Genomic DNA, 55823 nt, shown 5'->3' with positions numbered 1-55823 from the left:
AGGCGCTCAGCAACGAGGCGCCGGCAGCGGCGGAAAGCAGGACAAGGCTGGTGCGTCTTTTCATCCGGACAATTATGCGGAGGCACGCTGCGCGGCAAAAGCCACATACCAATCGAGGCTTGCGGGGTTGGCCATCGCCTCTCGGTTGACCACCTTCTCGATCGGCTGGCCCAGCAGCAGCTTCTTGATCGGCAGCTCCTGCTTCTTGCCCGAGAGCGTGCGCGGAATCTCGGCGACCTGGAAGATCTCGTTGGGCACGAAGCGCGGCGAGAGCGAAGTCTTGATCGCGTTGTTGAGCCGGTTTCGCATCGCTTCGTCGAGCGCGATGCCCGGGCGCAGCACCACGAAGAGCGGCATGTAGCTGTCGCGGCCCAGGTATTCGAGATCGACCACCATCGAGTCGAGCACCTCGGGCAGCCCTTCGACCGCGCTGTAGATCTCGCTGGTGCCCATGCGCAGGCCCTGGCGGTTGATGGTGGCGTCGCTGCGGCCGTAGATGATGCAGCCGCCGTCTTCGCCGATTTTTATCCAGTCGCCATGGCGCCATACACCGGGGTAGGTGTCGAAGTAGCTCGACACGTAGCGCGCATTGCCCTCGTCGCCCCAGAAGTAGAGCGGCATCGACGGAATGGCCTTGGTGCAGACCAGCTCGCCCACTTCGCCGATGACCGGCTGGCCCTGCTCGTTCCATGCCTCCACCGCATGGCCGAGTTCGCGGCACTGCATCTGGCCCGGCACCTCGGGCAGCTCGCGGTTGCCGCCGACGAAGGCGCCGCAGAAGTCGGTGCCGCCTGAAATGTTGCACCACCACACGTCCCTGGAGCCCGCATCGAGGATCTGCTGCGAGCCCCAGCGCTGCACCTCGTCGGGCAGCGGCGAGCCGGTGCTGCCGAGCGCCCGGACGCGAGAAAGATCGCCGTATTCCTTCGCGACGATGCCGGCCTTCATGCAATTGGTGAAGTAGGCCGCACCAGCGCCGAAGAAGGTGACCTTGTGCCGCGCGACGAAGCGCCACAGCACGCCCCAGTCGGGCTTCTCCTTGCTGCCGGCCGGGTTGCCGTCGTAGATGCAGATGGTCGCGCCGAAGGCCATGCCCGAGAGCTGCGAATTCCACATCACCCAGCCGGTGGAGCTGTACCAGTGGTAGCGCTCGCCGAAGTTGTTGGCGCCGTAGCTTGCGCCCACGTCGTTGTGCAGGCCACAGGCGTGCATCGTCAGGAGGATGCCGCCCTGCCCGTGCACGATGGGTTTGGGCAGACCGGTGGTGCCGCTCGAATAGACGATCCAGATCGGGTGGTCGAAGGGCAGCCATTCGGGTTCGAAGGCGGCGACCTCCGCGTCGTTGCGCGCGATGGCCCCGGTCCAGTCGACGTCGTGTTCGACCGCGCCTGCTGCGAACGGCGTCTTCACGAGCAGCAGCTTTTTCACGCTCGGCAACTGCGCACGCAGCTCCTTCAGCACGGCGCTGCGGTCGAGCGGCTTGCCGCCGTAATGCACGCCGTCCACGGCGATCAGCACCTTGGGCTCGATCTGGCGGAAGCGGTCGGCCACGGCGGCGGTGCCCATGTCGGGCGCGCACACGCTCCAGATCGCACCGATGCTGGAGCACGCGAGAAACGCGACCATCGTCTCGGGCACGTTGGGCATGTAGGCGGCCACGCGGTCGCCACGCTGCACGCCGAGCGACTTGAGCGTGAGCGCCACTGCGGCGACCTGGCGGCGCATCTCGGGCCACGACAGCTCGCGTACTTCGCCGAGTTCGTTGTCGCTCACGATGGCGGGCATGCCTGCCGCGTGCGCCGCATCGGCATGGCGCAGCACCTCGCGCGTGTAGTTGACCTGCGCGCCAGGGAACCAGCGCGCGCCGGGCATGCGCGCCTGGGCGAGCACCGCGGTGTGCGGCGTCGGCGACTCGAGGCCGGCGTAGTCCCAGATGCTTTGCCAGAAGGCATCGAGGTCGGTGACGGACCAGCGCCACAGCGCGTCGTAGGTGTCGAACGAGAGGCCGCGCGCTTCACGCAGCCAGTTTTGATAGAGGCGGATCTGGGGGATGTTGGGAGCGGGCATGCAAGCAAGCGTAGCGCTGCCAACAGGCGTGCTCAATCGGGGTTGACCTCAGGGTTTGTACGCGTGTTCAACATTTTTGTACAAGCGTTCAATACGCACCCATGAGCACCCGCACCCCGACCGCACGGCGCAGCCCTTCGCGGGCAGCGACCATCACCGCCGAAGCCGGCCGCCCCGACCGCCGCCAGGCCATCCTGCTGGCCGCCGAGAAGCTGTTCGCGCAGCACGGCTACCACGCGGTGACGATCCGGCAGATCGCCGAGGAGGCGAGCGTGCCGCTGGCGCTGGTGGGCTATTACTTCGGGCCGAAGCAAGACCTCTTCCACGCCATCTTCGAGCACTGGAGCCACTCGATCGACGAGCGGCTCGCGCGCCTGAACAAGGTGGACAACGACCCCGACGACGCGCACACGCTGCCGCGCATCATCGAAGCCTTCACCGCGCCCGTGCTTGCCTTGCGCGCGAGCGCCGAGGGCGAGTACTACGCGCTGCTGGTGGCGCGCGAGCTCTATCACGCGACCGAGGAAGCCGACCGCGTGCTGCGCGGCTACTTCGATCCGCTGGCCACCGCGTACATCGATGCGCTGCACGTCGCACTGCCGCACGCCACGCGCAGCCAGGTCGCGTGGGGCTACCAGTTCGCGCTCGGCGCGCTGCTGCATCACCTGAACGACACCCGCATCGAACGGCTTTCGCGCGGCGAGAACAAGCGCGCCGATCCCGCGATGGCGCCGATGCTGGTGAACTTCATCGTCGGCGGCCTGCGCGCCGCGCTGCCGAAGCCCAAGACCCCGCGCACACAGAAGACCCCCACCCGGAGACACAAGACATGATGAAACGACGCACCCTGCTGTCGGCGCTCGCGGCCGCATCGGCCGCCGCCGCGCTGCCTTTGCGCGCGCAGCAGTCCCATCCGAAGATCGTGTTCGGCTACACGGCCGTGACCGACTTCGCCTCTATCTTCGTGGCAGCCGAAGAGGGCTACTTCAAGAAACGCGGGCTCGACGTCGAGCTCAAGTTCATTCCGCTCAACTCCACGATCCCGGCGGCGCTGCAGTCCGATTCGCTGCAGATCGGCGGCCCCACGCCCTCGGTGTTCCTGCAGGCGGTGGACGGCGGCCTCGATCTCGTGCTGGTGGCCGGCGGCGGCCTCACCTCCAAGACCATCACCAGCTTCGGCCTCTTGGCGCGCGCAGGTTCGGGCATCAAGAGCCCGCAGGACTGCGTGGGCAAGAAGATCGGCGTACCGGGCCTGGGCGCCTTCCTGCACGTGACCTTCCGCGCATGGCTTAAGGACAGCGGCGTGGACTACCGCAAGGTCAACTTCGTCGAGGCCTCGTTCCCGCAGCATGCGGACCTGCTGCGCGGCGGCTCGGTGGATGCGGTGGTGTCGGCCGATCCGTTCATGAGCCGCATCACAGAGAGCGGCGCGGGCTATGTCGCTTCCTATTACTCGACATTCCTGCCCGACAACAACCAGACCATCGTGCATGCGGCCAAGCGCGAGTGGGTGGCGAAGAACCCCGCGACGGCGCGCGCGTTCCGCGAAGCGCTGGTCGAGTCCGGCGGCTTCATGCAGCAGGCGAAAAACGATTCGAAGGTGCGTGCGGCGATCGGCAGGTACATCAAGCTGCCGCCCGACGTGCTGGCCAAGGTGCAGGTCTCGCCGCCCGGCCCGGTCGTCACCGACAGGCAGCTGGGCTACTGGACCGGGCTCATGAAGGAGCAGGACATGCTCAAGACCCACATCGACGTTGCGAAGTTGATCGCCAAGTGATTTCCACGCCCGCCCCGATCACCGCGCGCGCCGCGCTTTCCGCCAGTGCCGCGCGCTCCCCATCGAGTTCCGCGACGCATGCCACGCCGTTCCTGCGCTTCGACGGCGTCACCATCCGCCTCGGGGGCCGCGAGATTCTTTCGCCCACCTCGTTCGAAGTGGCGCGCGGCGAGTTCGTCTGCATCGTCGGCCCGAGCGGCTGCGGCAAGACCACGCTGCTGCGCGCAGCCAGCGGCCTCGTCGCGGCGAGCGCCGGCGAGGTGCGCCGCAAAGGCGTGAAGATGACCGAGCCCTCGCGCGAAGTTGCGTTTGTGTTCCAGGACTACGGCCGCGCGCTGCTGCCGTGGCGCACGGTGGAAGGCAACGTGAGCCTCGCGCTCGAAGCGGCCGGCGTGCCGGCCGCCGAGCGCGCGCCGCGCATCGCCGACGTGCTCGGCAAGGTCGGCCTCGCCAAGCATGCGCACAAGTTTCCCGTGCAGCTGTCGGGCGGCATGCAGCAGCGCGCACAGATCGCGCGCTGCCTCGCGCAGAAGCCCGAGCTGATGATGATGGACGAGCCCTTCGGCGCGCTCGATGCGCTTACGCGGCAAAGCCTGCAGGACGAGCTGGCGCGGCTGGTGTGCGACGACGGGCTCACGGTGCTGTTCGTCACGCACGATCTCGAAGAGGCCATCTACCTGGGCGACCGGGTGATCGCGCTGCAGGCCAATCCAGGACCCGGACGGCCGAGCCTCGCGCGGATGATCGACGTGAAGATCCCGCGCCCGCGCGACCAACTCACCACCAAGGAGCATCCGGAGTACCTGCAGTTGCGGCGTGAGCTGTTCGCTTTCATCGAGCAGGGCCATGACTGAAGGCCGCTTCTTCCGGTGGCTCCGGCCGTGGGTGTTTCCCGCGGTGCTTGTCGGCGCCTTCGAGTGGTACGCACGGCGCGCCGCGGCGTTGGGCAGCGATGCGCTCGCGCCGCCGAGCGCGGCTGCCAGGGCCTTCGTCGGCGCCGCGCTCGACGGCTCGCTCTGGCAGGCCACCGGGTTCACGCTCGGCACCGCGGCGCTCGGCTTGCTGGTCGGCGCCATGCTCGGCATCGCGCTGGGCCTGGTGCTCGGCCTCTCGCGGCGTGCGGCGCAGTTGGGCTCGGTCTCCATCGAGGTGCTGCGGCCGGTGCCCTCGGTCGCGCTGATTCCGCTCGCGATGCTGGCCTTCGGCTTCGGCGTGCGCATGGAACTGGCCATCGTCGCCTTCGCCACCTTCTGGCCGCTCCTGGTGCTGGTGCAGTCGGCGGTGCAGCAGATCGAGCCGCGCCTGCTCGAAGTGAGTCGCGTGCTGGGCCTGTCGGCGCGCGAACGTGCCTTCAAGATCGTGCTGCCGGCCATCGTGCCCCGCCTGTTCGTCGCGCTGCGGCTGGGTGTGGCGGTCGCGCTGGTGGTGGCCGTGACGGTGGAGATCGCGGCCAATCCCAACGGCATGGGCTACGCGATGATGATCGCGCAGCAGAGCTTCGACCCCGCGCTCATGCTCGCATGGCTCGGCTGGATCGGCGTGGTGGGCTTCGCGGTCAACGCGGGCATGGTGCTGCTGCAGCGAGCGGTCGCTCGGCGCATGGGGGTCGCGCCATGAACGGCAATGAACGCGCATTTTCGGGCCTGAACTGGCTCGGCTCGTTTGCCGTGCTCTGCGCGCTCGTCGCGCTCTGGTGGGTCGCGAGCAACGCGGGTTGGGTGAGCCGGGTGTTCCTGCCGACGCCGCAGGCCACTTTCGCGAGCCTGCTCGAAGGACTCAATCTCTCCGGTGGTTCAGGCAACGGCGAACTGCTGGCCTTCACCCAGGCCACGATCGGCCGCATGGTCGAGGGCTGGCTGCTGGCCTCGCTGTTCGGCGTGGCGCTGGGCGCGGCCATCGGCGTGTCGCCCGCGGTGCGCGCGTGGGTTCAACCGACGCTCGAATTCATCCGCCCGCTGCCCGCATCGGCCTTGCTGCCGCTCGCCATTTCGATCTTCGGGCTGAACCCCGGCATGGTGCTGTTCGTGGTCGCGTTCGGCGCGATGTGGCCGGTGCTGCTGGCCACGGTGCACGGCTTCGCGGCGGTGGAGCCGCGTCTGGCGGAAGTGGCTCGCTGCCTGCAGATGTCGCGTGCGGCGTACATCTGGAAGATGGGCCTGCCCAATGCGATGCCCGACATCCTGGCCGGCATGCGCCTGGCGCTGACCATTGCGCTGATCGTCGCGGTGGTGGGCGAGATGATCGCCTCGCAGAGCGGCCTGGGCCAGGCCATCCTGCTGGCCGCACGCGCCTTCCGCGCCAGCGATCTTTTCGCCGGCATCGTCCTGCTCGGTCTCATCGGCTTCGCGAGCAATGCGCTGCTGGCCTTTGCCGAGAAGCGCCTGCTGCGCTGGCAGCAACCCTGACCGATCGATTCCTCCACGCCAACACCAATACCCACAAGGAGCCCCGCATGCCACGCAAATTCGTCGACCTCTCGATCTTTCTGGAGAACGACGTCCTCTCCGACCCGCCCGCCTTCGCGCCCAAGATCCAGTACTTCACGCACGAGCAGACCTACGAGCAGATCGAACCCTTCTTTCCCGGCCTGAAGAAAGAGGACCTCCCGGACGGCGAGGGCTGGGCCGTGGAGCTGGTGCAGCTATCCACGCACAACGGCACGCACCTGGATGCGCCCTATCACTTCCACTCGACCATGGACAAGGCGCTCGGCGAGAAGAAGCCCGCCATCGCCATCCACGACGTGCCGCTCGAGTGGTGCTTCCAGCCGGGCGTGAAGCTGGACTTTCGCCACTTCGCCGACGGCTACGTGGTCACGGCCGCCGACGTCGAGGCCGAGCTCAAGCGCATCGGCCACACGCTGAGCCCGCTGGAGATCGTGGTGGTCAACACGCGCGCCGGCAAACGCTACGGCAACCCCGACTACGTGTCGGCCGGCGCAGGCATGGGCTACGAAGCGACGATGTATCTGCTGGAGCGCGGCGTGCGCCTCACGGGCACCGACGCATGGAGCTGGGACGCGCCGTTCGTGCACACCGCCAAAAAGTACGGCGAGACGCAAGACGCCTCGCTGATCTGGGAAGGCCACAAGGCCGGCCGCGACATCGGCTACTGCCACATCGAGAAGCTGCACAACCTGGAGGTGCTGCCGCCGACGGGCTTTTTCATCAGCTGCTTCCCGCACAAGATCCGCGGCGCCTCGGCGGGCTGGACGCGTGCGGTCGCGATCTTCGACGACGCACTGATGGCGTCTGTCTGAGCGAAGGAAAACCTTATCCATGATCGAACTCAACCAAACGCACGACGTCGACGCCCGCAGCTGGGTGGATACCGCCAATCTCGCCGGTGGCGACTTTCCGATCCAGAACCTGCCGTATGCGGAGTTCCGCCGCATCGGCAGCCCCGAGCCGTTTCGGGGCGGCGTGGCCATCGGCGACCAGGTGCTCGACCTCGCTGCGCTGGCCGCGGGCTCGCATGTCGAAGGACTCGCGCTCGATGCGGCGCGCGTGGCCGCCCTGCCCGCGCTGAACGATTTCTTCGCGCTCGGCCCCGCCGCGTGGCGGGCGCTGCGCCACGCGGTCTTCGCGCTGCTGCGAAGCGATGCGCCCGCGGCGACGGTGGACGACGTGCGCAAATGCCTCGTGCCGCAGTCCGAGGTCGCATACACCCTGCCTGCGCGCATCGGCGACTACACCGACTTCTACACATCGATCGACCACGCGCTGAACATCACGCGCCTGTTCAACCCCGAGGGCGACGTCACGCCGAACTTCCGCTGGATTCCGACGGCCTACCACGGGCGCGTCTCGACCATCGGCGTGAGCGGGCAGCGCTTCCACAGGCCGATGGGGCAGACCATGGCGCCGGGCGCGATGACGCCCACCTACCACGCGTGCGCCCGGCTGGACTACGAGCTCGAACTCGGCGTGTGGATCGGCGAAGGCAACGCGGCCGGCGAACCCATTCCGCTGGAGCGCGCCGAGGAACACATCTTCGGCATCTGCCTGCTCAACGACTGGTCGGCACGCGACATCCAGTTCTGGGAGATGGCGCCGCTCGGGCCCTTCCTCGCGAAGAACTTCGCGACCACCATCTCTCCGTGGATCGTGACGATGGAAGCACTTGCGCCCTATCGCCAGGCCTGGACGCGGCCCGCCGAGGAGCCCCAGCCGCTCGACTACCTGGAGAGCAAGGCGAACCGCGACAGCGGCGCGATCGATATCCGCCTGGAGGTATGGCTCGAAAGCGAAAAGGCGCGCGGGGACAAGAGCGGCCCGTCACGCCTGTCGCGCACGAGCTTCAAACATCAGTACTGGAGCGTAGCGCAGATGGTGGCGCACCACACCGTGGGCGGCTGCCAGCTGAACGCGGGCGACCTGTTCGGCAGCGGCACCATCTCGGGCCCCGGGCCGGGCGAGGCCGGCGCAATCATCGAACTGACGCGCGCGGGGCAGAGCCCCGTTGCATTGGCCAACGGCGAGCAGCGTGGGTTCGTGGAAGACGGCGACGCAGTGCTGCTGCGCGGCTGGTGCGAGAAGCCGGGGCATGCGCGCATCGGATTCGGCGAGAGCCGCGGAACGGTGTTGCCAGCAAAGGGCTGAAGGCGCGTTCCAAAAGAAAAGGCCACCGGTGAGGTGGCCTTTTGCATGAAATGTGGAGCGGGAAAAGAGTCTCGAACTCTCGACCTCAACCTTGGCAAGGTTGCGCTCTACCAACTGAGCTATTCCCGCATTTCGAGCGTCGAATTATAGAGGGCTCCGAGCCCGATTTTCCCGAGCCCGAGAAAAAAGTGGGGTCAAGCGCCAAACACCATGGCGCGATGCATCGATGTGCCGGCCATCACGCCATCGGCCGAGGCCAGCGTGGCGTTGTGCATCGGCATGGCCGCGTCGCCTGCGGCGTACACACCGGGCACGGTGGTCATCTTCATCGCGTCGGTGCGGATCACCGGACCGGCCGGGCCGTCGTCGAATGCGCAGCCCAACTGTTCGGCGATGGGGCTCGAAGGACGCGTGCGCGGGACCATGAACAGCGCTTCGACCGGCACGATGCGACCGTCTTCGAGGCGCACGCCGGAAAGGTCGTGCCCCGCTCCCTCCAGCGCCACGATGCGGCCGGCCTCGATCGTCACGCCGCGCGCCTGCAGCTTGTCCCGCATCTCGTCGCCCACCGTGTTGTTTCCGTTCAGGAAGAGCGTGGTCGGGCCCCATTCGGCGATCAGCAACGCGTGCTCCGGCGGGTGCGGGGCTTCGACCATGACACCGAGCCTGCGGCCGCTGAATTCATAGCCGTGGCAGTACGGGCAGTGAAGCACGCTGGCGCCCCAGCGTTCGCGCACGCCAGCGATGCCGTCCGGAAAGCCGTCCTGCACGCCGAAGGCCAGCATGAGCTTGCCGGCCGTGAGCTGCCGATCGCCATCGAGCGAAGCGACGAACCCACCCGCACCATCGGCCTGCGCGCTCGCCACGCAGCCTTCGACGAAGGTGACGTTCGGATAGGCCAGCAGCTTGGCGCGAGCGTCGGCAATCATCTTCAACGGCGGCACGCCGTCCTGGCCGAAGAAGCCGTGCGCCGCGGCAGCGAAGCGGTTGCGCGGCGCGCCCGCATCGACCACGCACACGTTCTTGCGTGCGCGCGCGAGCTGCATGGCAGCGGAAAGGCCGGCAAAGCTGCCGCCCACGACGAGAGCGTCATAGCGCATGTTCAATGTCCTTCTGGGTGAAGCCGCCGCCTGTCATGCGGCGATGAAAGTCCTTGGAGAGATCGGCCAGCGTGATGCTGTTGAAACGCTTGAGCAGCAAGGCCTCGGCTTCATCGAAGGCGTTGTCGAGCGCCGCATTGACGGCCTGCTCGACGATGCAGCCGGGGCTCTCGGTGCGGTTGCCCATGGCCAGGAGCGCGGGCGCGCCGACGGCGTTGTGGATGTCGCCCAGCGTCACGCGCGACAGCGAGCACGACAACACCCAGCCGCCCCCATGGCCCTTGGCAGAACTCACGAAGCCCGCCTGCCGCAGCCCCGCCATGAGCCGGCGCACGACGACCGGGTTGGTGTGCATCGCCGCCGCGAGCGACTCGGAGGTGATGGGGCCGTCCATCTCGGCCATGTGCAGCAGCACGTGAAGGACGCCGGAAAGCTTGCTGTCTCGTTTCATGCAACATTATTAGTTGCGTGAAATCAGCGGCGTCGGCGAAGGGCCTTTTTGACCCTGCCACCCGAAAGGTTGCGTCATGCGAGACCCTCGGCGATGCGGCAGGCCCGAACGCGCCAGCCCTCGCTCCGGACGACGGACACGTCCCACAAGCGAGAGCGAACGCCCCGCACACGGCGACATGGTCCGAGGTGGTCACGGTAGCGACCGAACTGGCCCAAAGCCGGTTCTTGTCAGTCAGTGACCATTCAAACGAAAGGAACAGTCACCATGAAGCAACAACAAAACAAATCCATCTTCGTCGGCGCCTTGCTCGCAGGTCTTCTTGCCATGAGCGGTTTCGCCCAGGCACAGGGCGTTGGGGTCGGCGTGGGCGTGAATGCCGATGTGAATACATCGGGCACGGTCAAGGCCGCACCGGCGCAAGGCAGCGCGGGCGCCAATACCGGCGCCGCAGCGGGCGCGGGCGCATCCGCCAATGGCGGTGCCGGAAACGCGGCAGGCGGCCTGGGCAACACGGTCGGTGGCGTCGTCGGCGGCGCTACGGGTGCCGTGGGCAGTGCGACCAGCACGGTCGGCGGTGCCACGGGCGCCGTGGGCGGTGCAACCGGCGCGGCAGGCGGTCTCACCAACACCGTGGGCGGCACGCTGAACGGCGCGACCGGTGCCGTGGGCTCTGCAGGCGGCGCGGTGAAGCCCTCGGGCGCCGGCGTTGGCGCGAAAGCCAGCGGCAAGGCCAAGGGCTCGGGCGCGGTCGACCTGACCAAGTAACCGAACGCCGCTTGCAAAAAGCCCGCAGCGCTCGCGCGTTGCGGGCTTTTTTTGTGGGTGTCAGACGGCTTCGAGCCGGAAGAGGCTGGTGACCTCCACGTCGAGCACCATCGATTCGCGCTGGTTGAAGAGCCGCCAGCGCCAGCGCAGGATGCCCAGCGTCGGTCGCTTCTCGGAGCGCCGCACCTCGATCACGTCGGCCACGAGCCGCAGGGCATCGCCGGGCCGCACGGGGTTGGGCCAGCGCACATGCTCCAGTCCCGGCGACGCAAAGGACTCCGAGCCCTGCAGCGCCGCTTCGACCACCAGGCGCATCGCGATCGCGCAGGTGTGCCAGCCGCTGGCGATCAGTCCACCGAAAGCGCTTTCGGCTGCAGCCTCCGCGTCGGTGTGAAACCACTGGGGGTCGTACGCCTCGGCGAACTTCACCAGCTCGGCTTCGGTGAGCACATAGGGTCCGGCCTCGATGACCTGGCCTGCATGGAAGTCGGCGAACTTCATTCGCCTCGGCTCAGTAGGTTTCCAGGTGCAGGCGGCCTTCGCGTTTCAGCGATGCGCCGACGGTGTCCCAGTCGAGGCCCGCCTCCGTCGCCACGTCGCGCAGCGCAAGCACCACGCCCTCTTCCATACTCTTCAAGCCGCACACGTAGAAGTGGCTGCTGCCATCCTTGAGCAGCGCGGCCAGGTCCGCGGCGCGCTCTCGCATCAGGTCCTGCACGTAGCGCTTGGGGCTTCCGGGCGTGCGCGAGAACGCGAGGTTGATGTCGATGAAGTCCTTGGGCAGCGACTGCAGCGGGCCGAAGTACGGCAGTTCCTGCTGGGTGCGCGCGCCGAAAAACAGCATGAGCTTGCCGCCTTCGAACTTGCCGCTCTTGCGCAGGCGCCGGCGCCATTCGGTCATCGCGCGCATCGGCGCGCTGCCGGTGCCGGTACAGATCATCACGATGTGCGACTTGGGATGGTTCGGCATCAGGAACGAGGCGCCGAAGGGCCCCACCACCTGCACCGTGTCGCCCACCTTCAGGTCGCACACGTAGTTGGAGCACACGCCCTGCACCGGGTCGCCCTGGTGGTCCTCGGTCACGCGCTTCACCGTGAGCGAGACGTTGTTGTAGCCGGGCCGCTCGCCGTTGCGGGGGCTGGCCACCGAATACTGGCGCGCATGGTGGCGTTTGCCGATGGCATCGACGCCCGGCGGCACGATGCCGATCGACTGGCCCTCGAGCACCGGGAACGGCACCACGCCGAAGTCCAGCACGATATGGTGCGTCTCGCTGTCGAAGCCGGCCTCGGTGCAGTTGAAGTTGCCGACCACGGTGGCGGTCGTCGGCGTCTTGGGCGGAAAAAGGTTCGTGTAGGCGTGCGCTGCCGACCACGGGGGCACGGTCGCGCCGTACTGGGCGGAATTGAAGACCGCCTCGACGGACTCGACCGCGGCGACCTGCGTCGGCGCGGTGGCAGCGGCGGCTGTGGCGGCTTCATCGCCCGCGTCGGCGGAAACGCCCGCGGCTTCGAGCTCTTCGGGCGTCAGCTCGGCAGGCAGCTCTTCCCAGGTGAGCTGCTCCTCGATCGTGTACGCGCGCACCACGGGCATCGTGCGCCAGTTGTCGATGGAGCCCGTCGGGCACGGCGAGATGCAGGCCATGCAGCCATTGCAGACGTCGGCCCGCACGACGTAGTTGTTGTCGTCGTGCGTGATCGCGTTGACGGGGCAGGTGGCCTCGCAGGTGTTGCAGCGGATGCAGATCTCGGGGTCGATCAGGTGCTGCTTGATGACTCCGGCTTCAACGGCCATGTCCATATTTTTTCTCCTTTCCCTCGCCCCTTGGGGAGAGGGTCAGGGTGAGGGGTGGCGGCTTGTCGTGGGGACGCCGCCTACCCTCACCCCTGCCCTCTCCCCGAGGGGAGAGGGCGTAATACCCAAGTTCAGCCGAAACGCACGTATTCGAAATCTACGGGCTGGCGATTGATGCCCATCACCGGGGGCGAGATCCAGCCTGCAAACTTGCCCGGCTCCACCACGCGGCCCATCAACGATGCCACGAAAGCAAAGTCTTCGGAACTGGGCAGCCATTCGTCGCGCTTGGCGGCCCATTCGATCTCGTTCACCACGCGGCCTTCGGGCGACATCTTGATGCCGGCGAGCGCGCCGATCTGGCGATTGAAGGCCTTGTGCGGCACCGCCAGGCGGGTCGGGATGCCGGCCTTCTCGAGCACCTTGTTCCAGCGGCCGACGCCGGCCACCGAGTCCTTGATGAAATCGTCGCGCAGCACTTCGTTCAGCGCGTTGAGCATCGGCACGTCCTTCTCGACGAGCTGGCCGTCCTTCACTTCGAGCACCTTGTAGGTCTGGCCCTTGAGGACGTGGTCGTCGGTGCGCTTGCCCTCTTCGTAGCGGCCCTTCAGGCCCGAGCTGTAGAAGATGGCCGCGTTGCTCGACTGGTCGGCGCCGAACAGGTCGATGGTCACGCTGTAGTGGAAGTTCAGGTAGCGCTGGATCGTGCCCAGGTCGATGCAGCCCGCGGCGCGGATCTTCTGCACGTCGTCGGTCTTGAGTTCATTCATGACTTGCGCGGTGCGCGCGATGACGCGTGAGACGCCGCTCTCGCCCACGAACATGTGGTGCGCCTCTTCGGTCAGCATGAACTTGGTGGTGCGCGCGAGCGGATCGAACGCGCTTTCGGCCAGCGCCGAGAGCTGGAACTTGCCGTCGCGGTCGGTGAAGTAGGTGAACATGAAGAACGCGAGCCAGTCGGGCGTGCGTTCATTGAAGGCACCCAGGATGCGCGGGTTGTTCTCGTCGCCCGAAGTGCGCTGCAACAGTGCATCGGCTTCTTCGCGGCCATCGCGGCCGAAGTGCTTCTGCAGCAGGTAGACCATCGCCCACAGGTGGCGGCCTTCTTCCACGTTGATCTGGAACAGGTTGCGCAGGTCGTACATCGAGGGCGCCGTCAGGCCCAGGTGGCGCTGCTGCTCGACCGATGCGGGCTCGGTGTCGCCCTGCGTCACGATGATGCGGCGCAGGTTGGCGCGGTGTTCGCCGGGCACGTCCTGCCAGGCCTTCTCGCCCTTGTGGTCGCCGAAATGGATTTCGCGGTTGGCATCGCCCGGGTTCAGGAAGATGCCCCACCGGTAGTCGCGCATCTTCACGTGGCCGAATTGCGCCCAGCCCTGCGGATCGACGCTCACCGCGGTGCGCAGGTACACGTCGTGGTTGGTCGAGCCCTCGGGGCCCACGTCGTCCCACCAGTTGATGAAGTTCGGTTGCCAGCCTTCGAGCGCGCGCTGCAGCGTGCGGTCTTCGCCGAGGTTGACGTTGTTGGGGATCTTCTCGCTGTAGTTGATCGTGCTCATCGTTGTTCCTTGGGTTGTACGGACTGCGGTTATCAGACGCGGTTCATGTCGAAGCCGGCCTTCTCGCCGGTGCCGTAGACCTTCAGCGCACCCTTTTCGCCGACGGCGTTCGGGCGGTTGAAGATCCAGTTCTGCCAGGCGGTGAGCCGGCCGAAGATGCGGGTGGCCATGTTTTCCTTGCTCGCGAAGCGCAGGTTGGCTTCGAGGCCGGTGAGCGCGTCAGGCGACATGGCGGCGCGCTCCTCGATGGCGATGCGGATCTCGTCGTCCCAGTCGATGTCGTCGGGGGCGGCTGTGACCAGGCCGAGCTTCAGGGCTTCGTCGGCGTCGAGCGGCTTGCCAGCGGCAACCCGTGCGGCTTCGAGCGGCGCGGCCTCTTCGTAGAAGCGGCGTTGCAGGCGGCTCTGGTCGTTCACCATCGGGAAGAAGCCGAAGTTGAATTCGTCGAGCGTGAGCTTGGGGGCGCGCTCGGCATCGTCGGGCAGCGCGAGCATGTAGGTGCGGTCGGCCGCGAAGGCCAGCTCGGCCAGCGTGCCGGCGAAGCACGAGCCCGCTTCGACCAGCGCGAACAGGCTGCGCGAGGACACATCCAGGCGCGCCAGCGTACGGCGCAGCGCGCCGATGGTTTCTCGCACGAGCCAGTGGTCCTTGTTGGCGAACATCACGGCGTCGGAGGCGAGCACCGCGGCGGCATCGCCTTCGGTCTTGAGCAGCCAGGTGCCCACGTCGAGTTCGTTGGTGCGCAGGTTGAGGATCGCGTCGTCCAGCTCGCGGCACATCGCAAGGGGCCACCAGGCGGCGCCCGCGGCTTCGATGGCGGCGATGTCGGACGGCTGCGCGCCGGTCGGCGCTTTCACGGTGATCGTCGCGGTGCGCTTGCTGCGGTCGATCTGCACGTTGACGTTCGAATACGCGATACCGTCGGCGCTGTCGGTGCGTGCGAGGCGCGTGAGCGCCACGCCCTTGCCGCCCGCGGGACGGTCGCTGCCAGCCGCGAGCTGCGAAGCGCGGTCCTGCACGGCGGCGGCGAACTGCGCGGGCTTGGCCACGGCGTCCACCAGGCGCCACTCGACCGCGCGCTGGCCGCGCACGCCTTCGACGCTGGTGCAGAAGATGTCGGCCAGGTCATGGCGCACGTGGCGCTTGTCGGTCACGCGGGTCAGGCCGCCGGTGCCGGGCAGCACACCGAGCAGCGGCACTTCGGGCAGCGAGACGGCCGAGGAGCGGTCGTCCACCAGGAGGATTTCGTCGCAGGCCAGGGCGAGCTCGTAGCCGCCGCCGGCGCAGGCGCCGTTCACGGCAGCGAGGAATTTCAGGCCCGAGTGCTTGGACGAGTCTTCGATGCCGTTGCGCGTTTCATTCGTGAACTTGCAGAAGTTGACCTTCCAGGCATGGCCCGAGACGCCCAGCATGAAGATGTTGGCGCCCGAGCAGAAGATGCGGTCCTTGCCGCTGGTGACGATCACGCTGCGCACTTCGGGGTGCTCGAAACGCACGCGGTTGAGCGCGTCATTCAGCTCGATGTCCACACCCAGGTCGTAGCTGTTGAGCTTGAGCTTGTAGCCGGGGCGGATGCCGCCGTCTTCCGCGATGTCCAGCACGAGGCGGGCGATGGCGCCGTCGAAGCTCAGGGACCAATGACGGTATTGGCCGGGTTCGGTGCGGTAGTCCACGCGGGTGGGCGCCTGGAGCGAAGTGGGGGTCGCGGTGTCGGTCATACGGAAGTCTCCTGTGGGGGCAGATGCAAACCGGAAGAATAATGCATCTTCTGGTTCCGATGACATGCATCATGCTGCATGCGAACAGGCAAGTCAATGCCTGAATCGCTTTTTTTCAAACTTCAGGTCAGGCCCCGAGGCCCATCGACTGGCGGGTTGCAGAACGCAGCGTCTGGAAGCTCTGCGCAAGGCTCTGGCCGCTGGTGTCCACCGAGAGATCGGCCTTCGAATAGAAGGCGGCGCGGCCGTTCAGGATGCGGCGCAGGTCTTCCATGGCTTCCTTGCTGGCGGCCATCGGGCGGGTGTCGCCCTGCGCAGCGACGCGGCCCATGTGCTCTTCTGGCGCGGCCTGCAGCCACACGGTGGTGCAGTGCGCGAGGAGCTCGTTGAAGGTGGCGGGATCGGAGACGATGCCGCCAGGCGTGGCGATCACCACCTCGCTGTAGATCTGCACGGCCTCTTCCAGCGCGCGGCGCTCGTAGCGGCGATAGGCGTTGGTGCCGTAGAGATCGTGGATCTCGCGCACGCTGCAGCCCGCGAGCTTCTCGATTTCGCGGCTCAGTTCCACGAAGGGCACGTCGAGGTCGTCGGCCAGCATCTGGCCCAGCGTCGACTTGCCCGCGCCGCGCAAGCCCACGAGCGCGATACGGCGGTGCCGCGCAGGATCGACCGAGGCGGTGCCGAGCAGTTCGCCCAGTGCCACGCGCACGCGGCGCAGGTCGGTTTCGCTGCGGTTCTCGAGCAGTTCGCGGATCAGCAGCCACTCGGGCGAGCTGGTGGTCACGTCGCCGACCAGTTCGGCCAGCGAGCAGTGAAGCGCGCCGGCCACCTGTTGCAGCACCAGGATGGACGCGTTGCCGATGCCGTATTCCAGGTTCGCCAGGTGCCGCTCCGAGACGTCGGCCGAAATGGCCACCGCCTTGCGCGTGAGGCCGCGCTGCGCGCGCAGATTGCGCACGCGGTCGCCCAATGCGACCAGCAGCGGATTCTTGGCCTCCCCGGCCGGTGCGGCGTTGCTGCCGCCTTCTGGCGCGGTGGCCAGCACCGCGTCTACATGCTCGTTCATGCAAGTCCTCATTCTTGGCCGGGATTGTGCGCGCTCAGGGTAAACACCATATATGCACTATATTGCTTGACACCCAATGACTCGGTGCTTATTGTTCGGCCACAAGCAAGATACTGCACACGCAACGATCCTGCAAGGTAGTTCATAAGTTCGCTGCGGCGCCAGCTCCATGCTCGCCCCGCCAGCGAGCCTCCACGAAGGAAGCCCGCCACGATGTCCAGCAAGGAAGCATTTCACCAGTTGATCGCCGGCCTGACCGCCCAGATCGCAGGCAAGCCGCTCGACGCCCAACTCGACCGGTGGCTCAACGCGACCCACGGCGCGGGCAGCACGAGCTTCGAGCAACTGCGCCAGGCCTGCATCGGCGGCGTCGCCGAAGGCTGGCTGTGCGAGCGCGAGGGCGGCGGTATCAGGTACGGCCGCGTGTTCAAGGCTGAAGACGCGCTGCACCGTTTCTCGGTCGACGTGGTCGACATGCAGGACATCGCCGGCCCGCACCACACGCACCCGAACGGCGAAATCGACCTGATCATGCCGCTCGACGACCACCCCGCCACCTTCGACGGACGGCCCGCCGGCTGGTGCGTCTACGGGCCCGGCACCGCGCACCGCCCGACCGTGTCGCAAGGCCGCGCGCTCGTTCTCTATTTGCTGCCCGAAGGGCAGATCAAGTTCACCCAATGACAGAACTCCTCGCCAACCACGTCGCGGGCCGATGGCAAAGCGGCTCGGGCGCCGGCACGCCCCTCTTCGATCCGGTGCTGGGCACCGACCTCGCGCGCGTCGATGCCACGGGGCTCGACCTGCCCGAAGCGTTTTCCTTTGCGCGCGAACAAGGCGGCAATGCACTGCGCGCCCTCACCTACCGCCAGCGCGCCGGACTGCTCGGCGCCATCGTGAAGGTGCTGCAGGCGAATCGCGATGCCTATTACGAGATCGCCACCGCGAACTCGGGCACCGTGAAGAACGACTCGGCCGTCGACATCGACGGCGCCATCTTCACGCTCGGCCAGTACGCCAAGTGGGGCGATGCGCTCGGCGACGTGCGCGCCTTGCGCGACGGCGATGCGGTCAAGCTCGGCAAGGAGCCGGTTTTCCTGTCGCAGCACCTGCAGGTGCCGACGCACGGCGTGGCGCTCTTCATCAACGCCTTCAACTTCCCGTCGTGGGGCCTGTGGGAAAAAGCCGCGCCGGCACTGCTCTCGGGCGTGCCCGTGATCGTGAAGCCCGCCACGGCCACCGCCTGGCTCACGCAGCGCATGGTCAAGGACGTGGTCGATGCGGGCGTGCTGCCCGCCGGCGCGCTCTCGGTCATCTGCGGCAGCTCTGCCGGACTGATGGACCAGCTGCAGCCCTTCGACGTGGTCTCGTTCACCGGGTCGGCCGAAACCGCAGCGGTGATCCGCTCGCACCCCGCCGTGGCCGCACGCTCGGTGCGCGCGAACATCGAGGCCGACAGCCTCAACAGCGCCCTGCTGCTGCCCGGCGCCGCGCCCGGCAGCGAGGCGTTCAATCTGCTCGTGCGCGAAGTGGTGCGCGAGATGACGGTCAAGTCGGGCCAGAAGTGCACCGCCATCCGCCGCATCCTGGTGCCAGCCGAGGTGTACGACGCCGCGGCCGAAGCCATCGGCGCGAAGCTCGCGGGAGTGACGGTGGGCAACCCGCGCAACGAGAGCGTACGCATGGGCTCGCTGGTGAGCCGCGCGCAGTTGAATGCGGTGCGCGAAGGGCTCGACGCCCTAGCCGCGCAGACCACCGTGCTGCACGACAGCCGCAGCAAGCCGCTGGTCGACGCCGACCCGGCCATCGCCGCCTGCATCGGCCCGGTGCTGCTGGGCGCGCGCGATGCCGATGCGGCGCAGCGCGTGCACGACGTGGAAGTGTTCGGGCCGGTCGCCACGTTGCTGCCGTATCGCGACCTGGCACACGGCATCGCGCTCGCGCATCGGGGACAAGGCTCGCTCGTCACCTCGCTCTATGGCAGCGACGAGGCCGCACTCGCACAGGCGGCACTCGCCGTCGCACCGAGCCACGGCCGCGTCCACGTGATCACGCCCGAAGTCGCGCAAGCCCACACCGGCCACGGCAACGTGATGCCGATGTCGATGCATGGTGGCCCCGGCCGCGCGGGCGGCGGTGCCGAACTGGGCGGCCTGCGCGCGCTCGATTTCTATCACCGCAGGAGCGCGGTGCAGGCGAGCCCTGGCGTGCTCGCCGCCCTCGGCCTCTAAGCAGCAACCGAGTGAGGCCCCAAGGAGACAACACGATGAGCCTGCCTGCACGATTCAATTTCGCCGAACACCTGTTCGCCCTCAACCGCGGTCGCGCCGATCGCACCGCCTACATCGACGACCGCGGCACGCTGACCTACGGCCAGCTCGAAGACCGCGCGCGCCACCTGGCCGCCACACTGAAGGCCGCCGGCGTGCGCCGCGAAGAGCGCGTGCTGCTCTTGATGCTCGACAACAACGACTGGCCCGTGAGCTTTCTCGGCTGCCTGTACGCCGGCATCGTGCCCGTCGCGGTCAACACGCTGCTCACGCCCGAGGACTACGCCTACATGCTCGACCACAGCCGCGCGCAGGCCGCGCTGGTGTCGGGCGCGCTGTTGCCCGTGCTGCAGGATGCGATGGGGCGCGGCGCGCACGAGTTGCAGACGCTCCTCGTCTCGCAGCCGACCGGCGCGCTGCCGGAGAACGCACAAGCCTTCGACGATGCGCTCGCCAGGGCCGAGCCCCTGGCCGCGCCGGTCAACACCGCGTCCGACGACCCCGGCTTCTGGCTCTACTCCTCGGGCTCCACCGGCAAGCCCAAAGGCACGGTCCACACGCACGCCAACCTCTGGTGGACGGCCGAGCTCTACGGCAAGCCGGTGCTCGCGCTGACCGAAGACGACGTGTGCTTCTCGGCCGCCAAGATGTACTTCGCGTATGGCCTGGGCAACGCGCTGACCTTTCCGCTCACGGTCGGCGCCACCGTCGTGCTGATGGCCGAGCGCCCCACGCCCGACGCCACCTTCCGACGCTGGACCGAGCACAAGCCCACCGTGTTCTTCGGCGCGCCCACGGGCTTCGCGGGCATGCTCGCTTCGCCGAAGCTGCCGGCACGCGATGCGGTCGCCTTGCGCATGTGCTCGTCCGCCGGCGAGGCCCTGCCCGGCGAGATCGCGCAGCGCTTCAAGGCGCACTACGGCTGCGAGATCATCGACGGCATCGGCTCGACCGAGATGCTGCACATCTTCATCTCCAACCGCCCCGGCGACGTGCGCTACGGCACCACGGGCAAGCCGGTCGAAGGCTACGAGGTCGAGCTGCGCGGCGAAGACGGCCGCCCCGTGCCCGATGGCGAAGTGGGCGACCTTTACATCCGCGGCCCGAGCTCGGCGCTCATGTACTGGACCAACCGCGAGAAATCGCGCGACACCTTCCAGGGCGGCTGGACCAAGAGCGGCGACAAGTACACGCGCGATGCCGACGGCTACTTCACCTACGCGGGCCGCAGCGACGACATGCTGAAGGTCAGCGGCATCTACGTCTCGCCCTTCGAGGTCGAGGCCACGCTGATGCAGCACCCCTGCGTGCTCGAGGCCGCGGTCATCGGCAAGGAAGATGCCGAAGGGCTTACCAAGACCAAGGCCTTCGTCGTGCTGAAGGACGGCAGCGCCGCGACCGAGGACGAACTCAAGGCGTTCGTGAAGGAGCGGCTTGCGCCTTACAAGTACCCGCGCTTCCTCGAATTCGTGAGCGAGCTGCCGAAGACGGCGACCGGGAAGATTCAGCGGTTCAGGTTGCGCGAGCGGGAAAAAGCGGCATGACGCGCCGCCTTTCTTTCTCCCTCCCCTCCCGGGGGAGGGTTGGGATGGGGGCATCGGCCTCAACGCACGCACATCCTTCTCAAGCGCCGCGAGCCCCCATCCCAGCCTTCCCCCGGAAGGGGAAGGAGCAACAGCCGGGAGCAATGCAATGAGCACACCCGACTTCGCCACCATCGAATGGCGCGGCCGCCCCGTGCGCATCGAATGCCAGTGGGTGGCCCCCCAGCGCACCGACGCGCCGCTCATCGTCTTCCTCCACGAAGGCCTGGGCTCCGTCGCGATGTGGAAAGACTTCCCCGCGCAGGTGTGCGACGCCGCCAACGCCCGCGGCCTCGTGTTCTCGCGCCCCGGCTACGGCCGCTCCACGCCGCGCGGCGACGACGAGATCTGGGGCGTCGACTTCATGCACCGCCAGGCGCACGAAGTGCTCCCTGCGCTCTTCACCGCGCTGAAGCTCGATGGCGAAACGCCCTGGCTCTTCGGACACAGCGACGGCGGCTCGATCTCGCTGCTCTACGCCTCGCGCTTTCCCGATCGCGTGGCCGGCCTCGTGGTGCTGGCCCCGCACATCTTCGTGGAAGACGTGACCGTGGCGAACATCGAGCTGGCCCGCACCGCGTACCTCTCGACCGACCTGCCCGGCAAGCTCGGCCGCTACCACGCGAGCGCCGACTCCGCCTTCTGGGGCTGGAACCGCATCTGGCTGCACCCGCCCTTTCGCGACTGGAACATCGAGGCCGAACTCGACGCCATCCGCTGCCCGGTGCTCGCCATCCAGGGCATCGACGACGAGTACGGCACGCTCGCGCAGATCCGCGGCATCGCGGCGCGCGTGAACGGCAGTTGCGAACTGGTGGAAATCCCTGAATGCGGGCATTCCCCACATCGCGATCAGCCGGAACGTGTCACCGTCGCTACCGCCGCTTTCATCACCAAAAACAGGAGACAGACACCATGACGACCATCCGCAACGCGCGCCTCGCGCTCACCGCCATCGCCTTTGCCGCCCTTGCGTCGGCGGCCGGCGCCCAGGGCACCGGCAAGCTCAAGGTCGGCCTCATGCTGCCCTACAGCGGCACCTACACCGCCCTGGGCGTGGCCATCGAGAACGGCTTCAAGCTCTACGTGGACGAACAGGGCGGCAAGCTCTCGGGCCGCGAGATCGAATACTTCAAGGTGGACGACGAGTCCGACCCCGCCAAGGCGACCGACAACGTCAACAAGCTCATCAAGCGCGACAACGTCGACGTGATCGTGGGCACCGTGCACTCCGGCGTCGCCATGGCCATGGCCAAGGCCGCCAAGGAAAGCGGCACCGTGCTGATCGTGCCGAACGCCGGCGCCGACGCGGTGACCGGCCCGATGTGCGCGCCCAACATCTTCCGCAGCTCGTTCAGCAACTGGCAGCCGGCCTACGCCATGGGCGAGGTCGCGGCCAAGCAGCAGGGCAAGAAGAAGGCGATGACCATCACCTGGAAGTACGCGGCCGGCGACGAGTCGGTCAACGGCTTCAAGGAAGGTTTCGAGAAGAACGGCGGCAAGGTCGACAAGCAGCTCACGCTGGCCTTCCCCAACGTGGAGTTCCAGGCGCTACTGACCGAAATAGCGGCGGCCAAGCCCGATGCGGTGTACGCCTTCTTCGCAGGCGGCGGCGCGGTGAAGTTCGTCAAGGACTACCAGGCCGCGGGCCTGAACAAGACCATTCCGCTCTACGGCCCCGGCTTCCTGACCGACGGCACGCTCGACGCGCAAGGCGAATCGGCGCAAGGCATGCTGACCACGCTGCACTACGCGGACGGCCTCAACACCGCGCGCGACAACGCGTTCCGCGTGGCCTACGCCAAGTCGTTCAAGCTGCAGCCCGACGTGTACGCGGTGCAGGGCTACGACGCCGCGCAGATGCTGGGCGTGGGCCTTGCCGCCGCCAAGGGCGACATCGGCAAGAAGGCCGAGTTCACCGCCGCCATCGAAAAGGCCAGGATCGACAGCCCGCGCGGCCCGTTCACCGTGAGCAAGTCGCACAACCCGGTGCAGGACATCTACCTGCGCAAGGTGGATGGCAAGGAGAACAAGCTGGTCAGCACGGCGATCAAGGGCCTCGCAGATCCGGCCCGCGGCTGCCGGATGTAAGCCGCGCACCGCACGCGCTCCACGCCTCCAACCGTTCGTTCCACACCACCTCAACCACCGCCGTTCGGGCTGAGCCCGTCGAAGCCAGGGCACAACCCGCGCAAGCCTTCGACAAGCTCAGGCCGAACGGACGGTCGAACGGATGGTGAGGGGTTTTCGTCTTGCCTCCAACCGGTATCGCCCAGTGGATTTCGGAACCTTCCTCGTCCAGTGCCTGAACTCCGTTCAGTACGGACTGCTGCTTTTTCTCGTGGCATCGGGCCTCACGCTGATCTTCGGGATCATGGGCGTGATCAACCTCGCGCACGGCAGCTTCTACATGATCGGCGCGTACCTCGCGTTCTCGCTCGCGCCGCTGTTCGGCGACCAGTTCCTCCTGATGCTGGTGGCCGGCGTGGTGCTCGCGGCCATCTTCGGCTACCTGCTCGAATGGGCCTTCTTCAGCTACCTGTACCAGCGTGACCACCTGCAGCAGGTGCTGATGACCTACGGGCTCATTTTGGTGTTCGAGGAACTGCGCTCCATCCTCGTGGGCAACGACGTGCACGGCGTGAAGGTGCCCGCCTGGCTCGACGGCAGCTTTGCGCTGGGCAACGTCATGAGCTACCCCTGGTATCGCCTGTTTGCTTCGGCCGCCTGCATCGTGCTCGCGGTCGGCCTGTACTGGGTGGTGAACCGCACGCGGCTGGGCATGATGATCCGCGCCGGCGCGAGCAACCGCGACATGGTGCGGGGCCTCGGTATCGACGTGAAGCGCCTGTACCGCATCGTGTTCGCGGCCGGCGTGGCGCTCGCGGCGCTGGCCGGGATGATCGCGGCGCCGATGTCCTCGGTGTATCCGAACATGGGCGCGAGCGTGCTCATCATCTGCTTCGTGCTGGTGGTGATCGGCGGCATCGGCTCGATCACCGGCGCGCTGCTGGCCTCGCTGCTGGTGGGCTTCGTCGATACCTTCGGCAAGGTGTTCTTCGCGGACCTGAGCGGCATCGGGATCTACCTCCTGATGGCCATCGTGCTGATCTGGAAGCCCGAAGGGCTGATGGGGAGGCGGCCATGAAGAAGGGCGCATTCCTCCTGCCCGTGGCCTGCGCGGTGCTCATCGGCATCGCCGGCCCGCTGATGGGCAACTACGCCTCGGATTTCATCGTGAAGGTGATGATCCTCTCGATCTTCGCGCTGAGCCTGGAACTGCTGGTCGGCATGACCGGCCTCGTGAGCCTGGGGCACGCGGCGTTCTACGGCATCGGCGCCTATGTGACGGTGCTCGCATCGGGCAGCGAAGGCGGCAACTTCGCGCTGCTGCTGCCGATGGCCATGGGGGCGGCGGCGCTCTATGCGCTGTTCGTCGGCGCGCTGAGCCTGCGCACGCGCGGCGTGTACTTCATCATGGTCACGCTGGCCTTCGCGCAGATGGCCTTCTTCGTGTTCCACGACACCAAGATCGGCGGCGGCAGCGACGGCATCTACATGTATGTGCGCCCGGCCCTCGGCGCGCTCGACCTGGAGAACCGCATGGTGCTGTTCTACGTGGTGCTCGCGTCGCTGGTGTTCACCTACGGCCTGCTCGCGCTGATCCGGCGCTCGCGCTTCGGCGCGGCGCTCGCGGGCATCCGCGTGAACGAGCAGCGCATGCGCGCGGCAGGCTTCCCGGTGTACGGCTACAAGCTCGCGTCCTTCGTGCTGGCCGGTGCGCTGGCAGGGCTCGCAGGCTTTCTGCTCGCCTCGCGCGACGGCGTGGTCAACCCAGAGCTCATGGCCTGGCACAACTCGGGCGAGGTCCTGCTGATGGTGATCCTCGGCGGCCTTGGCCATCTGCGCGGCGCGGTGATCGGCGCGATCGCGTTCACGCTGCTGAAGGAGATCTTCTCGACGCACGCGGTGATGGGGCCGCTCGCGGACCACTGGCAGCTCACGCTGGGCATCGCGATCATCGTGTTCGTGGCGTGGTTGCCCAAGGGGCTGATCGGGCTGGTCAAGCGCATTTCGCCGAAGGAGGCTGCATGAGCTTTCCCCGCCTTCTGTCTTTCTCCCTCCCCTCACGGGAGAGGGCCGGGGTGGGGGCAAGCGGCCTCTGCCAAAGCACTGCCTCCACGAGCGCCGCTCGCCCCCATCCCAACCTTCCCCCGGAAGGGGAAGGAGCAAAACCATGAACGCCCTCCTTTCCGTCGAAGGCCTCACGCGCCGCTTCGGTGGCCTCACCGCGGTGAACGCGGTCACGCTCGACCTGCACATCGGCGAAGTGCATGCGGTGATCGGCACCAACGGCGCGGGCAAGTCCACGCTCATCAACATGCTCTCGGGCGAGATCGAGGCCTCCGAAGGCCGCATCGCGCTGGACGGCATCGACATCACGCAGCGCGCGCAATCCAAGCGCGCGCGCGACGGCGTGGGCCGCAGCTACCAACGCACGACGATCTTTCCGGAGTTCAGCGTGCACGAGAACTGCCGGCTCGCCGCGCAGGCCGCGACGGCCCGGCCATGGGCGATCTGGCAGGCCTCGCAGCGCTGCGCCGCGAGCAATGCGGCCGCCGATGCGGCGCTCGAAGCGGCCGGCCTTGTCAACGAGGCCTCGCGCATCGCCGGCACGATGAGCCACGGCGCGCAACGCCAGCTCGAAGTGGCGATGTGCCTGGCCACGCAGCCGCGCGTGCTGCTGCTGGACGAGCCGCTCGCCGGCATGGGCGCCGAGGAAACCGACCGCATGCTCACGTTGCTCGCGCGGCTGAAGGCCACCCACGCCATCCTCCTGGTGGAGCACGACATGGACGCCGTCTTCCGCATCGCCGACCGCATCACGGTGATGGTGAACGGCACCGTCATCGCCACCGGCGATCCGACCTCGATCCGCGAAAACCCCGAAGTGCGCACCGCCTACCTCGGAGAAGACCACTGACATGCTGATCGTCCGCGACCTCAACACCTACTACGGCAACAGCCACATCCTGCGCGGCGTGCATGCCGGCATCCCGACGGCCACGTCGGTCGGCCTGCTCGGGCGCAACGGCATGGGCAAGACCACCCTCATCCGCAGCATGATGGGCTACGTGCGCCCCGCCTCGGGCGAGGTGCAGGTCGACGGCCGCACCGTCACCGGCTGGCCGCCCGAGAAGATGGCGCGCCTGGGGATCGGCTACGTGCCCGAAGGCCGCGGCATCTTCCCGAACCTCTCGGTGCGCGAGAACCTCGTGATGAGCGAGCGCGCGGGGGTCGATGGACAACGCGCCTGGACCTTCGACCGCGTGATGGCCACTTTTCCGCGGCTGGCCGAGCGGCTGTCGCATGGTGGGCAGCAGCTCTCGGGTGGCGAGCAGCAGATGCTTTCCATCGGCCGCGCGCTGATGACCAACCCGCGCCTGCTGATCCTCGACGAGGCCACCGAAGGCCTCGCGCCGCTGATCGTGGCCGAGATCTGGCGCGTGATCGGCGAGATCCGCAGCACCGGCATCGCCACGCTGATCGTGGACCGCGACTACCGCAAGGTGCTCGCGCACACCGACCTCGCGGTGGTGATGGAGAAAGGGCAGATCGTGCGGCATGGAGCGTCGGCCGACCTGCTGGCAGAGCCGCAGGCACTCGAGGAATTGCTGGGCGTCTGACCGCCGTTTTTTCCGAGGCCTGGAAGACGACACACCGTCCACGCTGAGCTTGTCCAGGCGCCGCGCGAGCCTTCGGCAAGCTCAGCGCGAACGGCTTGTCGGGATCACGCAGCCCGCTGCGCCATCAGGAAATCGATGAACACCCGCATGCGCAACGGCACATGCCGCCCGTCCGGGTACAGCAGCGTGTAGGGCCGCGAGCGGCCCGCGAACGGCCTGAGCACCTCGACGAGCGTGCCGTCGGCGATCTCCTTCTCCACCACGAAGCGATAGGTCTGGAACAACCCGGCGTCGCTCCTGGCGAGCGTGACGCCCCCGAGCACGTCGTCGGAGCAGCTGTAGGCGCTGTCCCCGAAGACCTCGCGGTCCTTGCCGTCTTCCTTGAAAAGCCACGAGATGCGCCTGCCGCTGCTGGGCAGCTCGAACTGGATGCACTCGTGCGCCGCCAGGTCGTCCGGCGTGCGGGGCGTGCCGGCCTTCTTCAGGTACTTGCGGGTTGCGACGACGACGAGCGCCGCGTCCTCCAGGTGCCGCGCGATCAGCGTGGAGTCGGGCTGGGCGCGCACGCGCACGGCCATGTCGTAGCCCTCCTCCACGAAATCGATGTTGCGGTTGCTCAGGTGCACATGCAGCCGGATGTCGGGATAGCGCTCTCGGAAAGCCGGCAGCATCGGCAGGATGCGGTGATGGCCATACGTGGTCGGCACGCTGATGCGCAGCGTGCCCGAGGGCTTGGCCTGCTGGCCCATCACTTCGCGCTCGGCTTCGGCGAGTTGCGCGAGCGCCTGGTGGCACTGGACGAAGTAGGAACGGCCCGCGTCGGTGAGCCGCACGCTGCGCGTGGTGCGCACAAACAGGCGAAGCCCCAGCCGCTTTTCGAGCCGCGAGATCGAGCGGCTCACCGCAGCGGGCGTCACGCCCGCGGCAAGCGCTGCCGAGGTGAAGCCGCCCGTCTCCGCCGCGAGGCAAAAGAGTTCGATGCTGCCGAGGAGGATGTCGCCGAACTGCCGCTGCATAAATTGATTACCTCGCGTATCAAGTGAAGTGCGAGTCTAGTGATTTATCTATCGTCGTGTCATCAATACAGTTCTCCTCACCGTCATCAACTTCTGGAGAACCGACATGCAAGACAGCAACTCATCCACCGTCGTCATCACCGGCGCATCGAGCGGCATTGGCCTCGGCCTCGCGCAGGCTTACCTGGAGCGCGGCTTCAACGTGGTCGCCAATGCGCGCACCGACGAGCGGCTCGCAGCCGCCGCCAAACAACTGGGCAACCCCGCACGCTTTCTCGGCGTCGCGGGCGACATCGGCAAGCGCGACACCGCAGAGCGGCTCATCGCCCGCGCCGTGGAGCGCTTCGGCCAGGTCGACGTGCTCATCAACAACGCCGGCATCTTCAACGCCAAGCCTTTCGTCGACTACACCGAGGAAGAGCTGGACCAGCTGGTCGTGACCAACCTCAAGGGCTTCGTCTACGCCTCGCAGGCCGCCGCGAAGCACATGATTCCGCGCCGCAAGGGCCACATCGTGAACATCACCGCGGGCATCGCGCTGCAGCCGAACCTGAAGGTGCCGGCCCTGGTGCCGGTGCTGGTCAAGGGCGGCATCAACGCCGCGACGCGCGCGCTGGCGCTGGAGCTCTCGCCGCACAACATCCAGGTGAATGCGGTGGCGCCCGGCATCGTCGATACGCCGATGCACCCGTCCGAGAACCACGGCTTCCTGAGCGCCCTGGCGCCCGCCGGCCGTATCGCGACCGTGCGCGAGATCGCCGATGCGGTGCTCTACCTCACCGGCGCCGGCTTCACCTCGGGCGTGGTGCTGGCGGTGGACGGCGGCGCGAGCGCCGGCACCTGGTAATCGCCCCGTTCGTTCACACCACAGCCAAGGAGCACATCATGCCTTTCGTCAACCTGAAGATCACCCGCGACGGCGTCACGCGCGAGCAGAAGACCCAGGTCATCGCGGAGTTCACCGAGGTGCTGGAACGCGTGCTGAAGAAGCCGCCGGAGTGGACGCACATCGTGATCGAGGAGATCGATACCGATGACTGGGGGTTCGGAGGCGTGACGACCACCGAATACCGCAAGCGGCTGGCCGAGGAGGCGAAGAAGCCGCAATGAAGGTTCGGTGAGGGCGCCCGGGCTGCTGCCTATTCGATGAACCGCCGCAGCCCTTCCAGATCGATCACGGTGATGCCCCCGTACTCGATGCGCAGGAACCCCGCCTCCTTCAACCGGTTCAGTGCCGCATTGCAGCGCTGCCGCGACACCCCGGCGAGGTTCGCGATCTCTTCCTGCGAAGTCTGCAGATGCGGCTCGCTCCCCGGATGCAGCCATGGGTGGAAGAGGCCGGCCAGCGCGCGCGCCACCTGGCTGTCCGCATCGAGCAGCCGGTGCGCCGCGTAGTTGCCCATGAACCAGTGCAACCGCTCGTTGATCTGCTGCAGCAAGAAATGATCGAAGCCGCGCTGCGTGCGGTGCAGCCACTCGAAGGTCTCCAGCGGGAGCCGTGCCACGCGGCTCGCGCGCAACGCGATGATGTCGGCCGAGCGCGGCACCGCGCGCAGCAGCGTGCCCTCGCCGAACCAGCTGCCCACCGATAGCCCGCCAAGAGTCACCGAGCGTCCGTCGCTGGAGGTGATCGACCACTTGAGGAGCCCCTCGAGCGTGCCGTACCAATGCAGCGGCGTGTCGCCGCGCCGGCACAGCGCGGCGCCGGCGGCCACGTCGACCTCGCGCATCTCGTCGAGCACGCGATCGCGCGCGCCCGCGTCGAGCAGCGGGAACCAGGCAGAGCCTTGCAGCAGTTGCGCAATGGTCAGCGATGCCGCTGTGATGGCCGGCTCCGCCTTCTTGGTGGGCATGGATTGAAAGCTCCTGGAGGCACGGGTGCGTAAACCCTGAGCCCAAATGTCGTCGCGATGACTGAGTGTGCCTTCGCCGCCAAAAATAATAGCGCGCCCCTCATGCAAGACACCAGGAAAACGCCATGTCGTCCAAGCGCAAAGTGATCGTGACCATCGCCCCGACCGGCGGCATGGCGCACAAGTCGCAGAACCCGCATCTGCCCACCCAGCCCGCCGAGATTGCCGCCGACGTGCTGCGCTGCTGGAACGCCGGCGCGAGCGTGGTGGCCATCCACGCGCGGCGGCCCGACGACGGCGCCACCTGCAACGCCGATGTGTACCGCGACATCAACAGCCGCATCCGCGCGGGCGGCAGCGACATCGTCATCAACAACTCCACCGGCGGCGGCGTGCACGGCGACATGGTCAAGCCGCTGGCTGGCGACCGCTGGGAGATCGCCTGGGAAGAGCGCATCAAGGGCATGGACGCCGGCGCCGAGATGTGCACGCTGGATGCGACCACGCTCAACCTGAGCTTCGAGGGCAAGCAGATCCTGATGGACACGCCGATCACCAAGGGCCGCGAACTGGCCGCCGGCATGAAGGCGCGCGGCATCAAGCCCGAGTGGGAGGTGTTCAGCCCCACGCACATCCTGCAGGACACGACCACGCTGATCGGCGAGGGCCACGACGAAGAGCCCTACTTCATCAACCTGGTGATGAACGTGCACCGCAACTTCCAGAACGCGATGCCGTATTCGCCGCGCTTCCTGCAGATGATGGTGGACACGCTCCCCAAGGGCAGCATCTTCTGCGTGAGCGGCATCGGCCCCTCGCAGCTCGAAGCCAACGTGGCGGCGCTGCTTTTAGGCGGGCATGCGCGCGTCGGCCTTGAAGACAACCTCTACTTCCGCCAGGGCGAGCTGGCCACCAACGTACAGCTCACCGAGCGCATCGTGCGGGTGATCCGCGAGATCGACATGGAGGTTGCGACGCCCGCCGAGGCGCGCCAGATGATGGGCCTGCCGCGCACAGGCACGCCGCGGCCCGAGTTCGCGCTGGGCTGATCGAACGAACCACCGAATAACGACAACGACCGGAGACAAGACCATGACCACCCACCTCTCGCGCACCGCGCTGGCCGTCGCGCTCGGCACCGCCTTCGCCACCACCGGCTCCTTCGCGCAAGTGTCCGACGACACCATCCGCATCGGCTTCATCAGCGACATGTCGGGCATCTACCGCGACTACGACGGCCCGGCCGGCGCGGAAGCCATCCGCATGGCCATCGCCGACATGGGCGGCGCGATCGACGGCAAGAAGATCGAGCTGGTCACGGCCGACCACCAGAACAAGCCCGACATCGCGGCTGCCAAGGCGCGCGAGTGGTTCGATGTGCAGAAGGTCGACATGCTGATCGCGGGCGTCAACTCCGGCGCAGCCATCGCCATGGCGGGCGTGGCGGCCGACAAGAAGAAGCCGTATTTCGTGGTCGGCTCCGGCGCGTCGAGCCTCACCAACGAATACTGCTCGCCCTACACGGTGCACTACGCCTACGACACGGTGGCCATGGCGCGCGGCACCGCGAGCGCGGTGGTCAAGGCGGGCGGCAAGAGCTGGTACTTCGTGACCGCCGACTACGCCTTCGGCGCCGCGCTGCAGACCGATGCGGCCAAGATCATCAATGCCAGCGGCGGCACGGTGGCGGGGTCGGTCAAGCACCCGCTGGGCGCGAGCGATTTCTCTTCGTTCATGCTGCAGGCGCAGGGTTCGAAGGCACAGGTGCTGGCGCTCGCCAACGCGGGCGGCGACACGGTGAACGCGATCAAATCGGCGGCCGAATTCGGCATCAGCAAGAACATGAAGCTGGCCGGCATGATCATCACCATCAACGACGTGCATGCGCTGGGCCTGAAGACATCGCAGGGCATGTACCTCACCGACAGCTGGTACTGGAACCAGAGCCCCGAGGCGCGCACCTGGGCGCGCCGCTTCTTCGACAAGCACAAGCGCATGCCCTCCTCCTTCCATGCCGGCGACTATTCGGCCGCGCTGCAGTACCTGCAGGCCGTGAAGGCCGCGGGCAGCGACGATGCCGACAAGGTGATGGCGCAGTTGCGCAAGGCGAAGTTCAACGACATGTTCGTCAAGGGCGGGTGGCTGCGCGACGACGGCCTCATGGTCCACGACATGCAGCTGATGCAGGTGAAGACGCCCGACGAATCGAAAGAGCCGTGGGACTACTACAAGGTGGTCGAGCCGATCCGCGGCGAGGCCGCATGGACGACGAAGGCAGAGAGCCGCTGCGCGCGGTGGAAATCATGACCCTCCTGAATGTGCAGCGTGTCGCGGTCGTCGGCACCGGCGTGATCGGTGCGAGCTGGGCCGCGTATTTCCTCGCGCACGGGCTCGACGTGAACGCGACCGATCCGTCGCCAGGCGCCGAGGACAGGCTGCGCGCCGCGGTGGCGCAGCACTGGCCGACGCTGGAGCGCTTCGGCCTCGCGCCGGGCGCCTCGGTGGATCGGCTGCGCTTTCACGACAGCTTGGAAGACGCGGTATCGGTGGCCGACTTCGTGCAGGAAAACGGTCCCGAGCGCATGGACTTCAAGATCGACCTGTTCCGCCGCATGGACGCGGCCGCGCCGCCGGAAACCATCCTCGCGTCGAGCTCGTCGGGCCTGGCGATCAGCGGCGTGCAGTCGGGCTGTGCGCATCCGCAGCGCGTGGTGCTCGGGCATCCGTTCAATCCGCCGCACCTGATTCCGTTGGTGGAGGTGATCGGCGGCGAGAAGACATCGGCCGAGGCCATCGAGCGCACGATGGCGTTCTACGCGTCCATCGGCAAGCGGCCGATCCACGTGAAGCGCGAGGTCAAGGGCCACATCGCGAACCGGCTGCAGGCGGCGCTGTGGCGCGAGGCCTTCCATCTCGTCGACGAGGGCGTGGCGAGCGTGGCGGACATCGACACCGCGATCGCGCACGGACCCGGCCTGCGCTGGGCAGTGATGGGGCCGTTCATGAACCTGCATCTCTCGGGCGGCGCAGGCGGCATCGAACATGTGCTCGCGCACCTGGGCGGCCCGATCGAGGACTGGTGGAAGGACCTGGGCGCGCCGTCGATGACAGCGGCACTCAAGCAGAAGGTGACGGAGGGCGTCGCGCACGAGCTGGGCACGCGCCGGACGGCCGACCTCGAAACCGCACGCGACACCCTGCTGTTAAACCTGATTCGCGCCAAGGCCGACACCGGCAAACTCGATTGACATGACCGACTTCCTCAACGACGAAAGCCTGGTCGCCCCGCCCCGCACGGTGCGCATCGACTTCGACGACGGCTCCTTCGCATTGCGCTCGCCGCAGACGCTGAAGCCCTATGCGCGCTGCATCGGCGAATGGATCGAACGCTGGGCGCGCGAGACGCCCGATGCGCTCGCGTTCGCGGAGCGAGACGAAAGCGGCGAAGGCTGGCGCAGGCTCGACTACCGCGCGCTGCGCCACGCCGTGGGCGCGGTGGCACAGGGCCTGCTCGACCTGAAGCTGCCTGTGGGCCAGCCCATCGTGATCCTCTCGGACAACGCGATCGACCACGCGGTGCTGATGCTCGCGGCGATGCACATCGGTCGCACCGCGTGTTCGCTCTCCAGCGCGTACTCGCGCATGGCAAAGGATCCGTCTCGGCTGCACGGCATGCTGAAGGCGCTCGGGCCCTCGCTGATCTACGCATCGGACGCCAGGGTGTACGGCGGCGCGCTCGCGGGCTGCGGCGTCGAGGCCGTCACGGTGTTCAGCCGCAATGCCGACGTGCATCCGGGCGCGATCGCGTTCGACCAGTTGCTTGCGTTGAAGGAAACCCCGGCCGTGATGCAAGCCTTCGCAGCCATCCTTGCCGACACCCACGCCAAGTACCTGCTGACCTCCGGCTCCACCGGCAAGCCCAAGGTGGTGATCAATACGCACCGCATGCTGTGCGCCAACCAGCAGATGATGGCGCAGACCTGGCGCTTCCTCGCAGAGGAGAAGCCGGTGCTGGTCGACTGGCTTCCGTGGAGCCACACCTTCGGCGCGAACCACAACCTGCACATGGTGCTGTGCCATGGCGGCGCGCTCTACATCGACGAGGGACGGCCCGCGCCGGGCCTGATCGAGAAGACGGTGCGCAACCTGCGCGAGGTAAAGCCCACGCTGCTGTTCAACGTGCCGCGCGGCTTCGACATGCTGCTGCCTTTTCTCGAAGCCGACGAGGCGCTCGCTGCCGAAGTGTTCTCGCGGCTGCGCCTCGCCTTCTATGCAGCGGCGGCGCTGGCGCCCTCGACGTGGCAACGGCTCGAAGCGGTGGCCAAGCGCGTGCGGCCCACTCGGCCGCTGTGGCTCACCACCTCATGGGGCGCCACGGAAACGTCGCCCGCCATCACCTCGGCGCACTGGAAGCTCGACGGCGCCGGCTGCATCGGCGCGCCGCTGCCGGGGCTTGAGCTCAAGTTCGTGCCCAACGGCCAGAAACTGGAGATGCGGGTCAAGGGCGTCTCGGTGTTCCCCGGCTACCGCGATGCGCCGCGCGAAACCTCGGAGGCCTTCGACGAAGAGGGCTACTACCGCATCGGCGACGCCGGCTTTCTCGCGAACGCCGCGGAGCCCACGCACGGCGTGATCTTCAACGGCCGCGTGGCCGAGGACTTCAAGCTCTCGACCGGCACCTGGGTGTCGGTGGGCACGCTGCGCGTGAAGCTGGTGTCGCTGCTCGCGCCGCATGTGCAGGACGTGGTGCTCACCGGCCACGACCGCGACGAGATCGGCATGCTGGTGTTCGCGAGTCCGCAGGCCGCATCGCTCGCGCCCGAGGCGCTGGCAGAACGCATCGCCGGTGTGCTGCGTGCGTTGCGCGACGACGGCGCGGGCTCGTCGCAGTGCCCGGCGTGCGCGCTGGTGCTGGCCGAGCCGCCCAGCCTCGACGCGGGCGAGATCACCGACAAGGGCTACATCAACCAGCGCGCGGTGCTCACGCGCCGCGCGGCCGATGTGGCGCGGTTGCATGCGGCGGAGAACGATCCGCAGGTGGTGCGCCTGCGCGGCTGATCAGGACGGCTGCTCGAACAGCGCGAGCAGCGTCTCCTTGACCCACTGGTGCAGCGCGGAGGTCTCGTGCCGCTGGTGCCAGAACAGTTCGATGATGCGCGGTGGCGCCTCCAGCGGCACTGGCATCATGCGCAGGCCCGCGAGGCGCGAGGGCTCGAACTTCTCCGACCATGGCAGCACCGCGAGCAGGTCGGAGCGGCGCACCGCCTCGTAGGCTGCGCCGTAGTGGTTCACCGTCGCGACCAGGTTGCGCTGCAGTCCGCGGCTGCGCAGGAAGAGGTCGTAGGTCGGCGTGGTCTTGCCGACGAGGCTCACATCCACATGCCGCGCCGCGAGGAATTTCTTCAATGGAATCCTGCCCGTGCGCGCCAGCGGATGCCCCGCGCGCATGAAGCAGAGGAAATCGGGTGACCACAACGCCCTCGACTTGAGGAACGCGGGCCGCCGCACTTCCTCGTTGTAGACGCTGATCGCGAAGTCGGCCTTGTTGTCGGCCAGCACCGGGCCGAAATCCACCAGCGTGTTCGGAATGGCATGAACCTGCATCGACGGCGCGACCTTGCCGAGGCGGGCCGCCAGCCGCGGCACCACGATCGAGGACACGTAGTCCGACATCGCGATGCTCACGCTCGCGGTGCTGCGCAGCGCGTCGAAGCGCTCGTCGTCCATCGTCGCGCGGATCGCATGCAGCGACTGCGACAGCGGCTCCCACAGATCGATGGCGCGCCGGGTCGGGTTGACGCCCGCGCCGCTGCGCACGAAGAGCGGATCGTCGAAGGTGTCGCGCAGCCGGCGCAGCGCATTGCTGACCGCGGGCTGCGTCAGCGACAGCTTGCTGGCCGCGCGCGTGACGTTGCCTTCGGTCATCAGGGCTTCGAACACCTTCAGCAGGTTGAGATCGGCATTGCGGTAGTTCATCGTGCGTCCCGTTCATTCACCGGCTCAATAAACACAATCACGCATATAAATTTGCCGTGATATCCCCCCGATCCTACGATCTGCCGCTTCACCCCACCCCCAACTGAAGCCGAGGGATTCCCATGACCATGCTGTCGGCGCGCATCGAGCGCCTGCCCTTCTCTGGTTTCCATCGACGCCTGCTCCTCATGGGGGGCCTGGGCTACACCTTCGACGCGATGGACGCCGCGGTCATCGCCTTCGTGCTGCCGGTGCTGCGCACCGAGTGGGGGCTCAGCAGCGTGCAGATCGGCGTGCTGGCCAGCGCGAACTTCATCGGCTTCTTCTTCGGCGCGCTGGCGGCCGGCACCTGCGGCGACCTGATCGGGCGACGCAAGGTGATGATGTCGGCGCTCGCGATCTACTGCGTGGCCTCGCTCTTCAGCGGCATGGTCAACGACTGGACGCTCTTCCTCGCGCTGCGCATCGTGGCCGGCTTCGGCGCCGGGGCCGAGAGCGCGATCATCGCGCCGTACCTCTCGGAATTCGTGGCGCGGCGCTACCGCGGCACCTTCACCGGCGCGCTCGCGGGTTTCTTCTCGTTCGGCTTCGTCGCGGCGGCGCTCCTGGGCTATTTCATCGTGCCGGCGCATCCGCAGGGCTGGCGCATCGTCATCTTCATCACGGCGTTGCCCGTGGTGCTGCTGCTGTGGTGGCGCCGCGCGCTGCCGGAGTCGCCGCGCTGGCTCGAGAGCCAGGGGCGCGAGACCGAGGCGCTCGCGATCATGGACGCGATGGAAGACAACCACGTGCGCAACGGGCACGCGTTGCCCGCGCTCAACGCCGAAGACGTCGCCGCCCCGCCGCCCAGCACCAGCCGCGGCAGCCTGCTCAAGAACTACGCGACGCTCGTCTCCAGCAAGCTCATCCGCATCAGCACCATGACGTGGCTCATGTGGCTGTCGATCACCTTCAGCTACTACTCGTTCTTCACCTGGATTCCGAGCCTCCTGATCCAGAACGGCATGACGATCACCAAGAGCTTCGGCTATTCGCTGGTGATGTACATCGCGCAGATTCCGGGCTACTTCTCGGCCGCGTGGTTCAACGAGCGCATCGGCCGGCAGGCCACCATCGTGAGCTACATGCTGCTGGGCGGGCTTTGCGCGCTGGGCCTCGCGTTCACGCACAGCGACGCGCAGATCATGGTCGCCGGCGTGCTCTTGTCCTTCTTCATGAACGGCACGTACGCGGGCGTCTACGCCTACACGCCCGAGGTTTTTCCGACGCAGGTGCGCGCGACGGGCTCGGGCCTGGCCTCGGCCATCGGGCGCATCGGCGGCATCACGGCGCCGATCCTGGTGGGCTTCATCTACCCGACGGCCGGCTTCGCGGGCGTGTTCGGCATGACGACGGCGGTGCTGCTGCTGGGCGCGGCGGCCGTCACGTTCATGGGCATTCCCACGCGCGGCCGCTCGCTCGAAGACATCGCGGCCGGCGAACTTTCCTGACGACCTCCGACCACCATGCAGACAACCTCTCTCGAAGACTCCCTCTCGGCCGTGGCGCTCGCCCATGCCGACACCACCCAGCCGCACGCCACCTTCGATGCGATCGACAAGGCGGTCGCATCGACCATCGGCCACCGGCTCTTCACCATCCTGGTCCACCACCGCGACGCGCGCGAATCGGAGCGCGTGTACACCAACATGCGCGAGGCCTACCCGGTGGGCGGGCGCAAGCCCATCACCGATTCGCCGTGGATGCAGCAGGTGATGCAGCGCGGCCTGCCCTACATCGGCCGCAACGCCGATGACCTGCGCGACGTGTTCTACGACCACGAACTGATCGTGTCGCTCGGCTGCCGCAGCGTGCTGAACATTCCGCTGCGCTGGCAGGGAGAGACGCTGGGCACGCTCAACATGCTCCACGAGGAGAACTGGTATGGCGACGGCCACGTCGAGCTCGCGCGCGTGTTCGCGCAACTGGCGGTGCCGGCCGTGATGGCGCAACAGGCAAAGGAGCCCCAGGCATGACGACGACGAACACCTTTCTCTTCAAGAACGCGAACCTGCTCGATCCGCTGGAGAAGGACTTGCTCGAAGGCCGCGACATCCTGGTCGAAGGCGGCGTGGTCCGCGAGGTTTCCGACAAGCCGCTGCAGAGCAAGGCTGCGCGCGTCATCGACGTGAAGGGCAAGACGGTGATGCCCGGCCTGATCGACCTGCACGTGCATGTGATCGCGGTGGAGCTGAACCTCTCGCGCCAGGTGCACATGCCCAATGTGCTCATCACGCTGCGCAGCGTGCCCATGCTGCGCGGCATGCTGCGCCGCGGCTTCACCACGGTGCGCGATGCGGGCGGCGCGGGCTTCGCGTTCAAGCAGGCGGTGGACGCGGGCCTTGCGCAGGGGCCGCGCCTGTTCGTCTCGGGCCGCGCGCTGAGCCAGACGGGCGGGCATGGCGACATGCGCGGGCGCTCCGACTTCCTCGACCCAGCCGCTACCTGCTCGACCTGCGTGCGGGTCGGCGCGCTCGCGCGTGTCGTGGACGGTGTCGATGCGGTGCGCCGCGCCGTGCGCGAAGAGCTGCAGATGGGCGCCGACCAGATCAAGATCATGGCCTCCGGCGGCGTGGCCTCGCCGACCGACCCGGTGGGCGCCTTCGGCTACAGCGAGGACGAGATCCGCGCCATCGTGGAAGAGGCGGCGGGGCGCGGCACCTACGTGATGGCCCACGCCTACACCGCCGCGGCCATCGCGCGCGCCGTGCGCTGCGGCGTGCGCACCATCGAGCACGGCAACCTCGTCGATGCGCCCACGGCCGCGCTGATGGCCGAGCTGGGCGCCTATGCGGTGCCGACGCTTGTCACCTACGACGCGCTGGCCAACGAGGGCGAGAGCTTCGGCCTGCCCAAGGAAAGCGTGGCCAAGGTGGCCGACGTGCGCGAGGCGGGCCTGCGCTCGCTCGAGATCTACAGGAAGGCGGGCGTGAAGATGGGCTTCGGCTCCGACCTGCTGGGCGAGTCGCAACGCCTGCAGAGCGACGAGTTCCGCCTGCGCGCCGATGTGCTGTCGCCGGCCGAGGCGATCGCGAGCGCCACGGTGGTCGGCGCGGAAGTGCTGGGCATGGCGGACCGCCTCGGTCGCCTCGTGCCCGGTGCGCTCGCCGACCTCCTCGTGGTCGACGGCAATCCGCTGCGCGATGTCGAATGCCTGCTCGGACAGGGCGAGCGCATCCCGCTGGTCATGAAGGAAGGCGTGGTCCAGTTCGACGAACTGGGTTGAGCCGGGTCACTGCGGCTGGTCGAGCCACGCGTGCCAGAGCTTGCGCGCCTGGTCCTGGTAGCGGCGCATGAGGGCCAGCAGCTCGGCGCGCGGTGCCGGCGACATGAGCTCGGCCGGCAGCAGCGGATCGCGGATGAGGTGCGCGATGACGGCACGCCCGAGCAGCAGCGAATCGCGAATGGCCACCTCGAGCGGCGCGGTGCGCAGCCGCTTCTCGCTGCGCTCCAGTCCGCGCTGCAGGCGCTGGTACTCGGCCGCGAGGAGCCGCACGTTCCACAGCTTGCGCGCGGCCGACTGCGATGCGGCATCCAGGTCGGAGAGACGGAACACGATCGCCCTGGCCGACAGCCCCAGGCCCGCCAGGTGATCGCGCTCGGCCGCGAGGCCCCCCTTCAGGTTGTCGGGCCGGATGTGCAGCCCCGGCTGCAGCGCCGCGAAGCCGCGCAGCGACAGCGCCAGGCCATGCCGGCGCCAGGCCGTCTTGTCGGCGCGCGGCACGTCGGTGTCGTGCACGGCGATCCAGTCCTCGCGCCATGCGACGGTTTGCGAGCCACGCCGGTACCAGCCGTCCACCGCGCGTGCAAGCGGAGCGCCCGTGCGATCGAGCACGTAGCTGCCGCGCTCGCTGCGCGCGATCTTGCCCTCGCCCGCGAGCCGGGTGAGGCCCACGCGGATGGTCGATTCGCCGATGCCCATCAGCGCGCCGGCGCGGCATATCGCCTGCGCGGTGAGCATGCCTCGGTCGGCCACGAGCAGGTCGAGGATCAGGTCGGGCGCGCTGGGGAGGGCGACCAGGACATTACATATTTTTTCCACGTTTGCGCATCGCAGAAATATTTCCTACGATGACCCGAGAGCGATCAAGCAATCAATTTTGCCTCGAGGGGAATGCGGCCATGACCATGGAATACGTGACCTGCGAGTCGGATGGGCCGGTCTGCACCCTCACGCTGAATCGCCCCGACAAGCGCAATGCCGTCAACGGCGTGGTGGCCGCCGAGCTGCGCGAAGCGTTCGAGCGCTTCGAGGCCGACGAAGGCCTGCGCGTGGCGATCCTTACGGGCGCGGGCGGCCACTTCTGTGCCGGCGCCGACCTGGGCGCCGTCGGCAACCCCGACGAGCGCAACGAACTCGACCCCGAAGGCGGCGGCAGCGGGCCGATGGGGCCGACGCGCATGGCACTGTCCAAGCCGTTGATCGCGGCCGTGAACGGCTATGCGGTCGCGGGAGGCCTCGAACTGGCGTTGCTCGCCGACCTGCGCGTGGCCGACGACGATGCGGTCTTCGGCGTGTTCTGCCGCCGCTGGGGCGTGCCGCTGATCGACGGCGGTACGGTGCGGCTGCCGCGCATCGTGGGCATGGGGCGGGCGCTGGACATGATCCTTACCGGACGGCCTGTTTCCGCGAGCGAGGCGCTGGCGATGGGCCTGGTCAACCGCGTCACGCCGCCGGGCGGCGCGCTCGCCGCGGCGCGGGACCTGGCACAGCAGATCGCCGCCTTCCCGCAGCAATGCATGCTGGCCGACCGCCGCTCCGCCTGCGAGCAGTGGGACCTGCCGCTGGCCGAGGCGCTGCGGCGCGAAGGCGCCCAGGGGGTGCCGATCGTCTTTGCCGAAGGCGAAGCCGGCGCCGCGCGCTTTGCCGGCGGCGCAGGACGGCACGGCACCTTCAAGCGCTGATTCAGGCGCGCCGCCGCAGCGCGATGCGCAGCGCCTTCGCGAAACGCGGATCGGCCATGGCGCCGACGTTGAAGCGCGACCAGCGCGAGACCTGCGTCGAATCGACGCTGAAGATCCGCCCCGGCGCCATCACGATCTTGCGCGGCAGCAGCTCCTTGGCGAACGTTAGCGAGTCGGCCACGCCGGGCAGCGCCGCCCAGATGTAGAGCGACTGCGGCGTGCGCGCGAAGACCTCCGCATCGACCGAGTCGAACAGCTGCAACGCCTTGCGCGTGGCCTCGCCGAGGCGCGTCTGCAGGCGGTTGAGATGCCGTTGGTAGTGGCCCTCGCTCAGGATCACGTCGACCGTGCGCTCGCTGTACTCCGAGCTGCTCACGTGGATCAGCGCCTTCAGGTCGGCCAGATCGCTCGCGAGGTCTGCACCGCAGGCGATGAAGCCCACGCGCAGGGCCGCGGAGAACGACTTCGAGAAGCTGCCGATGTAGATCGTGCGCTCCAGCTGGTCGAGCGCCGAAAGCCGCGGCAGCGCCGTCGGCTTGAAGTCGGCCAGCGGATCGTTCTCCACGATCAGCAGGTTGTATTTCTGCGCGAGCTGCAGCACGCGGAAGGCCTTGGCCGGCGAGATGTCGGAGCCCGTGGGGTTGTGCGCGAGCGACTGCGTGAAGAAGAGGCGCGGCCGCTCGGCGATGAGCAATTGTTCCAGCACATCGAGGTCGGGCCCGTCCGCCAGGCGCGGCACGGCCAGCATCTGCGCGCCCGCGAGCTTGAGCTTGCCGAAGAGCGGGTAGTAGCCCGGGTCGTCGACCAGCACCTTGCCGCCCGGCGGCACGAAGTAGCGGATGACGATGTCCATCGCCTCGTTGGCGCCGTGCGTGAGCACGATCTGCCGGGGCTCCGCGCCGATGCCGAAGTCGGCGAGCTTGCGCACCAGGTGGTCGCGCAGCGGTGCGTAGCCGAAGCGGCTGCCGTAGCGGAAGAGCGCACCGAGCCCCGTGCGCACGACCTTCGGGTGGTACTTGTCCAGGCGCACATCGGCCAGCCATTCGACGGGCGGAAAGCCGTCGCCCACCGCGACCGCATCGGGCTGCGTCTTGAGCTGCTCACGCATGAGCCACACGATGTCCATCGCACGGCCGAGGCTGCCCGCGTCTTCTTCTGCCGGCTTGGGCGTCGACTGCGCAAGCACGAAGTACCCCGAGCCACGGCGGGGTTCGACGAGGCCGCGCGACACCAGCAGCTCGAACGCGGCCACCACGGTGTTCTTGGCATAGCCATGCAATTGCGCCAGCTCGCGCAGCGACGGCAGCTTGTCGCCGGCCTTGTAGGCGCCGCTCGCGATCTGGCGCGCGAGGGTGTCGGCGAGCGAATCGGCGATCGTGGTCATGAGCCGAGACTGTGACACAGGAGGCCGCTTTCACGGACCACTGTCCGCACTGTCCCGCCAAACTGTGCCTTCCGCCGGCGGTACAGCCGACCTAAATTGCCTGCTCCCGAATTCATCTTCCGAAGAGACAAGCAACGATGGTCGCCGACTCCCGCATTCCCAATTTCCGTGCCCTCACGCCCGCGCAGCGCTTCGCCCATATCGCGAAGGCCGCATCGCTCACCGACGACGAAGTGGCCCTCCTCGCCCAGCCCGGCGCGCTCGCCGTGGACCGCGCCAACGGCATGGTCGAGAACGTGATCGGCACCTTCGAGCTGCCCTTGGGCGTGGCCGGAAACTTCACGGTGAACGGGCGCGACTACCTCGTGCCGATGGCGGTGGAAGAGCCCTCGGTGGTGGCCGCCGCGTCGTTCATGGCCAAGCTGGCGCGCGAAGGCGGCGGCTTCGAGGCCTCGAGCACCGGGCCGCTGATGCGCGCGCAGGTGCAGGTGATCGGCATCACCGACCCGTACGGCGCGCGGCTCGCGCTGCTGCGGGCGCGCGACGAGATCCTCGCCGTGGCGAACAGCCGCGACAAGGTGCTGATCGGCCTGGGCGGCGGTTGCCGCGACATCGAGGTGCATGTGTTCGGCGACACGCCGCGCGGCGCGATGGTGGTGATGCACCTCGTCGTCGACGTGCGCGACGCGATGGGCGCGAACACCGTCAACACCATGGCCGAGGCGGTGTCGCCGCTGGTCGAGAAGCTCACGGGCGGCACGGTGCGCCTTCGCATCCTGTCGAACCTGGCGGACCTCAGGCTGGCGCGTGCCCGCGTGCGGCTCGCACCGGCCGTGCTGGCCACGCGCGAGCGCAGCGGCGAAGAGGTGGTCGAGGGCGTGATCGATGCGTACACCTTCGCGGCCGTCGACCCCTACCGCGCGGCGACGCACAACAAGGGCATCATGAACGGCGTCGATCCGGTGATCGTCGCAACCGGCAACGACTGGCGCGCAGTGGAAGCCGGCGCACATGCCTATGCCTGCCGCAGCGGGCGCTACACGTCGCTCACCACGTGGGAGAAGGACACCACGGGTGCACTCGTCGGCACCATCGAGATGCCGATGCCCGTGGGGCTCGTGGGCGGCGCGACGAAGACGCATCCGCTCGCACGGCTCGCACTGAAGATCCTCGACGTGAAGTCCGCGCAGGAGCTCGGCGAAGTCGCCGTTGCCGTGGGCCTTGCACAGAACCTGGGCGCGTTGCGCGCGCTCGCCACCGAAGGCATCCAGCGCGGCCACATGGCGCTGCATGCCCGCAACATCGCGCTGGTCGCGGGCGCCACGGGCGACGAGATCGACAGCATCGCCAAACAGATGGCCGCCGAGCACGACGTGCGCACCGACCGCGCGGTGGCGCTGCTCGAAGCGCTGCGCAAGAAGTAAGCAACGCGGGGAATGCCCGCACACGGACCGCGGCCGATACCGCGGCGGCCACGAGCGTGGCCGTCACATAACCACAGACGGAGACATCACACATGAACGCAGACACTGCAACGCCCGCCTCCGCCCGTTGGCGGCTGGTGGAGATATGGGGCGACACGGCCGACCTCGGCCATCTCGCGTGGTCGATCGTCATCGGCGTCGCGGTGAGCCTCGCGGGTTACCTCGTGGCGAGCCGCCTGCTCGCAAGCGCGGTGAGCACGCCCGAGCTGGCGCGTGCCTATGCGATGCTCGCGGGCCTCGGCGGCTGCGTCGTCTCGGGGTTGATCTGCGCCAAGCTCTTCGCGCCGAAGCGCGAGGTGGTCGAGGGCACGGACCCCGATCCGCGCTGGCGCGAGGAAGTACTGTCCGAACTGGCCGGCGAGCACGGCGACCTCGGCTCGGTCAACGACCTGCCGCCGTCGGTGGTGCGCGAGATGAAGGAGCTCGAAATCTACGACCTGTTCGCGTCGTACAAGCCCCGCGCCCGCAGCACTGAAGGAGCCGCACCGTGATCGAAGCCGCCCTCTTCAACCAGATCCTCGTGGCCACCGGCATGGGCCTCGTGGGGGCCATCGTGTTCGCGGCCATCGGCCTCGTCTCGGGCACCGACGAAACCACCACGCTCGCGCCGCTCACGCTGCTGGTGGTGCTGCTGGGCGTGCCGCCCGAAGGCGTGTTCACCTTCTTCCTGGCCGCCGCCGTGGCCAAGCACATGACGCACGCGGTGCCCACCGCGCTCCTGGGCATTCCGGGCGACACCATGGCCACGCCGCTGCTGCAGGACGCGAACGTGCTGCGCAACCTGGGCGTGCCGCACATCGCGCTGCGCAAGATGGTGTCGGGCGCGATCATCGCGGCCTTCATCGCGGTGCCGCTGGCCGTCTTGTTCGCGGTGCTGCTCGCGCCCTACGGCGCGGCCATCACCAAGGCGGCGCCGTGGATCTTCGTGGTGGCCGCCGTGGCCATCGCCTACTTCTCGAGCGGGCGCTGGGCGTCGGTGGCCACGCTGGTGCCGTTCGTGATGGTGATCGTGGCGCTGCAGGCGCTCACCGGCAAATACGGCGTGAAGCTCAGCATCAGCTATTTCCTCGGCATCGCCATCGGGCCGCTGGTGGCCGACCTCTTCTCGGTGATCTCGCCCGCGGCGCGTGCGCGCATGAAGCGCGACAAGGTCCGCACCTTCTCGCTCGCGCCCGACGTGAAGGGCTGGACGGGCTACTTCCCGAACCCGTTCAAGGTGCTCGACCGCACGCAGGTGAAGTGGACCTTCGCGACCGCCACGATCTCCAGCGCCACCTTCGTGTTCAGCCCGGTCGCGATGACGGTGGTGCTGGGCGAACTGGTGGGTTCGCGCATCAGGCACGCATACCACCGCCTCACGACCACGCTGGCCGCGCGCAACGGCGTGACGGAGGCCACCTACATCGCCGAGGCGTTGATCCCGCTGATCGCCATCGGCCTGCCGCTGAGCCCCGTCGCCGCTGGCCCGGCCGCGCCGCTCTTCAACGCGCCGCCGGTGTTCACCATCGACTCGGCCACGGGCCAGACGCACAACCTGCACAACCTGCTGAACCATTGGGAATTCCTCGGCTACGGCATGCTGGCCGTGGTGCTCGCGGCGTTGGTGGCCTATCCGTTCACGATGAACTTCGCACGCCGCGCGGCGCTGTTCGTCTCGCGCAAGGTGAGCCACGAGGCGATCATCGCGACCTTCGTCGGATTGATCGTGGTGATCAGCGTGTGGGAAGGCCAGTTGCTCGGGCTGCTGGTGATCCTCACGATGGGCCTGCTCGGCGGCCTGCTGTCGCGCGCCATCGGCTTCAACACCGGCGTGCAGTTCATGGGCTACTACACGGCGGTGCTGACGGTGCCTGCGGTGATCAAGGCGTTTTCGTAGGCCTGGATTGTTCCGGGGCGGCGATCACGCCGACGGGGTACCTTGCTCCGCGAATGTCCCCCGGGCTTCGCCCTCCTCCTTGATTTCGCTGCGCAAGGCACCCCATCGGCGTGATCGTTATCAGTGCAGTCGTTGATCGGCCGCACACCGGCAGCGCGTCCAGGTGCGCAGGGCATCGGGTGCTCCCCGCAGCGAAATCAAGGAGGAGGCGAAGCCGGGGGCCATTCGCGGAGGGGAGTACCCGGTGGCCTGCGCACACGCCCCGAACAACCGCATCGCATACTGGCGCGATGCACATCCTCTGGACCTACCTGCGGCCGCACGCGCGCCTCGCACTGCTCGCCCTCCTGCTGGCAGGCATCAGCCAGGTGCTGGCGCTGGTCGACCCGATCATCTTCGGCAAGATCATCGACCGGTACGCCATCCACCGCGACGGCAAGACAGAGCAGGAACTGGTCTCGGGCGTGCTGCGCCTGCTGGCGCTCGCGGTCGGCGTGGCGATCGCGTCGCGGCTTGCGAAGGCGCTGCAGGAATACATCACGCGGCTGGTGGTGCAGAAGTTCGGTACGCAGATCTTCAACGACGGCCTGCGCCAGTTGCTGCGCCTGAAGTTCCCCGAGTTCGAGGACCTGCGCAGCGGCGAAACGCTCTCGATGCTGCAGAAGGTGCGCGCGGACAGCGAGCGCTTCATCAACGCCTTCATCAACACCGCCTTCGCGGCCATCGTGGGCATCGGGTTCCTGGTCTGGTACGCGGTGACCAAGCACTGGCTGCTGGTGCCGGTGTTCCTGATCGGCGTGCTGGTGCTGGGCGGGCTCACGGGCCTGTTGAGCCGCGAGATCAAGAGCCAGCAGCGCTCGATCACGCGCGAGACCAATCGCAACTCGGGCTTCATCACCGAGTCGCTGCGCAACATCGAACTCATCAAGAGCCTGGGACTGACCTTTCCGGAAATCCGGCGGCTGCAGGCGCAGACCACGCGCATCTTCGCGCTCGAGATGCAGAAGGTGAAGCGCATCCGCCTCCTGTCGTTCCTGCAGGGCACCACGCTGAGCCTCCTGAAGCTGGCGGTGCTGTTCGCGTTGCTGTGGTTGATCTTTCGCGACGTGCTGAGCACGGGCGAGCTGATCGCGATGCAGTTCATCTCGGTCGCGATCTTCGCGCCGCTGCAGGAGCTGGGCAACATCATCCTGGCGTACCGCGAGGCCGAGGCGTCGCTCCTGAACTTCGAGGCGCTGATGCAAAAGCCCATCGAGCGGCGGCCCGAGTCGCCGATCAGCATCGGGCCGGTCACGCACCTGCGCTTTGCCAACGTGAGCTTTCGCCACAAGGGCGCGACGGACAACGCGCTCGACGACGTGTCTTTCGAGGCGGGCCTGGGCGACACCATCGCCTTCGTCGGGCCCTCGGGTTCGGGCAAGTCGACGCTGGTGAAGCTGCTCGTGGGCCTGTACACGCCCGCGAGCGGCGAGGTGTTCTACAACGACATCTCCACGCGCGACCTGCGCTACAACCAGGCGCGCCGGCAGATCGGCTTCGTGACGCAGGAGACGCATCTCTTCGCCGGCACGATCCGCGAGAACCTGCAGCTGGTGAAGCCCGACGCCACCGACGAGGAGATCCTCGAAGCCATGCGGCAAGCCTCGTGCGCGTACCTGGCCGAGAATTCGCCCGAGGGGCTGGACACGCCCATCGGCGAGCGCGGCATGAAGCTCTCGGGCGGCGAGAAGCAGCGGCTGTCGATCGCGCGGGCGCTGGTGCGGGAGCCGCGGCTCCTGATCTTCGACGAGGCCACCTCCGCGCTCGACTCGCTCACGGAAGAACAGATCACCACCACCGTGCGCGAGATCTCGGCGCGCAGCACGCAGATCACCATCCTCATCGCGCACCGGCTCTCGACGATCATGCATGCGGGCACGATCCACGTGCTGGAGAAAGGCCGAATCGTCGAGAGCGGCACGCATGCCGCGCTGCTCGAAGGCAAGGGGCTGTACTACGCGATGTGGCGCCAGCAGATCGGCGAGCGGCCGGTGCCGCGCGTGCCAGATGTCGAGCCCGTCGTCATTGCAGAACCACCGGGCGAGGCCGAGCCCGCCTGACAGTAACCCGTCAGCGCTGCGACGCCGGCGGCTTGCGCAACTTGGGCGCCGGTTTCTCGGGCTCGCCGCCGCCGAACAATTTTTCCACCTGCTGGCCGATGCGCGCGCCGATGGCCGTGCCCACGCCCGGCAGCACCGCGCTGCCGACCGCCGCGCCTGCGAGGGCGCCGCCGGTCAGCGACACCTCGGGGTCGCTCACGGTGCCGCCGATCTTCAGCGGCACGCCGACCACGCCGTCGACCAGGTCCACCGCGATGTCGCCCTCCATCTTGCGATTGAAGAGCCGCAGGTTGCCGCTCGCGGTGAGCACGCCCGAGCGCGCCTTGAGGTTGGTGTAGCGCATCACGATGCCGTCCTCGGTGCCCTGGGTGTCGAGCGTGCCGTAGAGTTCGTCCAGCGACGTGGTGCCGCCACGGCTGATGCCGGCGGTGGTCACGGCCTTGGCGATGTCCAGCTTGGTGAGCGTGGCCGGCTTGACCGTGAAGGTGGTGCGGGTGTGCAGCGCACGCATGAAGTCGCCGACCTCGTCGGCCTCGACCTTGAGCGTGGTGTGGCCCGAGACCTTGCCGGCCACCGATGCGCGGCGGTCGAAGGCCTGCACCAGCCCCTGGATGTCCACATCGCGCGGATCGAGCTCGGCCGAGATGCGCAGCTTGCCCTCGGCCGGCGTCTCGAACAGCGCGACGCCGTTCCACGTGCCGCCGCCCACGTCGATGCGAGTGCGCCAGCGGTCCTGCCCGGCTTCGCGGTCCAGGCGCAGCCGCGCGGGCGGCGTCGCGCCTGCGCGCTCCACGCGGGCCTGGCGCGGGCGCCAGTGGGTGTCGAAGGCGATCTCGCCGTCGTAGGCGAGCGCGATGTCGCGCCGGTCAATCCAGACCACGTCGCGCCAGCGCACCTGCTCCAGTGGAACCGGCGCGAGCGTCCAGGGCGCGGGCAGCGCGATGACGTTGCCGCCCTCGTGCGGCTTGGGGCCCTTGCCGCGAAAGGCGCGCACCGACTCGCGCGGCAGCACGAGGCTTTCGATCTGCAGCTCGTCCACGGCGATGACGCGGTGCAGTAGGTCAGAGAGCTTGAGCTGAGCCGCCACGCGGCGCAGGGTGATGGGGCGAGGCTGGTCGGTGGCGATGTCCGAGAGCACCAGCACCGGCGTCGGCAGCAGGGCCCAGTGGGCGCTGCCCACCTTCAGGCCGACGCCGAAGCGCTGCTCGAAACCCTCCGAAATGCGGGCGGCCACCTCCTCGTCGCTGGGCAGCCGCGAGCTCACGAACCACACCAGCGCGCCGATGCCGAGCAGCAGGACGGCGGCGATGCCGATGAGCCAGCGGCGCAGGGGATGCTTCATCGTCCCAAGTTAGCACGCAAAGGCGACTGCGGTTGTCAGCCGCCATCGCTATAGTTTCTGGAACCTGCCCCCGAAAGAACCCGAAAGAACCGAATGCGTATCTGGAAGAAAGAGATCTCCGTCGAAGAACTGACCCGCAACCACGTCGGCACGGCCGTGTCCACGCTGGGCATGGAGTTCCTGGAGGTGGGCGACGACTTCATCCGCGCCCGCGTGCCCGTAGACGAACGCACCCGCCAGCCCTACGGCATCCTGCACGGCGGCGTGTCGGTGGTGCTGGCCGAGACGCTGGGCTCCTGCGGCGCGCATTACTCGGCCCCTGAGGGCGACCGCGCCGTAGGCTTGGACATCAACGCGAACCACATCCGGTCGGTCACCAGCGGCTGGGTCATCGGCACCGCGCGGCCGGTGCACCGGGGGCGCACCACGCAGGTCTGGCAGATCGACCTGACGAACGAGGCGGGCGAACTGACCTGCGTGTCGCGAATCACGATGGCGGTGCTGCAGCCGCGCTGAGAAGGCGCGAACAAACCTGCTGCGCGGTCCGCTCTCGCACCCGCGGTCCTCACCGTACAAAGTAGGGCTCCGGTCCTAGGCGCAAGCTCGAACCGCTCGCTACGGTTTATTCACCCCTTCTGAGCCGGGCACGACGGGCCGGGCGGCCCTGCCATCTTCTTCTCTTGCGGGTGTGTTCAGGGCGGGGTTCATCGCCCACAATCACGCCCCGGAGCGCGCACGGGCGCACCGCCACAACCAACAAGAGGAGATAAGCAATGTTCAACTGGACTGAACGACCGGCGTCCGCGCTGGCCAACGGCGCCGTCATCGGCCCCGACGAGCGGCTGCCCTGGCTGCAGACCGGCGCGATGGGCATCCAGCACGTGATCGCGATGTTCGGCGCCACGGTGCTGGCGCCGATCCTCATGGGCTTCAGCCCCAACATCGCGATCCTGATGAGCGGCATCGGCACGCTGATCTTCTATTTCGTCACCGGCGGCAAGGTACCCAGCTACCTGGGCTCGAGCTTCGCCTTCATCGGCGTGGTCATCGCGGCCAGCGGCTATGCTGGCAAGGGGCCGAATGCCAACATCGCGGTGGCGCTAGGCGGCATCGTGGCCTGCGGGGTGGTCTACATCCTGATCGGGGCGCTGGTGCAGGCCATCGGCACGGGCTGGATCGAGCGCTTCATGCCGCCCGTGGTCACCGGCGCGGTGGTGGCGGTGATCGGCCTGAACCTGGCGGCCGTGCCGATCAAGAACATGGCGGCCAGCAACTTCGATTCGTGGATGCAGGCCGTGACCTTCCTGTGCGTGGGCCTGGTGGCGGTGTTCGCGCGGGGCATGCTGCAGCGCCTTTTGATCCTGGTCGGACTGATCCTGGCCACCGTCGTCTATGCGGTGCTCACCAACATCCTGGGCATGGGCAAGCCGGTGGACCTGAGCGGCATCGCCAACGCGGCCTGGTTCGGCCTGCCGACCTTCACCACGCCGGTGTTCACGGCCAACGCGATGCTGCTGATCGCGCCGGTGGCGATCATCCTCGTGGCGGAAAACCTCGGCCACCTGAAGGCGGTGACGGCCATGACCGGCCGCAACCTCGACCCCTACATGGGCCGCGCCTTCATCGGCGACGGGATCGCCACGGTGGTGAGCGGCGCCGCCGGCGGCACGGGCGTAACCACCTATGCCGAGAACATCGGCGTGATGGCGGCCACCCGCATCTACTCGACGGCGGTGTTCGTGGTGGCGGCGGTCATCGCGCTCGTCCTGGGCTTCAGCCCCAAGTTCGGCGCGCTGATCCAGGCGATTCCGCTGCCGGTGATGGGCGGCGTGAGCATCGTGGTGTTCGGGCTGATCGCCATCGCGGGCGCCAAGATCTGGGTCGACAACAAGGTCGACTTCTCGCAGAACAAGAACCTGATCGTGGCGGCGATCACGCTGATCATCGGCACGGGCGACTTCACGCTGAAGTTCGGCGACTTCGCGCTGGGCGGCATCGGTACCGCGACTTTCGGGGCGATCATCCTCTACGCATTGCTCGGCAAAACAAAAAACTGACCTCCAGGCTTGCCCACTTCGTGTGGCCTCCTACCCCCTTGCAGGGGGCGATGCCGGCGGCCCGGCAAAGCCGATTCCGCGGTATACCCGGAAAAGTACAAAGATGAAACGTCGTGCAAGAAGTGTTGTCCCGGGCGGTTGAAGGCGGGCCCGGTCACCGCCCGGAAGCCCGCGCCCGTTAGACTCCAACGCTTTCGCACCGACGTTTTCCCAATGGCCGATGTCTCCGCCGCGCGCACCAAGGCGGTTTTCGAATTCAAGAGCGCCACGCTGCCGCTGATTGCAGTGATCCTCAAGACGTCCGACCTGGACGTGCTGGCCGAGGCGCTCGACGCCCAGTTGGCCGACTCGCCCGATTTCTTCGAGCAGGAGCCGGTGGTGATCGACCTCTCGCAGCTGCCCGAGCAGAACGAAGAAGGCGAAGCCGCCGCCGAGCTCGACTTCGCGGCCCTGCGCAGCCTGCTGGCCCGCCACCAGACCCAGCCGATCGCGGTGCGCGGCGGCAACGACGCCCACAATGCCGCGGCGCGCGCCGCCGGGCTTTCGGTGGCGGCCATGCCCTCGGCCCCCGCGCCCCGGCCGCCGGCCCCGCCCGCCGAGGCGCCGGCCGAAGCCCCGCAGATCGTGCGCGAAGTGCCGGTGCCGGCCAACGGCACCCTGCTGATCGACAAGCCGCTGCGCTCGGGCCAGCAGGTCTACGCCCGGGGCGGCGACGTGGTGGTCACGGCCGTGGTGAGCTTCGGCGCCGAGGTCATCGCCGACGGCAACGTGCATGTGTACGCGCCGCTGCGCGGCAAGGCGATCGCGGGCGCTCGCGGCAACACCGAGGCGCGCATCTTCTCGACCTGCATGGAAGCGCAGCTCGTGGCCATCGCCGGCATCTACCGCACCAACGAAGTGCCGCTGCCGGATCCGGTGCTAGGCAAGTCGGCGCAGGTGCGGCTGGACGGTAAAAAGCTAGTGATCGACGCGATCCCCTGACGGACGCGGCGCTCTGAAACCAACAACAGAATCGAAACAAGAAGGAATGGCCATGGCCAAAATTGTGGTGGTGACCTCGGGCAAGGGTGGCGTCGGCAAGACGACCACGAGCGCCAGCTTCGCATCCGGCCTCGCGCTCGCGGGCAAGAAGACGGCCGTGATCGACTTCGACGTGGGCCTGCGCAACCTCGACCTGATCATGGGTTGCGAACGCCGCGTGGTGTACGACCTCATCAACGTCATTCAAGGCGAGGCCAACCTGAGCCAGGCGCTCATCAAGGACAAGCAGTGCGAGAACCTCTTCGTGCTGGCCGCCTCGCAGACGCGCGACAAGGAAGCGCTCACGCAGGAAGGCGTCGAGAAGATCCTGAACGACCTGGCCGCGATGGACTTCGAATACATCGTCTGCGACTCGCCTGCAGGCATCGAGACCGGCGCGATGATGGCGATGCACTTCGCCGACGAGGCGCTGGTGGTGACCAACCCCGAGGTCTCCTCGGTGCGCGACTCGGACCGCATCCTGGGCATGCTCAGCAGCAAGACCAAGCGCGCCAAGGACGGCGGCGACCCGATCAAGGAGCACCTCCTGATCACCCGCTACAACCCGAACCGGGTGGCGGGCGGCCAGATGCTCTCGCTGGAAGACATCCAGGACATCCTGCGCATCAAGCTGATCGGTGTGATCCCCGAGTCGGAAAGCGTGCTGCATGCCTCCAACCAGGGCGTGCCGGCGATCCACGACAAGGACACCGACGTGGCGCAGGCCTACAGCGACGTGGTGGCGCGGTTTCTCGGTGAAGAGAAGCCCATGCGCTTCGTCGACGCCGAGAAGCCGGGCTTCTTCAAGCGGATTTTCGGGAGCAAGTAGGCATGTCGTTTCTCTCGTTCCTGCTTGGCGAGAAGAAGAAGACTGCAAGCGTCGCGAAAGAGCGCCTGCAGATCATCCTCGCGCACGAGCGCTCCAGCCTCAGCGGCAAGAAGCGCCCCGACTACCTGCCCGAACTCCAGCGTGAGCTGGTGGCGGTGATTTCCAAGTATGTGTCGATCAATCCCGACGACATCAAGGTGCACCTGGAAACCCAGGACAACCTCGAAGTGCTCGACATCAAGATCGAGCTGCCCGATCCGGCCCCTGCCCGGTAGGAAAGAAGCGAAAGCGCACCGACGGGTCTTGAAGTACCCGCGCGGCCAGCGCCCGCTCCCAGGCGAGGTAATCGGCCCAGGCCGCATCGCGGCGCGGGCCGAACACGCGCATGACCGAGCCCCAGTCGTCGTCGAAGGGGGTCAGCAGCTGGGCCGGCACGAACGCGGTCGACAGCGGCCGCCCTGACGCCTTCCACGCCTCGGTCCCGCCCTGGAGCCAGGTGAACACCGCCCCCGATCCCGGCCAGCGCCGTTGCGCATCGCGCGCGACACGGCGCGCAGCCGCGCCATCGGGTGAGGTGAAGACCAGCGTGCGGCCGGCCACGGCGTGCGAGGCCAACGGGCCCAGCGATGCCGGCAGCATGTAGAGCGCGCCGGGCAGGTGGCCGCGTTCGTAGTCGAGGCTGGCACCCACGTCGATCACCGTCACCGCGCCGTTCCTGCGAAGTTGGGCGAGCGCTTCGGGGTCCAGCGGCGCGGGCGCGTCCGTCGCGTCCACGGCCGGCGCGGGGGGCGCCTGTTCGGGCGCCAGCGTGCCGTCGTAGACATACACCTCGGCCTGGTTGAGCTGCGTGAGCCAGAAGCTCGTGACCGCTGCGCGGAGGCGATGCGCCGCATCGTCGATCAGCACGATGCGGGCGCCGCGCGTGCCCACGAGGTTCTCGAAATGCATGAACAGCTGGCCGCCAGGCACCTGCTGCACCGCCGAGTCCGCGAAGGCCGGGTCGGCAGTGGGCCGCACATCGAAGATGTAGAGGGTGTGCGTGTTGTCGGCGCGCCAGCTGGCGAGCTGCGCGGCGTCTGCCACGGGAAGGGCGAAGCGCTCGAGCAGTTCGTCGGCGATGCGGCGCAGGACCTCGGGCGATTCGGGCGGCAGTTCGTCGTCGGGCGCCGCGTTCTGCACCGTCGGCGCACCTTGCAGGCCCCAGGCCATCACGCCGTCCTCGACGAACACCGCATCGGGCGCGCGGCCCAGCAGCCGCAGCGTGGTGGCGCCGATGATGCCGCGCGTGCGGCTGAAGCAGTTGATCGCCCAGACGTGTTCCGCATCGCCCGCCTCGAAGCGGCGCAGCGCGAGCTCGGTGCCGGCGTGGTTGCGCGCGCCGGGCAGCGAGAGGAATTCGAACTCCGCGCGCGGCCGCGCATCGACCAGCGTGGTCGGCAGGCCCTCGCGCTGGCGTGCGCGCAAGGCTTCGATGGGCAGGGCTGGCGTGCCGTAGTGCAGCCGGGCGCGGTCGCCGAAGGCCTTGACCAGCGTGCCGTAGCCGTCGATGGCGGGCAGGCCCTCCGTCACCCAGCGCTGAAGGCCGCCGTCGAGCGTGCGCACGTCGGTGTAGCCTAGGCGCCCAAGCAGCGCCGATGCCGCCTGGGCGGCGCCATCGGGCGCGTTGTAGTCGTCGTAGAGCACCACGGACGTGGAACGCCGCGGCACGAGCGCGCCGACCTGCAGTTCGAGCCCGCTGAGCGGCGCGTTGCGCGCGAGGTTGGGATGGCGCTGCACGAACCAGCGGGTTTCGCGCACGTCGAGCAGCGCGAGTTCCGCCACGGGCTCGGCCAGCAGCAGCGCCTGCAGCTCCGCGGGGGCGACAGGTTTCTTCGGGGTCCAGCTCATGTCGATGTCAGTCCGGCAGGATGCCCGCCCGTTTCACGACGGGTGTCCACTTGACGGCTTTGCTCTGGATCAAGCGGCCGAACTCCTCTGCGTCTTGCCCACGGTGAAGGCGCCGGTGCACCACGGCACGGCACGAGGGGAAAAGGGGCGGTCATGGGAACGAGCAGGCGATGGCGGCGCAGCAAAGCCGCCAAGCGTAGGCCGCGGCGGGCGGCAGCGGGAACGAAATTTCACGACCTTGCTTATGCGAAAAACGCGCATGCAGACGGCTTCTTCATACCTAGGATCGCAGTCCTTTGAGCCGTCCGCCCATGACATCGACCGCCAAACCGTCCACCGCACCGACGCGCACCCCGTCCGGCACGCACCGGGCGCATTGGTGGTGGCACTGGGAGGTGCCCACGCTGGTGCTTGCCGCCGCGCTCTACGGCGCCTGGGCAGCATTGCTGTGGTGGCATTCCGCGCTGCCGGGGTGGGCGCTGTTTCTGCTGGGCGGCTTTCTGGCGCAGCTGCATTCGTCGCTGCAGCACGAGAGCATCCACGCGATGCGGCACCTGCCCCGGTGGCTGCGCCATGCGGTGGTGTGGCCGCCGCTCAACCTGTGGCTGCCGTACACGTTCTACAACCGCGGGCACAGCGCGCACCACGTCAATTTCCACCTGACGCACCCGGAGCGCGACAACGAGAGCGCCTACCACTCGGCGCCCACGTGGGCGGGCTACGGGCCGGTCTGGCGCTGGATCTACATGGCGAACCAGACGATCGCGTTCCGCGTCGTGCTCGGGCCGTTCCTCAAGCTGTGGAAGCTGGTGCGCTTCGAGTCGCAGCAGGTGTTCGCGGGCAACTTCTCGCGGCTGCCGACCTGGGGCTGGCATGCGCTGAGCGTGGCGCCGGTGCTGTATTTCGTCACCGCGGTCTGCGGCATGGGCCTGGGCGAGTACCTGCTGTACTTCGTCTACCCCGGAATGATGCTGGGGTCGCTGCGCACCTTCACCGAGCACCGGTGGGCCGACACGCCGCACGCGCGCGTGGCCATCGTCGAGTCGAACGTGGTGTTCGGGCTGCTCTACCTGTTCAACAACCTGCACCACGTGCACCACCGCGCGCCGACGATGCCCTGGTACGAGATCCCCGTGTACTTCCGGCGCCACCGCGCGGCGGTGCTGGCGGCGAACGGCAATTTCTACTACCGCGGCTACGGGGAGATCGTCAGGCGGCACCTGTTCAGGCCGGTGTTCACGCCGGTGCATCCGGCTTGGTGACGCACTGACGGCCCTCAGGCCTCTGCCACGAAGCGGGTCACCCGCTCCAGCACGTCCGCCTCCTTGAGGATGCGGCGATGCCCCCAGCCCTGCGTGGCGACGAGCTGCGCGCGGGGGATCGCATCGCGATACGCCTCGGCATCGGCAAAGCGGTTCACGCGGTCGTCGCGGTCATGCACGATCAGCGTCGGCTGCGCGATGCGCGGGCCGGCGAGCGCGGGCTCGAACCGCGGCATCAGCACGCCTTCGCGCGCCTCGAACAGCCGCTGCATCGCCGCGCGCGTCTGCTCGCTCAGGCCGAATGCGTGCGCGAAGTAGCGCGTGTATTCGCGCGGCGACGCAGGCGGTGCGA

At 67.8% G+C, this 55823-nt stretch carries 54 protein-coding genes and 1 tRNA gene (2 of these 55 running past the window's edge); 37 read left to right on the top strand and 18 right to left on the bottom strand.

What is annotated here, in order from left to right:
• Positions 1 to 64: the 5' portion of a YbaY family lipoprotein gene (locus RT97_RS20800; RefSeq protein ID WP_042580718.1), read on the bottom strand. Its footprint begins 392 nt before the window's first position; only the first 64 of its 456 coding nucleotides appear in the window; its start codon is at positions 62 to 64; its stop codon lies off the left edge, out of view.
• Positions 65 to 72: 8 nt separating this feature from the next.
• Positions 73 to 2067 (bottom strand): acetoacetate--CoA ligase, encoded by a 1995-nt coding sequence (locus RT97_RS20795; protein WP_042580717.1) that lies wholly within the window; start codon positions 2065 to 2067, stop codon positions 73 to 75.
• A gap of 101 nt (positions 2068 to 2168) precedes the next feature.
• On the opposite strand from RT97_RS20795, the gene RT97_RS20790 reads away from it, so the two are divergent.
• From RT97_RS20790 to fahA, 7 genes are read left to right on the top strand one after another with little or no spacing between them, the layout of a single operon-like run.
• Positions 2169 to 2900, top strand: coding sequence for a TetR/AcrR family transcriptional regulator (locus RT97_RS20790; protein WP_042580716.1), 732 nt, complete (start codon positions 2169 to 2171; stop codon positions 2898 to 2900).
• Positions 2897 to 3844, top strand: coding sequence for an ABC transporter substrate-binding protein (locus RT97_RS20785; protein ID WP_042580715.1), 948 nt, complete (start codon positions 2897 to 2899; stop codon positions 3842 to 3844). The genes RT97_RS20790 and RT97_RS20785 overlap by 4 nt, the downstream gene beginning before the upstream one ends.
• Positions 3841 to 4698 (top strand): ABC transporter ATP-binding protein, encoded by an 858-nt coding sequence (locus RT97_RS20780; protein WP_042580714.1) that lies wholly within the window; start codon positions 3841 to 3843, stop codon positions 4696 to 4698. The genes RT97_RS20785 and RT97_RS20780 overlap by 4 nt, the downstream gene beginning before the upstream one ends.
• The gene (locus RT97_RS20775) at positions 4691 to 5461 is read left to right on the top strand and encodes an ABC transporter permease (RefSeq protein WP_042580713.1); all 771 of its coding nucleotides are present in this window, start codon (positions 4691 to 4693) and stop codon (positions 5459 to 5461) included. The genes RT97_RS20780 and RT97_RS20775 overlap by 8 nt, the downstream gene beginning before the upstream one ends.
• Positions 5458 to 6249 (top strand): ABC transporter permease, encoded by a 792-nt coding sequence (locus RT97_RS20770; RefSeq protein ID WP_042580712.1) that lies wholly within the window; start codon positions 5458 to 5460, stop codon positions 6247 to 6249. Before RT97_RS20775 ends, RT97_RS20770 begins: the two co-directional genes overlap by 4 nt.
• Before the next feature lie 47 nt (positions 6250 to 6296).
• Positions 6297 to 7103: a cyclase family protein gene (locus RT97_RS20765; RefSeq protein WP_042580711.1), complete on the top strand. Its 807-nt coding sequence runs from the start codon at positions 6297 to 6299 to the stop codon at positions 7101 to 7103.
• A gap of 19 nt (positions 7104 to 7122) precedes the next feature.
• Positions 7123 to 8445 carry a fumarylacetoacetase gene (gene fahA, locus RT97_RS20760; RefSeq protein WP_042580710.1) on the top strand — a complete coding sequence of 441 codons (1323 nt, stop codon included), beginning with the start codon at positions 7123 to 7125 and terminating at the stop codon, positions 8443 to 8445.
• Positions 8446 to 8498: 53 nt separating this feature from the next.
• On the opposite strand, the gene RT97_RS20755 is transcribed toward fahA, so the two are convergent.
• From RT97_RS20755 to RT97_RS20745, 3 genes are all read right to left on the bottom strand, one after another.
• Positions 8499 to 8574, bottom strand: a tRNA-Gly gene (locus RT97_RS20755).
• A 65-nt stretch (positions 8575 to 8639) separates the two neighbouring features.
• Complete coding sequence (locus RT97_RS20750) at positions 8640 to 9545, bottom strand: NAD(P)/FAD-dependent oxidoreductase (protein ID WP_042580709.1); 906 nt, start codon at positions 9543 to 9545, stop codon at positions 8640 to 8642.
• On the bottom strand, positions 9535 to 9996 hold the full coding sequence (locus RT97_RS20745; RefSeq protein WP_042580708.1) for an Rrf2 family transcriptional regulator: 462 nt from the start codon (positions 9994 to 9996) through the stop codon (positions 9535 to 9537). Before RT97_RS20745 ends, RT97_RS20750 begins: the two co-directional genes overlap by 11 nt.
• 267 nt (positions 9997 to 10263) lie before the next feature.
• On the opposite strand from RT97_RS20745, the gene RT97_RS20740 reads away from it, so the two are divergent.
• Positions 10264 to 10764: a hypothetical protein gene (locus RT97_RS20740; RefSeq protein WP_042580707.1), complete on the top strand. Its 501-nt coding sequence runs from the start codon at positions 10264 to 10266 to the stop codon at positions 10762 to 10764.
• Between the two features lie 60 nt (positions 10765 to 10824).
• Here RT97_RS20740 and RT97_RS20735 read toward each other — a convergent pair whose 3' ends face one another.
• From RT97_RS20735 to RT97_RS20715, 5 genes are all read right to left on the bottom strand, one after another.
• Positions 10825 to 11265 carry a MaoC family dehydratase gene (locus tag RT97_RS20735; protein WP_042580706.1) on the bottom strand — a complete coding sequence of 147 codons (441 nt, stop codon included), beginning with the start codon at positions 11263 to 11265 and terminating at the stop codon, positions 10825 to 10827.
• Between the two features lie 10 nt (positions 11266 to 11275).
• Positions 11276 to 12565 carry a benzoyl-CoA 2,3-epoxidase subunit BoxA gene (gene boxA, locus RT97_RS20730; protein ID WP_042580705.1) on the bottom strand — a complete coding sequence of 430 codons (1290 nt, stop codon included), beginning with the start codon at positions 12563 to 12565 and terminating at the stop codon, positions 11276 to 11278.
• 125 nt (positions 12566 to 12690) lie between these two features.
• Positions 12691 to 14118 (bottom strand): benzoyl-CoA 2,3-epoxidase subunit BoxB, encoded by a 1428-nt coding sequence (gene boxB, locus RT97_RS20725; RefSeq protein WP_042580704.1) that lies wholly within the window; start codon positions 14116 to 14118, stop codon positions 12691 to 12693.
• A gap of 32 nt (positions 14119 to 14150) precedes the next feature.
• Positions 14151 to 15836: a 2,3-epoxybenzoyl-CoA dihydrolase gene (gene boxC / locus RT97_RS20720; RefSeq protein WP_042580703.1), complete on the bottom strand. Its 1686-nt coding sequence runs from the start codon at positions 15834 to 15836 to the stop codon at positions 14151 to 14153.
• A gap of 127 nt (positions 15837 to 15963) precedes the next feature.
• On the bottom strand, positions 15964 to 16902 hold the full coding sequence (locus RT97_RS20715; protein WP_042580702.1) for a helix-turn-helix transcriptional regulator: 939 nt from the start codon (positions 16900 to 16902) through the stop codon (positions 15964 to 15966).
• Positions 16903 to 17115: 213 nt separating this feature from the next.
• Here RT97_RS20715 and RT97_RS20710 point away from each other — a divergent pair, with 213 nt between their 5' ends.
• From RT97_RS20710 to RT97_RS20670, 9 genes are all read left to right on the top strand, one after another.
• Positions 17116 to 17586, top strand: a complete 471-nt coding sequence (locus tag RT97_RS20710) for a 4-hydroxylaminobenzoate lyase (protein WP_042580701.1) — start codon at positions 17116 to 17118, stop codon at positions 17584 to 17586.
• Complete coding sequence (locus tag RT97_RS20705) at positions 17583 to 19133, top strand: 3,4-dehydroadipyl-CoA semialdehyde dehydrogenase (protein ID WP_042580700.1); 1551 nt, start codon at positions 17583 to 17585, stop codon at positions 19131 to 19133. The genes RT97_RS20710 and RT97_RS20705 overlap by 4 nt, the downstream gene beginning before the upstream one ends.
• 35 nt (positions 19134 to 19168) lie before the next feature.
• A complete protein-coding gene (locus RT97_RS20700; RefSeq protein ID WP_042580699.1) occupies positions 19169 to 20716 on the top strand; it encodes a benzoate-CoA ligase family protein in 1548 nt (515 codons plus the stop codon).
• 148 nt (positions 20717 to 20864) lie between these two features.
• On the top strand, positions 20865 to 21674 hold the full coding sequence (locus RT97_RS20695) for an alpha/beta fold hydrolase (RefSeq protein ID WP_042580698.1): 810 nt from the start codon (positions 20865 to 20867) through the stop codon (positions 21672 to 21674).
• A complete protein-coding gene (locus tag RT97_RS20690) occupies positions 21671 to 22846 on the top strand; it encodes an ABC transporter substrate-binding protein (protein ID WP_042580697.1) in 1176 nt (391 codons plus the stop codon). Before RT97_RS20695 ends, RT97_RS20690 begins: the two co-directional genes overlap by 4 nt.
• Positions 22847 to 23030: 184 nt before the next feature.
• Positions 23031 to 23903: a branched-chain amino acid ABC transporter permease gene (locus RT97_RS20685; RefSeq protein ID WP_042580696.1), complete on the top strand. Its 873-nt coding sequence runs from the start codon at positions 23031 to 23033 to the stop codon at positions 23901 to 23903.
• A complete protein-coding gene (locus tag RT97_RS20680; protein ID WP_052810712.1) occupies positions 23900 to 24850 on the top strand; it encodes a branched-chain amino acid ABC transporter permease in 951 nt (316 codons plus the stop codon). Before RT97_RS20685 ends, RT97_RS20680 begins: the two co-directional genes overlap by 4 nt.
• Before the next feature lie 142 nt (positions 24851 to 24992).
• On the top strand, positions 24993 to 25739 hold the full coding sequence (locus tag RT97_RS20675; protein WP_042580694.1) for an ABC transporter ATP-binding protein: 747 nt from the start codon (positions 24993 to 24995) through the stop codon (positions 25737 to 25739).
• Position 25740: 1 nt separating this feature from the next.
• Positions 25741 to 26442, top strand: coding sequence for an ABC transporter ATP-binding protein (locus RT97_RS20670; protein ID WP_042580693.1), 702 nt, complete (start codon positions 25741 to 25743; stop codon positions 26440 to 26442).
• 104 nt (positions 26443 to 26546) lie between these two features.
• Here the strand turns inward: RT97_RS20670 and RT97_RS20665 are convergent, their stop codons facing one another.
• Positions 26547 to 27458, bottom strand: a complete 912-nt coding sequence (locus tag RT97_RS20665) for a LysR family transcriptional regulator (protein WP_042580692.1) — start codon at positions 27456 to 27458, stop codon at positions 26547 to 26549.
• 106 nt (positions 27459 to 27564) lie between these two features.
• Between RT97_RS20665 and RT97_RS20660 the strand changes: the two genes are divergently transcribed.
• Positions 27565 to 28305, top strand: coding sequence for an SDR family NAD(P)-dependent oxidoreductase (locus RT97_RS20660; protein ID WP_042580691.1), 741 nt, complete (start codon positions 27565 to 27567; stop codon positions 28303 to 28305).
• 38 nt (positions 28306 to 28343) lie between these two features.
• The gene (locus RT97_RS20655; RefSeq protein ID WP_042580690.1) at positions 28344 to 28568 is read left to right on the top strand and encodes a tautomerase family protein; all 225 of its coding nucleotides are present in this window, start codon (positions 28344 to 28346) and stop codon (positions 28566 to 28568) included.
• A gap of 29 nt (positions 28569 to 28597) precedes the next feature.
• On the opposite strand, the gene RT97_RS20650 is transcribed toward RT97_RS20655, so the two are convergent.
• The gene (locus RT97_RS20650) at positions 28598 to 29311 is read right to left on the bottom strand and encodes a Crp/Fnr family transcriptional regulator (protein WP_042580689.1); all 714 of its coding nucleotides are present in this window, start codon (positions 29309 to 29311) and stop codon (positions 28598 to 28600) included.
• 125 nt (positions 29312 to 29436) lie between these two features.
• Between RT97_RS20650 and RT97_RS20645 the strand changes: the two genes are divergently transcribed.
• Genes RT97_RS20645 through RT97_RS20630 form a run of 4 tightly spaced genes read left to right on the top strand, consistent with a single transcriptional unit; the run spans position 29437 to position 34369 of the window.
• Entirely contained in the window at positions 29437 to 30360 is a 924-nt protein-coding gene (locus RT97_RS20645; RefSeq protein ID WP_042580688.1) for a 3-keto-5-aminohexanoate cleavage protein, read from the top strand.
• A 43-nt stretch (positions 30361 to 30403) separates the two neighbouring features.
• Complete coding sequence (locus RT97_RS20640) at positions 30404 to 31618, top strand: ABC transporter substrate-binding protein (RefSeq protein WP_042580687.1); 1215 nt, start codon at positions 30404 to 30406, stop codon at positions 31616 to 31618.
• Positions 31573 to 32559, top strand: coding sequence for a 3-hydroxyacyl-CoA dehydrogenase NAD-binding domain-containing protein (locus tag RT97_RS20635; RefSeq protein WP_042580686.1), 987 nt, complete (start codon positions 31573 to 31575; stop codon positions 32557 to 32559). The genes RT97_RS20640 and RT97_RS20635 overlap by 46 nt, the downstream gene beginning before the upstream one ends.
• 1 nt (position 32560) lies before the next feature.
• Positions 32561 to 34369, top strand: coding sequence for a feruloyl-CoA synthase (locus RT97_RS20630; protein ID WP_042580685.1), 1809 nt, complete (start codon positions 32561 to 32563; stop codon positions 34367 to 34369).
• Here RT97_RS20630 and RT97_RS20625 read toward each other — a convergent pair whose 3' ends face one another.
• Positions 34370 to 35287, bottom strand: a complete 918-nt coding sequence (locus tag RT97_RS20625) for a LysR family transcriptional regulator (protein ID WP_042580684.1) — start codon at positions 35285 to 35287, stop codon at positions 34370 to 34372.
• A 122-nt stretch (positions 35288 to 35409) separates the two neighbouring features.
• On the opposite strand from RT97_RS20625, the gene RT97_RS20620 reads away from it, so the two are divergent.
• From RT97_RS20620 to RT97_RS20610, 3 genes are read left to right on the top strand one after another with little or no spacing between them, the layout of a single operon-like run.
• Positions 35410 to 36777 carry an MFS transporter gene (locus RT97_RS20620; RefSeq protein ID WP_042580683.1) on the top strand — a complete coding sequence of 456 codons (1368 nt, stop codon included), beginning with the start codon at positions 35410 to 35412 and terminating at the stop codon, positions 36775 to 36777.
• A gap of 15 nt (positions 36778 to 36792) precedes the next feature.
• Positions 36793 to 37302, top strand: coding sequence for a GAF domain-containing protein (locus tag RT97_RS20615; RefSeq protein ID WP_042580682.1), 510 nt, complete (start codon positions 36793 to 36795; stop codon positions 37300 to 37302).
• The gene (locus RT97_RS20610) at positions 37299 to 38552 is read left to right on the top strand and encodes a metal-dependent hydrolase family protein (protein ID WP_042580681.1); all 1254 of its coding nucleotides are present in this window, start codon (positions 37299 to 37301) and stop codon (positions 38550 to 38552) included. Before RT97_RS20615 ends, RT97_RS20610 begins: the two co-directional genes overlap by 4 nt.
• A 6-nt stretch (positions 38553 to 38558) precedes the next feature.
• Here the strand turns inward: RT97_RS20610 and RT97_RS20605 are convergent, their stop codons facing one another.
• Positions 38559 to 39368 carry a PaaX family transcriptional regulator gene (locus tag RT97_RS20605; RefSeq protein WP_042580680.1) on the bottom strand — a complete coding sequence of 270 codons (810 nt, stop codon included), beginning with the start codon at positions 39366 to 39368 and terminating at the stop codon, positions 38559 to 38561.
• Between the two features lie 80 nt (positions 39369 to 39448).
• On the opposite strand from RT97_RS20605, the gene RT97_RS20600 reads away from it, so the two are divergent.
• Positions 39449 to 40231 (top strand): crotonase/enoyl-CoA hydratase family protein, encoded by a 783-nt coding sequence (locus RT97_RS20600; RefSeq protein ID WP_080898374.1) that lies wholly within the window; start codon positions 39449 to 39451, stop codon positions 40229 to 40231.
• Position 40232: 1 nt separating this feature from the next.
• On the opposite strand, the gene RT97_RS20595 is transcribed toward RT97_RS20600, so the two are convergent.
• Positions 40233 to 41615, bottom strand: a complete 1383-nt coding sequence (locus RT97_RS20595) for a PLP-dependent aminotransferase family protein (protein ID WP_155403851.1) — start codon at positions 41613 to 41615, stop codon at positions 40233 to 40235.
• Between the two features lie 137 nt (positions 41616 to 41752).
• Between RT97_RS20595 and RT97_RS20590 the strand changes: the two genes are divergently transcribed.
• The 4 genes from RT97_RS20590 to RT97_RS20575 all read left to right on the top strand — a co-directional run bounded on the left by RT97_RS20590 (position 41753) and on the right by RT97_RS20575 (position 47074).
• The gene (locus RT97_RS20590; protein WP_042580678.1) at positions 41753 to 43039 is read left to right on the top strand and encodes a hydroxymethylglutaryl-CoA reductase, degradative; all 1287 of its coding nucleotides are present in this window, start codon (positions 41753 to 41755) and stop codon (positions 43037 to 43039) included.
• A gap of 92 nt (positions 43040 to 43131) precedes the next feature.
• On the top strand, positions 43132 to 43590 hold the full coding sequence (locus RT97_RS20585) for a hypothetical protein (protein ID WP_042580677.1): 459 nt from the start codon (positions 43132 to 43134) through the stop codon (positions 43588 to 43590).
• Positions 43590 to 44975, top strand: a complete 1386-nt coding sequence (locus RT97_RS20580; RefSeq protein ID WP_042580748.1) for a tripartite tricarboxylate transporter permease — start codon at positions 43590 to 43592, stop codon at positions 44973 to 44975. The genes RT97_RS20585 and RT97_RS20580 overlap by 1 nt, the downstream gene beginning before the upstream one ends.
• 290 nt (positions 44976 to 45265) lie before the next feature.
• Positions 45266 to 47074: an ABC transporter ATP-binding protein gene (locus tag RT97_RS20575; RefSeq protein ID WP_042580676.1), complete on the top strand. Its 1809-nt coding sequence runs from the start codon at positions 45266 to 45268 to the stop codon at positions 47072 to 47074.
• Between the two features lie 10 nt (positions 47075 to 47084).
• Here the strand turns inward: RT97_RS20575 and RT97_RS20570 are convergent, their stop codons facing one another.
• Positions 47085 to 48416, bottom strand: a complete 1332-nt coding sequence (locus RT97_RS20570; RefSeq protein WP_042580675.1) for a hypothetical protein — start codon at positions 48414 to 48416, stop codon at positions 47085 to 47087.
• A gap of 93 nt (positions 48417 to 48509) precedes the next feature.
• Between RT97_RS20570 and RT97_RS20565 the strand changes: the two genes are divergently transcribed.
• The 5 genes from RT97_RS20565 to minE all read left to right on the top strand — a co-directional run bounded on the left by RT97_RS20565 (position 48510) and on the right by minE (position 52597).
• Positions 48510 to 48932 (top strand): hotdog fold thioesterase, encoded by a 423-nt coding sequence (locus RT97_RS20565; protein ID WP_042580674.1) that lies wholly within the window; start codon positions 48510 to 48512, stop codon positions 48930 to 48932.
• 257 nt (positions 48933 to 49189) lie between these two features.
• On the top strand, positions 49190 to 50473 hold the full coding sequence (locus RT97_RS20560) for a solute carrier family 23 protein (RefSeq protein WP_042580673.1): 1284 nt from the start codon (positions 49190 to 49192) through the stop codon (positions 50471 to 50473).
• Positions 50474 to 50686: 213 nt separating this feature from the next.
• Complete coding sequence (gene minC, locus RT97_RS20555) at positions 50687 to 51454, top strand: septum site-determining protein MinC (protein WP_042580672.1); 768 nt, start codon at positions 50687 to 50689, stop codon at positions 51452 to 51454.
• 52 nt (positions 51455 to 51506) lie between these two features.
• The gene (minD, locus tag RT97_RS20550) at positions 51507 to 52322 is read left to right on the top strand and encodes a septum site-determining protein MinD (protein ID WP_042580671.1); all 816 of its coding nucleotides are present in this window, start codon (positions 51507 to 51509) and stop codon (positions 52320 to 52322) included.
• A gap of 2 nt (positions 52323 to 52324) precedes the next feature.
• Positions 52325 to 52597, top strand: a complete 273-nt coding sequence (gene minE, locus RT97_RS20545; protein ID WP_013538543.1) for a cell division topological specificity factor MinE — start codon at positions 52325 to 52327, stop codon at positions 52595 to 52597.
• Here the strand turns inward: minE and RT97_RS20540 are convergent.
• Complete coding sequence (locus tag RT97_RS20540) at positions 52560 to 54209, bottom strand: rhodanese-like domain-containing protein (RefSeq protein WP_042580670.1); 1650 nt, start codon at positions 54207 to 54209, stop codon at positions 52560 to 52562. The genes minE and RT97_RS20540 overlap by 38 nt on opposite strands.
• A 311-nt stretch (positions 54210 to 54520) precedes the next feature.
• Here RT97_RS20540 and RT97_RS20535 point away from each other — a divergent pair, with 311 nt between their 5' ends.
• Complete coding sequence (locus RT97_RS20535) at positions 54521 to 55471, top strand: fatty acid desaturase (protein ID WP_042580669.1); 951 nt, start codon at positions 54521 to 54523, stop codon at positions 55469 to 55471.
• A gap of 14 nt (positions 55472 to 55485) precedes the next feature.
• Here RT97_RS20535 and RT97_RS20530 read toward each other — a convergent pair whose 3' ends face one another.
• Positions 55486 to 55823 carry the end of an alpha/beta fold hydrolase gene (locus RT97_RS20530; protein WP_042580668.1) on the bottom strand. 571 nt of this gene lie beyond the right edge of the window, so 338 of the gene's 909 nt are visible here — the last part of the coding sequence; the start codon falls outside the window, past its right edge — the gene reads right to left on this strand; the stop codon is at positions 55486 to 55488.

Origin of the sequence: Variovorax paradoxus (genome assembly GCF_000834655.1) — a bacterium.
In the GTDB taxonomy this organism is placed as follows: Bacteria; Pseudomonadota; Gammaproteobacteria; order Burkholderiales; family Burkholderiaceae_C; genus Variovorax; species Variovorax paradoxus_F.
The sequence above is the reverse complement of the archived record's forward strand: the minus strand, read 5'-3'. Positions and strand labels throughout refer to the sequence as shown.

Coding starts and splice junctions, on each gene's coding strand:
- RT97_RS20790 (WP_042580716.1), top strand. CDS start 2,169: ATGAGCACCCGCACCCCGACCGCACGGCGCAGCCCTTCGCGGGCAGCG.
- RT97_RS20775 (WP_042580713.1), top strand. CDS start 4,691: ATGACTGAAGGCCGCTTCTTCCGGTGGCTCCGGCCGTGGGTGTTTCCC.
- RT97_RS20610 (WP_042580681.1), top strand. CDS start 37,299: ATGACGACGACGAACACCTTTCTCTTCAAGAACGCGAACCTGCTCGAT.
- RT97_RS20740 (WP_042580707.1), top strand. CDS start 10,264: ATGAAGCAACAACAAAACAAATCCATCTTCGTCGGCGCCTTGCTCGCA.
- RT97_RS20565 (WP_042580674.1), top strand. CDS start 48,510: ATGCGTATCTGGAAGAAAGAGATCTCCGTCGAAGAACTGACCCGCAAC.
- RT97_RS20680 (WP_052810712.1), top strand. CDS start 23,900: ATGAAGAAGGGCGCATTCCTCCTGCCCGTGGCCTGCGCGGTGCTCATC.
- RT97_RS20670 (WP_042580693.1), top strand. CDS start 25,741: ATGCTGATCGTCCGCGACCTCAACACCTACTACGGCAACAGCCACATC.
- RT97_RS20695 (WP_042580698.1), top strand. CDS start 20,865: ATGAGCACACCCGACTTCGCCACCATCGAATGGCGCGGCCGCCCCGTG.
- RT97_RS20540 (WP_042580670.1), bottom strand. CDS start 54,209: ATGAGCTGGACCCCGAAGAAACCTGTCGCCCCCGCGGAGCTGCAGGCG.
- fahA (WP_042580710.1), top strand. CDS start 7,123: ATGATCGAACTCAACCAAACGCACGACGTCGACGCCCGCAGCTGGGTG.
- RT97_RS20570 (WP_042580675.1), bottom strand. CDS start 48,416: ATGAAGCATCCCCTGCGCCGCTGGCTCATCGGCATCGCCGCCGTCCTG.
- RT97_RS20655 (WP_042580690.1), top strand. CDS start 28,344: ATGCCTTTCGTCAACCTGAAGATCACCCGCGACGGCGTCACGCGCGAG.
- RT97_RS20765 (WP_042580711.1), top strand. CDS start 6,297: ATGCCACGCAAATTCGTCGACCTCTCGATCTTTCTGGAGAACGACGTC.
- RT97_RS20630 (WP_042580685.1), top strand. CDS start 32,561: ATGACCGACTTCCTCAACGACGAAAGCCTGGTCGCCCCGCCCCGCACG.
- RT97_RS20710 (WP_042580701.1), top strand. CDS start 17,116: ATGTCCAGCAAGGAAGCATTTCACCAGTTGATCGCCGGCCTGACCGCC.
- RT97_RS20690 (WP_042580697.1), top strand. CDS start 21,671: ATGACGACCATCCGCAACGCGCGCCTCGCGCTCACCGCCATCGCCTTT.
- boxB (WP_042580704.1), bottom strand. CDS start 14,118: ATGAGCACGATCAACTACAGCGAGAAGATCCCCAACAACGTCAACCTC.
- RT97_RS20625 (WP_042580684.1), bottom strand. CDS start 35,287: ATGAACTACCGCAATGCCGATCTCAACCTGCTGAAGGTGTTCGAAGCC.
- minC (WP_042580672.1), top strand. CDS start 50,687: ATGGCCGATGTCTCCGCCGCGCGCACCAAGGCGGTTTTCGAATTCAAG.
- RT97_RS20705 (WP_042580700.1), top strand. CDS start 17,583: ATGACAGAACTCCTCGCCAACCACGTCGCGGGCCGATGGCAAAGCGGC.
- RT97_RS20700 (WP_042580699.1), top strand. CDS start 19,169: ATGAGCCTGCCTGCACGATTCAATTTCGCCGAACACCTGTTCGCCCTC.
- RT97_RS20590 (WP_042580678.1), top strand. CDS start 41,753: ATGGTCGCCGACTCCCGCATTCCCAATTTCCGTGCCCTCACGCCCGCG.
- RT97_RS20575 (WP_042580676.1), top strand. CDS start 45,266: ATGCACATCCTCTGGACCTACCTGCGGCCGCACGCGCGCCTCGCACTG.
- RT97_RS20615 (WP_042580682.1), top strand. CDS start 36,793: ATGCAGACAACCTCTCTCGAAGACTCCCTCTCGGCCGTGGCGCTCGCC.
- RT97_RS20535 (WP_042580669.1), top strand. CDS start 54,521: ATGACATCGACCGCCAAACCGTCCACCGCACCGACGCGCACCCCGTCC.
- RT97_RS20585 (WP_042580677.1), top strand. CDS start 43,132: ATGAACGCAGACACTGCAACGCCCGCCTCCGCCCGTTGGCGGCTGGTG.
- minE (WP_013538543.1), top strand. CDS start 52,325: ATGTCGTTTCTCTCGTTCCTGCTTGGCGAGAAGAAGAAGACTGCAAGC.
- RT97_RS20640 (WP_042580687.1), top strand. CDS start 30,404: ATGACCACCCACCTCTCGCGCACCGCGCTGGCCGTCGCGCTCGGCACC.
- RT97_RS20645 (WP_042580688.1), top strand. CDS start 29,437: ATGTCGTCCAAGCGCAAAGTGATCGTGACCATCGCCCCGACCGGCGGC.
- minD (WP_042580671.1), top strand. CDS start 51,507: ATGGCCAAAATTGTGGTGGTGACCTCGGGCAAGGGTGGCGTCGGCAAG.
- RT97_RS20735 (WP_042580706.1), bottom strand. CDS start 11,265: ATGAAGTTCGCCGACTTCCATGCAGGCCAGGTCATCGAGGCCGGACCC.
- RT97_RS20595 (WP_155403851.1), bottom strand. CDS start 41,615: ATGACCACGATCGCCGATTCGCTCGCCGACACCCTCGCGCGCCAGATC.
- boxC (WP_042580703.1), bottom strand. CDS start 15,836: ATGACCGACACCGCGACCCCCACTTCGCTCCAGGCGCCCACCCGCGTG.
- RT97_RS20745 (WP_042580708.1), bottom strand. CDS start 9,996: ATGAAACGAGACAGCAAGCTTTCCGGCGTCCTTCACGTGCTGCTGCAC.
- RT97_RS20635 (WP_042580686.1), top strand. CDS start 31,573: ATGGACGACGAAGGCAGAGAGCCGCTGCGCGCGGTGGAAATCATGACC.
- RT97_RS20660 (WP_042580691.1), top strand. CDS start 27,565: ATGCAAGACAGCAACTCATCCACCGTCGTCATCACCGGCGCATCGAGC.
- RT97_RS20560 (WP_042580673.1), top strand. CDS start 49,190: ATGTTCAACTGGACTGAACGACCGGCGTCCGCGCTGGCCAACGGCGCC.
- RT97_RS20600 (WP_080898374.1), top strand. CDS start 39,449: ATGACCATGGAATACGTGACCTGCGAGTCGGATGGGCCGGTCTGCACC.
- RT97_RS20770 (WP_042580712.1), top strand. CDS start 5,458: ATGAACGGCAATGAACGCGCATTTTCGGGCCTGAACTGGCTCGGCTCG.
- RT97_RS20650 (WP_042580689.1), bottom strand. CDS start 29,311: ATGCCCACCAAGAAGGCGGAGCCGGCCATCACAGCGGCATCGCTGACC.
- RT97_RS20675 (WP_042580694.1), top strand. CDS start 24,993: ATGAACGCCCTCCTTTCCGTCGAAGGCCTCACGCGCCGCTTCGGTGGC.
- RT97_RS20715 (WP_042580702.1), bottom strand. CDS start 16,902: ATGAACGAGCATGTAGACGCGGTGCTGGCCACCGCGCCAGAAGGCGGC.
- RT97_RS20665 (WP_042580692.1), bottom strand. CDS start 27,458: ATGCAGCGGCAGTTCGGCGACATCCTCCTCGGCAGCATCGAACTCTTT.
- RT97_RS20785 (WP_042580715.1), top strand. CDS start 2,897: ATGATGAAACGACGCACCCTGCTGTCGGCGCTCGCGGCCGCATCGGCC.
- RT97_RS20750 (WP_042580709.1), bottom strand. CDS start 9,545: ATGCGCTATGACGCTCTCGTCGTGGGCGGCAGCTTTGCCGGCCTTTCC.
- RT97_RS20620 (WP_042580683.1), top strand. CDS start 35,410: ATGACCATGCTGTCGGCGCGCATCGAGCGCCTGCCCTTCTCTGGTTTC.
- RT97_RS20795 (WP_042580717.1), bottom strand. CDS start 2,067: ATGCCCGCTCCCAACATCCCCCAGATCCGCCTCTATCAAAACTGGCTG.
- boxA (WP_042580705.1), bottom strand. CDS start 12,565: ATGGACATGGCCGTTGAAGCCGGAGTCATCAAGCAGCACCTGATCGAC.